The 57398-nt window shown below is 56.9% G+C and carries 50 protein-coding genes and 3 pseudogenes (1 of these 53 running past the window's edge); 34 read left to right on the forward strand and 19 right to left on the reverse strand.

The window, feature by feature from the left end; translation table 11 throughout:
* Window positions 1–115 precede the first annotated feature (115 nt).
* From FHC52_RS04140 to FHC52_RS04160, 5 genes and pseudogenes are all read right to left on the reverse strand, one after another.
* A pseudogene (locus FHC52_RS04140) lies at window positions 116–481 on the reverse strand (GGDEF-domain containing protein); the annotation flags it as partial.
* Between the two features lie 17 nt (window positions 482–498).
* Window positions 499–993: a molybdopterin-dependent oxidoreductase gene (locus FHC52_RS04145; RefSeq protein WP_008503255.1), complete on the reverse strand. Its 495-nt coding sequence runs from the start codon at window positions 991–993 to the stop codon at window positions 499–501.
* 401 nt (window positions 994–1394) lie between these two features.
* Window positions 1395–1976 (reverse strand): cytochrome b, encoded by a 582-nt coding sequence (locus FHC52_RS04150; RefSeq protein ID WP_063615645.1) that lies wholly within the window; start codon window positions 1974–1976, stop codon window positions 1395–1397.
* Entirely contained in the window at window positions 1973–3046 is a 1074-nt protein-coding gene (locus tag FHC52_RS04155; RefSeq protein ID WP_126288692.1) for a catalase family peroxidase, read from the reverse strand. Before FHC52_RS04155 ends, FHC52_RS04150 begins: the two co-directional genes overlap by 4 nt.
* A gap of 160 nt (window positions 3047–3206) precedes the next feature.
* Entirely contained in the window at window positions 3207–3818 is a 612-nt protein-coding gene (locus tag FHC52_RS04160) for a flavin reductase family protein (protein ID WP_047721512.1), read from the reverse strand.
* Between the two features lie 275 nt (window positions 3819–4093).
* Between FHC52_RS04160 and FHC52_RS04170 the strand changes: the two genes are divergently transcribed.
* Window positions 4094–4387 carry a hypothetical protein gene (locus tag FHC52_RS04170; protein ID WP_126288694.1) on the forward strand — a complete coding sequence of 98 codons (294 nt, stop codon included), beginning with the start codon at window positions 4094–4096 and terminating at the stop codon, window positions 4385–4387.
* Here the strand turns inward: FHC52_RS04170 and FHC52_RS04175 are convergent.
* Window positions 4384–6168 (reverse strand): diguanylate cyclase, encoded by a 1785-nt coding sequence (locus tag FHC52_RS04175; protein WP_023293190.1) that lies wholly within the window; start codon window positions 6166–6168, stop codon window positions 4384–4386. The two genes, FHC52_RS04170 and FHC52_RS04175, sit on opposite strands and share 4 nt — an antisense overlap.
* Window positions 6169–6287: 119 nt before the next feature.
* Window positions 6288–7397 carry an AI-2E family transporter gene (locus tag FHC52_RS04180; RefSeq protein ID WP_008503245.1) on the reverse strand — a complete coding sequence of 370 codons (1110 nt, stop codon included), beginning with the start codon at window positions 7395–7397 and terminating at the stop codon, window positions 6288–6290.
* 363 nt (window positions 7398–7760) lie between these two features.
* On the opposite strand from FHC52_RS04180, the gene mmuP reads away from it, so the two are divergent.
* The 6 genes from mmuP (at window position 7761) to tauD (ending at window position 13715) form a co-directional block, all read left to right on the forward strand.
* Window positions 7761–9161, forward strand: coding sequence for an S-methylmethionine permease (mmuP, locus tag FHC52_RS04185; protein WP_063436356.1), 1401 nt, complete (start codon window positions 7761–7763; stop codon window positions 9159–9161).
* The gene (gene mmuM / locus FHC52_RS04190; protein ID WP_220419926.1) at window positions 9148–10080 is read left to right on the forward strand and encodes a homocysteine S-methyltransferase; all 933 of its coding nucleotides are present in this window, start codon (window positions 9148–9150) and stop codon (window positions 10078–10080) included. Before mmuP ends, mmuM begins: the two co-directional genes overlap by 14 nt.
* A 225-nt stretch (window positions 10081–10305) precedes the next feature.
* Window positions 10306–11268, forward strand: coding sequence for a taurine ABC transporter substrate-binding protein (gene tauA / locus FHC52_RS04195; RefSeq protein WP_023293188.1), 963 nt, complete (start codon window positions 10306–10308; stop codon window positions 11266–11268).
* Between the two features lie 10 nt (window positions 11269–11278).
* Window positions 11279–12046, forward strand: a complete 768-nt coding sequence (gene tauB / locus FHC52_RS04200) for a taurine ABC transporter ATP-binding subunit (protein ID WP_220419927.1) — start codon at window positions 11279–11281, stop codon at window positions 12044–12046.
* The gene (gene tauC, locus FHC52_RS04205; RefSeq protein ID WP_039265807.1) at window positions 12043–12870 is read left to right on the forward strand and encodes a taurine ABC transporter permease TauC; all 828 of its coding nucleotides are present in this window, start codon (window positions 12043–12045) and stop codon (window positions 12868–12870) included. Before tauB ends, tauC begins: the two co-directional genes overlap by 4 nt.
* Entirely contained in the window at window positions 12867–13715 is an 849-nt protein-coding gene (gene tauD, locus FHC52_RS04210; RefSeq protein WP_008503402.1) for a taurine dioxygenase, read from the forward strand. The genes tauC and tauD overlap by 4 nt, the downstream gene beginning before the upstream one ends.
* 106 nt (window positions 13716–13821) lie before the next feature.
* Here the strand turns inward: tauD and FHC52_RS04215 are convergent, their stop codons facing one another.
* A complete protein-coding gene (locus tag FHC52_RS04215) occupies window positions 13822–15522 on the reverse strand; it encodes a lysophospholipid acyltransferase family protein (RefSeq protein WP_150146412.1) in 1701 nt (566 codons plus the stop codon).
* Between the two features lie 127 nt (window positions 15523–15649).
* Window positions 15650–16624 carry a porphobilinogen synthase gene (gene hemB / locus FHC52_RS04220; protein ID WP_021241687.1) on the reverse strand — a complete coding sequence of 325 codons (975 nt, stop codon included), beginning with the start codon at window positions 16622–16624 and terminating at the stop codon, window positions 15650–15652.
* A gap of 452 nt (window positions 16625–17076) precedes the next feature.
* On the opposite strand from hemB, the gene FHC52_RS04225 reads away from it, so the two are divergent.
* Both FHC52_RS04225 and FHC52_RS04230 read left to right on the forward strand, forming a co-directional pair.
* Window positions 17077–19851, forward strand: coding sequence for an autotransporter outer membrane beta-barrel domain-containing protein (locus FHC52_RS04225; RefSeq protein WP_126288702.1), 2775 nt, complete (start codon window positions 17077–17079; stop codon window positions 19849–19851).
* 93 nt (window positions 19852–19944) lie between these two features.
* The gene (locus tag FHC52_RS04230) at window positions 19945–20568 is read left to right on the forward strand and encodes a helix-turn-helix domain-containing protein (RefSeq protein WP_126288704.1); all 624 of its coding nucleotides are present in this window, start codon (window positions 19945–19947) and stop codon (window positions 20566–20568) included.
* 2 nt (window positions 20569–20570) lie between these two features.
* Here FHC52_RS04230 and ampH read toward each other — a convergent pair whose 3' ends face one another.
* The gene (gene ampH, locus FHC52_RS04235) at window positions 20571–21731 is read right to left on the reverse strand and encodes a D-alanyl-D-alanine-carboxypeptidase/endopeptidase AmpH (RefSeq protein ID WP_008503291.1); all 1161 of its coding nucleotides are present in this window, start codon (window positions 21729–21731) and stop codon (window positions 20571–20573) included.
* 204 nt (window positions 21732–21935) lie between these two features.
* On the opposite strand from ampH, the gene FHC52_RS04240 reads away from it, so the two are divergent.
* From FHC52_RS04240 to FHC52_RS04250, 3 genes are all read left to right on the forward strand, one after another.
* The gene (locus FHC52_RS04240; protein ID WP_023343468.1) at window positions 21936–22469 is read left to right on the forward strand and encodes an isochorismatase family protein; all 534 of its coding nucleotides are present in this window, start codon (window positions 21936–21938) and stop codon (window positions 22467–22469) included.
* 114 nt (window positions 22470–22583) lie between these two features.
* On the forward strand, window positions 22584–23804 hold the full coding sequence (sbmA, locus tag FHC52_RS04245; RefSeq protein ID WP_021241683.1) for a peptide antibiotic transporter SbmA: 1221 nt from the start codon (window positions 22584–22586) through the stop codon (window positions 23802–23804).
* Window positions 23805–23818: 14 nt separating this feature from the next.
* A complete protein-coding gene (locus FHC52_RS04250) occupies window positions 23819–24916 on the forward strand; it encodes a DUF1615 domain-containing protein (RefSeq protein WP_039265812.1) in 1098 nt (365 codons plus the stop codon).
* Here the strand turns inward: FHC52_RS04250 and FHC52_RS04255 are convergent.
* A complete protein-coding gene (locus tag FHC52_RS04255) occupies window positions 24913–25212 on the reverse strand; it encodes a DUF2755 family protein (protein ID WP_008503287.1) in 300 nt (99 codons plus the stop codon). The genes FHC52_RS04250 and FHC52_RS04255 overlap by 4 nt on opposite strands.
* Window positions 25213–25459: 247 nt before the next feature.
* On the opposite strand from FHC52_RS04255, the gene FHC52_RS04260 reads away from it, so the two are divergent.
* Window positions 25460–25696 (forward strand): DUF2754 domain-containing protein, encoded by a 237-nt coding sequence (locus tag FHC52_RS04260; protein ID WP_008503286.1) that lies wholly within the window; start codon window positions 25460–25462, stop codon window positions 25694–25696.
* Here FHC52_RS04260 and ddlA read toward each other — a convergent pair.
* Window positions 25693–26793, reverse strand: a complete 1101-nt coding sequence (gene ddlA / locus FHC52_RS04265) for a D-alanine--D-alanine ligase (RefSeq protein WP_021241680.1) — start codon at window positions 26791–26793, stop codon at window positions 25693–25695. The genes FHC52_RS04260 and ddlA overlap by 4 nt on opposite strands.
* Window positions 26794–26896: 103 nt before the next feature.
* Here ddlA and FHC52_RS04270 point away from each other — a divergent pair, with 103 nt between their 5' ends.
* The 6 genes from FHC52_RS04270 (at window position 26897) to adrA (ending at window position 32563) form a co-directional block, all read left to right on the forward strand.
* Complete coding sequence (locus FHC52_RS04270) at window positions 26897–27580, forward strand: extensin family protein (RefSeq protein ID WP_126288706.1); 684 nt, start codon at window positions 26897–26899, stop codon at window positions 27578–27580.
* Window positions 27581–27747: 167 nt separating this feature from the next.
* Window positions 27748–28962 carry a multidrug efflux MFS transporter gene (locus tag FHC52_RS04275; protein ID WP_126288708.1) on the forward strand — a complete coding sequence of 405 codons (1215 nt, stop codon included), beginning with the start codon at window positions 27748–27750 and terminating at the stop codon, window positions 28960–28962.
* Between the two features lie 209 nt (window positions 28963–29171).
* Window positions 29172–29432, forward strand: a complete 261-nt coding sequence (gene iraP, locus FHC52_RS04280; RefSeq protein WP_023293178.1) for an anti-adapter protein IraP — start codon at window positions 29172–29174, stop codon at window positions 29430–29432.
* A 99-nt stretch (window positions 29433–29531) separates the two neighbouring features.
* Window positions 29532–30947 (forward strand): alkaline phosphatase, encoded by a 1416-nt coding sequence (gene phoA, locus FHC52_RS04285; protein WP_059359581.1) that lies wholly within the window; start codon window positions 29532–29534, stop codon window positions 30945–30947.
* 89 nt (window positions 30948–31036) lie between these two features.
* The gene (psiF, locus tag FHC52_RS04290; RefSeq protein ID WP_126288711.1) at window positions 31037–31357 is read left to right on the forward strand and encodes a phosphate starvation-inducible protein PsiF; all 321 of its coding nucleotides are present in this window, start codon (window positions 31037–31039) and stop codon (window positions 31355–31357) included.
* A gap of 102 nt (window positions 31358–31459) precedes the next feature.
* Window positions 31460–32563, forward strand: a complete 1104-nt coding sequence (gene adrA / locus FHC52_RS04295) for a diguanylate cyclase AdrA (RefSeq protein WP_063418293.1) — start codon at window positions 31460–31462, stop codon at window positions 32561–32563.
* Window positions 32564–32579: 16 nt separating this feature from the next.
* Here the strand turns inward: adrA and proC are convergent, their stop codons facing one another.
* Entirely contained in the window at window positions 32580–33389 is an 810-nt protein-coding gene (proC, locus tag FHC52_RS04300) for a pyrroline-5-carboxylate reductase (RefSeq protein WP_021241675.1), read from the reverse strand.
* 97 nt (window positions 33390–33486) lie between these two features.
* Here proC and FHC52_RS04305 point away from each other — a divergent pair, with 97 nt between their 5' ends.
* The 4 genes and pseudogenes from FHC52_RS04305 to FHC52_RS04320 form a co-directional block, all read left to right on the forward strand.
* The gene (locus tag FHC52_RS04305) at window positions 33487–33948 is read left to right on the forward strand and encodes a YaiI/YqxD family protein (RefSeq protein ID WP_021241674.1); all 462 of its coding nucleotides are present in this window, start codon (window positions 33487–33489) and stop codon (window positions 33946–33948) included.
* Window positions 33949–34089: 141 nt separating this feature from the next.
* Entirely contained in the window at window positions 34090–34614 is a 525-nt protein-coding gene (gene aroL, locus FHC52_RS04310; RefSeq protein ID WP_008503273.1) for a shikimate kinase AroL, read from the forward strand.
* 44 nt (window positions 34615–34658) lie between these two features.
* Window positions 34659–34850: a protein YaiA gene (gene yaiA / locus FHC52_RS04315; protein WP_008503272.1), complete on the forward strand. Its 192-nt coding sequence runs from the start codon at window positions 34659–34661 to the stop codon at window positions 34848–34850.
* A gap of 237 nt (window positions 34851–35087) precedes the next feature.
* Window positions 35088–35261 (forward strand): annotated as a pseudogene (locus FHC52_RS04320) (AroM family protein); the annotation flags it as partial.
* Window positions 35262–35428: 167 nt separating this feature from the next.
* On the opposite strand, the gene FHC52_RS04325 reads toward FHC52_RS04320, so the two are convergent.
* The gene (locus FHC52_RS04325) at window positions 35429–36541 is read right to left on the reverse strand and encodes an IS4-like element IS421 family transposase (protein ID WP_001300563.1); all 1113 of its coding nucleotides are present in this window, start codon (window positions 36539–36541) and stop codon (window positions 35429–35431) included.
* A gap of 54 nt (window positions 36542–36595) precedes the next feature.
* Here FHC52_RS04325 and FHC52_RS04330 point away from each other — a divergent pair.
* Both FHC52_RS04330 and ppnP read left to right on the forward strand, forming a co-directional pair.
* A pseudogene (locus FHC52_RS04330) lies at window positions 36596–37114 on the forward strand (AroM family protein); the annotation flags it as partial.
* A gap of 71 nt (window positions 37115–37185) precedes the next feature.
* On the forward strand, window positions 37186–37473 hold the full coding sequence (gene ppnP, locus FHC52_RS04335) for a pyrimidine/purine nucleoside phosphorylase (protein WP_008503270.1): 288 nt from the start codon (window positions 37186–37188) through the stop codon (window positions 37471–37473).
* A gap of 48 nt (window positions 37474–37521) precedes the next feature.
* On the opposite strand, the gene rdgC is transcribed toward ppnP, so the two are convergent.
* Complete coding sequence (rdgC, locus tag FHC52_RS04340; protein ID WP_008503269.1) at window positions 37522–38436, reverse strand: recombination-associated protein RdgC; 915 nt, start codon at window positions 38434–38436, stop codon at window positions 37522–37524.
* Window positions 38437–38559: 123 nt separating this feature from the next.
* On the opposite strand from rdgC, the gene mak reads away from it, so the two are divergent.
* Window positions 38560–39465, forward strand: coding sequence for a fructokinase (mak, locus tag FHC52_RS04345; protein WP_126288715.1), 906 nt, complete (start codon window positions 38560–38562; stop codon window positions 39463–39465).
* A 110-nt stretch (window positions 39466–39575) separates the two neighbouring features.
* Here mak and sbcC read toward each other — a convergent pair whose 3' ends face one another.
* Together sbcC and sbcD are read right to left on the reverse strand one after the other, a co-directional pair.
* Window positions 39576–42707 carry an exonuclease subunit SbcC gene (gene sbcC, locus FHC52_RS04350; RefSeq protein ID WP_126288717.1) on the reverse strand — a complete coding sequence of 1044 codons (3132 nt, stop codon included), beginning with the start codon at window positions 42705–42707 and terminating at the stop codon, window positions 39576–39578.
* The gene (sbcD, locus tag FHC52_RS04355) at window positions 42704–43909 is read right to left on the reverse strand and encodes an exonuclease subunit SbcD (RefSeq protein WP_126288719.1); all 1206 of its coding nucleotides are present in this window, start codon (window positions 43907–43909) and stop codon (window positions 42704–42706) included. The genes sbcC and sbcD overlap by 4 nt, the downstream gene beginning before the upstream one ends.
* Window positions 43910–44096: 187 nt before the next feature.
* On the opposite strand from sbcD, the gene phoB reads away from it, so the two are divergent.
* The 7 genes from phoB (at window position 44097) to FHC52_RS04390 (ending at window position 55358) form a co-directional block, all read left to right on the forward strand.
* Window positions 44097–44786, forward strand: a complete 690-nt coding sequence (gene phoB / locus FHC52_RS04360) for a phosphate response regulator transcription factor PhoB (protein WP_008503265.1) — start codon at window positions 44097–44099, stop codon at window positions 44784–44786.
* A 21-nt stretch (window positions 44787–44807) separates the two neighbouring features.
* Window positions 44808–46103, forward strand: coding sequence for a phosphate regulon sensor histidine kinase PhoR (phoR, locus tag FHC52_RS04365; protein WP_008503264.1), 1296 nt, complete (start codon window positions 44808–44810; stop codon window positions 46101–46103).
* 409 nt (window positions 46104–46512) lie between these two features.
* Window positions 46513–47832, forward strand: a complete 1320-nt coding sequence (gene brnQ / locus FHC52_RS04370) for a branched-chain amino acid transporter carrier protein BrnQ (RefSeq protein WP_008503262.1) — start codon at window positions 46513–46515, stop codon at window positions 47830–47832.
* Between the two features lie 81 nt (window positions 47833–47913).
* Complete coding sequence (gene proY, locus FHC52_RS04375; protein ID WP_008503261.1) at window positions 47914–49287, forward strand: proline-specific permease ProY; 1374 nt, start codon at window positions 47914–47916, stop codon at window positions 49285–49287.
* A 163-nt stretch (window positions 49288–49450) separates the two neighbouring features.
* Window positions 49451–51268 carry a maltodextrin glucosidase gene (gene malZ / locus FHC52_RS04380; protein ID WP_126288721.1) on the forward strand — a complete coding sequence of 606 codons (1818 nt, stop codon included), beginning with the start codon at window positions 49451–49453 and terminating at the stop codon, window positions 51266–51268.
* 86 nt (window positions 51269–51354) lie between these two features.
* Complete coding sequence (locus FHC52_RS04385; protein ID WP_126288724.1) at window positions 51355–53976, forward strand: DUF2339 domain-containing protein; 2622 nt, start codon at window positions 51355–51357, stop codon at window positions 53974–53976.
* A complete protein-coding gene (locus FHC52_RS04390; RefSeq protein ID WP_220419928.1) occupies window positions 53973–55358 on the forward strand; it encodes a DUF3999 domain-containing protein in 1386 nt (461 codons plus the stop codon). The genes FHC52_RS04385 and FHC52_RS04390 overlap by 4 nt, the downstream gene beginning before the upstream one ends.
* Window positions 55359–55401: 43 nt before the next feature.
* Here FHC52_RS04390 and FHC52_RS04395 read toward each other — a convergent pair whose 3' ends face one another.
* Together FHC52_RS04395 and acpH are read right to left on the reverse strand one after the other, a co-directional pair.
* Window positions 55402–56004 (reverse strand): peroxiredoxin, encoded by a 603-nt coding sequence (locus FHC52_RS04395; RefSeq protein WP_008503347.1) that lies wholly within the window; start codon window positions 56002–56004, stop codon window positions 55402–55404.
* Between the two features lie 127 nt (window positions 56005–56131).
* A complete protein-coding gene (gene acpH, locus FHC52_RS04400) occupies window positions 56132–56713 on the reverse strand; it encodes an ACP phosphodiesterase (RefSeq protein WP_220419929.1) in 582 nt (193 codons plus the stop codon).
* A 92-nt stretch (window positions 56714–56805) separates the two neighbouring features.
* Between acpH and queA the strand changes: the two genes are divergently transcribed.
* A protein-coding gene (gene queA / locus FHC52_RS04405; protein WP_008503345.1) for a tRNA preQ1(34) S-adenosylmethionine ribosyltransferase-isomerase QueA crosses the window boundary here: on the forward strand, window positions 56806–57398 show its 5' portion. Its footprint extends 478 nt past the window's final position; the window shows 593 of its 1071 coding nt (coding positions 1–593); the start codon lies at window positions 56806–56808; the stop codon falls past the right edge of the window.

Raw genomic sequence — 57398 nt, forward strand, 5'->3', positions numbered from 1 at the left:
TTGCCCTAACAGGATCCCGGTCATCTCAAAATTGGTGTTAGTGTTAGACATATATTCAAGCCTATCTCTTATCTGGAGATACAGCTACTGTCTGGTGTTTCAGGGGGCTACATCAGCTCATATTTTCAAGATGGCTATCCAGATAGGCCAGTATGTTTTCTAAGCGTAAAGCGAGTTCCTGATGCGTTTTATCGCTGTCAATGTAGCGACCTAAATCGCCCCCCTTCATTAAATCGCCCTGACTGAGCATAATTTCGAGACGCATGCGGACCTGGTCTATCGTAACGTCATCGGTATCGGTTGCGTATAGACCAAGCCATGATTCAAAACGGTAATACTCTGATACCAGTTGTGCCACGGACCAGGACTCAGTGTATTGAGTCAGTTTTTGCAATTCTTGCTGACGATCATAAACAAGGTATGCAATATATCCTGTCGTGATAAAAAGAGAAAAAATGATACCAACCAGTATCCTGTTCATTATGTTCTCCTGAACGACTACTCAATCTTCATTTTGCTTACCTGCCATGCTGATCGTGAGTAATAAATCTGATTATTCAACTCAGGAAGACTGTCATAGGGGTATACAATGAACGATGGGCCTTTATCGCGGATGCGCATATATTCGCCATTGACCTTTAAGGCAAGGATGGCGTTGTATTTTTTAAAGTCGCTGAGAGGGATGATGGTTGAGTAATCATTGAGCGCAATAACATTCACGTTCGTACCTTTTGCACCCACATAATCCATGAGCTTGCTCATGGGGACACCCTCAAACTTCGTACGACCGTTATACCAGGGGGAGGTTGTCTCGAAACTCACGACACCCAGTTTTTCAAGGCTGGCGAGATCAAACACTGCTTTTCCATTTTCATTGGTATTTTCTATATTACCGGAAATCGTTAAAATGGGTTTACCAACTGGTTTTGGCAGGTCGCCAGCCCAGGTTACACTCTGTACCAGACAGCATAACAGCAGTAGGGTTAATCGCATTTTGACCTCCACCTTTTAACAGAAGTATAAGAATTATAATTTAGATATCACACGAGTTGATATATTTTGTTGGGAAGTCAGGGGTTTTATCGTTTTTATTGATGTGATATCAATTAAATCAATGAGTTAGATGGTGTGGGTGACAGGGTGTTTGATACTCAAGCGACACTTAACTTTTTGATAAAAGCTAAAATTGCGGGCATAAATGCTCTATTGATTAAAAAATAATCGCTTTAATTGAGGGATATTATCTTCTAAGACAATTGTGGGGTGTTCGTGGCGTATTGACGCGTGAATCTGGAGACCAAATACGTGCTCCGGTTGTGTCCGTTGTTTCAGGATGATGACAAGCGAGGACACGAACATTTCGACTGTGCGTGTCCCCTACCGCTTGCCTTACTTCAGGTCCTCCCGGATGGCTTACGCCGACTTGCCCCTTTCGCTATGCTGGCAAACACTGCGTCCCGGTAGATCCACGCGTGAACCAGTGCGGCAGAAAGATGGACCAGCACCACGGCAAAAAGCAATTTTGCCAGAAGGCTGTGGGCGTCGTGACACCAGGCATACAGTGCTGGACTGGTCGAGACAATCGCCGGCAGGTTGACGCCATCAACCATCACAATCGGCAGGCCCGCTGCCGACAGCTGCGCCCAGCCCAGCAGCGGCATTGCCAGCATTAACCCATACAGCATCCAGTGTGATGCCTTTGCGGCAAGCGCCTGCCAGACGGGCAAATCGGCAGGAAGTGGGGGCGTCCGGCTCAGAAGTCGGTTGACCAGACGCACCAGTGCCAGCAGTAAAATGGCGATACCCAGCGGCCGGTGCAGATCGATTAACCAAATCCGGTGATGTAACGACGTCATCATCCCGGCACCGATGAACAGCATGGCCAGGATCATCACCGCCATCAGCCAGTGCAGGCTTCGCGCCAGGGTATTGAAATGCTGCGGCGCGTGCTCTCGCCTATCTTTATTTGAACTCATTTTACCTCCTGCTTTTGCACGGCTTCGGTGGCTTTGCCGTAGCCGATTTCCCGCTCACGACGGCTGAAAGAGTGGGAGTAGGCAGCGGAACGGGCGTTTAAGATGGGATCGTCAGACACCGCAACGCCTGCAGGAACGACAGAAGGGTCAAAGTTAACGTCGCGGCACGCGCCTGTGGATTGTGCTTCGACGCGCGTCACTTCCAGCGTACCGGCCACCCTCTTTTTGCGATCGTCCGGCCATGGCTGGGAAGGGTCATCCACCGGATCGCCCGGCTGTGCGAGCTGCAAAACGTAATCCCAGTAGAGTGGCTTCTGCGCCAGGCGCTGGCGCAGGTTTTCGAACAGGAAGTTGTCATCGGCTTTCTGCCGTTGCTCATCGCTTATCGACAGGAAAGACTCGTGCGGACGCATCATCCAGCGAACGGCTTGACGTTCCCCCTGCGCGTTCACAAGGTAAAAGGCGTTAATGCTGTAAAACGTCGCGCCCGCGAAGCTGCCGGGAGCGGGTTTTTGTGCCGCCCATTTAAGGTATTTCTCCGCCTCCGGGTACGCTTTTAAAAAGTCTTTGAGACGCTGCGGATCCGGTTTCCCGGTGGCCGCATCAACGGCCGTGGCTTTTCGTAAGGCCAGAAAACCTTCCGGGCTGTGCGTGGCGAAGAAAGGCTCGTTGTTCATCGCCATCCGCCATTGTTGCTTGTCATCTGTCTTTAGCAGTAGCGCCATGCTCAGGGTTTTGGTCGTACTATCCGGGGCATGCGGATCGCCGGTACCAATAGAGAATCGGCCCACCACGGGCACTTCCTGCTGTGAGAAGAGGCGGGAGGTTGAAAGGGAATCCGCCGAGCCGTTTGGCGTAAAGGTGCCGGCAAAGCAGATGCCTTTTCCATGCGCGCGGCGAAAACCCGCCGGGAAGGGTTTCGGTGTTTCCCCTACCAGTGCCTGGCTGACCGTGCGTGAACCAAGCCAGCCCGCCGTCCATGCAAAAGCAGATGCCAGCGTACCGGCGACAACGGCGATCGCTGCCAGCGCGCCCCAGGTTTTTTTGGACCTCAAATCCAGTTTCGACATAGACGTTTTTCCAGAACAAAATATCTTCACCTGTCATGCGCAACGTATTGCGCGTGGCAGGTGTTAATACAGTGGCGAATATGGCTCGAGTATAGGAACTAAGGGGCGTAAAGAAAGAATATCACGAAAAGTTTAAACCTTTCCGCTGCAATAGACCGGGTTACTCATCGTGGCGGAAGTTGTGACCGAGGCGGTGACCCAGCGAGAAATAGTGGCGAAATAGATAATAGAGGGGGTTCCATTTCTCCACATTAAATTTTACTCCTCTCTGAGTATGAATTAATAATGCCTCAGATATGTGGACGCAGGTTATCGTGGCATCAACGGACACCAGGTTCCCCTGCGAACCGGTCAGGGGCGATATCCCGCAAACCTGAGCCTCTATTTGTACAGGACACTCTTTAATTCTCAACGAGTTAATCGTCACCGCCTTTTCCTTATGGAAATTTCCGCAGCTAAACTTGTCCTGTTCAAAAACATATCCCATTTTTTTCTTCCATTCCGGTGGCGATGCTTTTCCCGTTTTATTTGCGATAGCTTCAATATTCGGCCAGAGCCTGCTGTCCGGGATGTTCAGAACAATATCGGGGTTACCCGTGATATTTTCATAACATTTTCCGGAGGTGCCAAGCCCGAACACGATATTCCGGTCGAGGATCCACCACGAGGAGACCGGGCTCAGGTTGGTTGAACCGTCAGGATTTTGGCTGGAGATAATGGCAACCGGTGTACCAAAATATAAAGAAGCAAAATCGACCTGCTGGGTTTTCATTTTATCATCCTCTGATTAAAGGAGACCCAGTCTACGTTGTGCAAACGTGCGTTACTTCGGTGAAGCGCGAAGTAAAACGCGCCAGGCTAAAATACCCAGGGGAACTGCAATAGCTGCCTTGTACCCAACTGAGCGAGAACGTGCATAATGCGTCCACCTTTTGCGAGAACGCGTAAGGTTCGTTGTCCCTGCCGGAACAGATTTATTGACTTAAATCATGATGTCTCTTTCATTCGCCGCCTATCGTGTACACCCCTCCTTAAAACGAATCAAAAATGAAAAAAAGACCGTTCCTGATGGTGCTTTGTGCTGTGTGCTGCTTTTTTGTAGCGGACATCGCCATGGCAAAAAACAGTTCAGTTTCCAGTGAACAGGTTAAAGAGAACGTTATTGCAGAGTCGATAGCATCTTATCCCGGAGTATGCGCTTGTCCTTTTAACCGGGCCAGAAACGGAAGCGCTTGCGGGATACGCAGCGCATGGAGTAAGCCGGGAGGCTATGCTCCCATTTGTTATAAAAATGAAGTAACAGATGAGATGGTAAAGCAGTGGCGTGAAAATAATAGCTAACCCGCCTCCAGCATCCCAAAACTCACAATCCGCGCGCGTCCCAGCTCTTTTGCCCGGTATAGCGCCACATCCGCGGCGCGCAGCAGGTTGTCGGTCTGGGCATGTTGTGGGTAGCTGGCAATGCCAATCGACACGTCCACCGGCCCAATCTCGGTCAACCCGTAGCGAAGCGACAGCTCATGCACGCCGGTGTAAATCTTCTGCGCGCAGGCGTACGCTTCTGCTTCATCGGCACCGGAAAGCAGCACCAGAAACTCCTCGCCCCCGTAGCGGAATGCCAGCCCGTTGTCATGTGCGGCCCGCTGAACAATTGACGCCACGCTTTTGATCACCAGATCGCCCGCTTCATGGCCGAAACGGTCATTAATGCTCTTGAAGTGGTCGATATCAATCATCATGCAGCTTAACGGCACGCCGGTGCGTATCGCCTGTGCCGTTTGGGTTTGCAGCGTATCTTCCAGATGATGACGGTTACGCAGGCCGGTGAGCGGGTCAAACAACGCTTTTTCCAGCAACGCGTCGCGCAGACGCTGGTTGGCCAGCGCCAGCCCGAGCGCCTCGGCCATCAGCTCCAGATACGCGCGGGAAGGGGCATTGTCCGCCGTGATATTCTGGAAGGAGAGCAGGCCAATGGCCTCACCCTGAGCGATAAGCGGCACGCAAAGCGCGCTTTCCGCCTGGGATGCCGGAAGATGGTAGCAGGCAATATCCGGCTCGCCGTTCACCGGCGGGTGACTCTGCCCGCGACGCACGGCCCAGCACTCGTCCGGGTGGAACGTCGTCTCTTCACCCACCGGCGAAAGCCATTGCGCGACGCAGCGCATCTGCCACGGCTCGCGGTCAAGGACGTAGAGGCGGCCCGCGATCCCCGGCGCGATATTGGGGGCAAACAGCTCCGCCACGTTAATCACATCGTTAAAGTTCTCACACCCCTGCAGCCGCTGGGTCATGCGCGCCAGCAGCTCGCGGATGGCCCAGTCGGCATCGCGCTCTTTTTCCAGACGCTGACGCGCCAGGCCGTTTTCACGGAAGATGCTGATGGCCTGAGCCATATCGCCTATCTCATCGATCTGGTTGAAATTGGGCGTTTCAACCGCGTAATCCTGGGATGCCAGGCGGTGCACCACGTCGCTCAGGCGCACCACGGGGCGTAGCACGCGGCGTTTTAATATAAAGCCGAGCACAAACAGGAACAGCAGGGCGGTCAGGCCGACCGTCAGCTCAGAGGCGGTACGCAGCGCTTTCGATTTTTTAGTCGCCTCCTGAACGGCGGCGATGACGCGCTTGTCGAGTATCTGGCGGAAGTGATCGAGCTGATTCTGCGCGCGCTCAAGCTCCTGCTCATAGGGCTGACCATAGAGCAAGGCTACGGCCTGGGCGTCTTCACCGCGTTCCAGGCTTTCGAGGGCGGTTTGCTGCTCGTCCTGCAGCTCATCGACGATCTTTATTCCTTCATGCAGCAGGGCCAGTTCTTCATCCGATGCGCCGTTATCCTGCAGCTTTTCCAGCCGAAGCTCGATGCGCTTCAGGCTGTTTTCTGCCTGGTTATATTCCTTGAGCACCTGAGGATCTTTTTTAATGGCGTACAGCCGCGCTAAATCAGACTGCGCCCAGATATCGGTTTCGATATCTTCCGTCAGCTGATCAAATTTCTGCCGTTGTTCAACGGCCTGACGCTCGAGGGTATCCGCACTGGACGCCATCAGCATGATGATGCCGGAGGCGATGGTCAGGCAGACCGTGGCCCCATAGGCCCAGTTTGTTATCGTCGCGATTCGCACCAGATGATCCTTTTACGACATGAGTAGGATGGCGTTCTTCAAATTATAGAAAACGTCTGATTTAAGGCGAAAAAAAAGGCGGCACGGCGCCGCCTGGTGTGGTCTTTATCGTCACGTCCTTACAAATCTGGAGGATTTTTTCCTTCTTCGATGAAATCCGCGTCCAGCTCTTCGGCGTTGCCTTCGTGATCGCGACCGGAGAAGAGGTTCCAGCAGGCGATAAACAGCGCGGCGATGAGCGGCCCGATCACAAAGCCGTTAATGCCGTACAGCTCCATGCCGCCGAGGGTGGAGATCAGAATCAGGTAGTCCGGCATTTTGGTGTCTTTCCCCACCAGCAGCGGGCGCAGGATGTTGTCCACCAGCCCGACGACGATCACGAAGAAACCGACAATAAACAGCCCCTGCCAGATCTGGTGCGTGGCGAACAGGAAGATAGCGGCGGGCACCCAGACAATCGCCGAGCCGATGGCGGGCACCAGCGAGAGGAAGGCCATCAATGCGCCCCAGAGCACGCTGCCGTCGATACCGGCAATGGCAAAGGCAATCCCGCCGAGGATGCCCTGAACCACGGCCACCGCCGCCGTCCCTTTTACCGTGGCGCGCGACACGCCGACGAATTTGGCGAACAGATGCTGCTTGGCAAAATCGGACAGGGGCAGGGAGTCGAGGATCTGGCGTACCAGATACGGGCCGTCTTTCAGCAGGAAGAACAGCAGATACAGCATGATGCCGAAGCTAATCGCAAAGCCAAAGGTGCCTTTGCCGATCAGGAACGCGCTACCCGCCAGATACTGTCCGCCCTGCAGCGCGACGTCGGAGAGTTTTTTCTGGATCTGCGCCGCGTTGGTCAGGTTGTGATCCGCGAGGAAGCCGCTGGCCCAGTCAGGCAGGTGGTTGAAGATGCTCGCCACCACTTCCGGGAACTGGGTGTTGTTCTCCTGCAGTTTGGTGTAAACCACGTTCAGCTCAATGGCGAGCGAGGAGAGGATCACCATCAGCGGAATAAAGACGATCAGGCAGATAATACCGATGGTCAACAGCGAGGCCAGCCCGTTGCGATCCCCCAGCGCGGCGCGCAGCTTGTTTTTTACCGGATTGAAGATAACGGTCAGAATGGCGGCCCACAGTATCGCGGAGAAGTAGGGCGACAGCACGTCGAAGAAAGCCCAGGTCACAAGGGCGAGAATGAAAATAAAGAAACCTTTAGTCAGTCCGTTAAAGCGCATCAGTCAGTCCTGGTTACTAAGAAACTGTGACGACTATAGAACTGATTGTGAGAATTACCAACCTTGCGCCGGGTGGCGGCTGCGCCTTACCCGTCCTACGGGGAGTGTTACGGTATGACTTCGCGCTTTACGGATACCACTTTCGACTGACCGAAGATCGACTTTTCCCGCACCATGCTGTAAGTATCTGCTTGCGGAGGTGCTTATGGCCTGGCGTCCTATCCTGTATGTGATCCTCACAACCCACCCCAGACTCAGCGCGCGGCGCGCCCGTTTGCGTCTGGTCATCTAGCTTTTTATTAACAATCGCGGTATAACACACCTTCTTTGGATGTTTAGATGTCCATACGTATAGAAGGTAATATGCAAACACAACAAGAAAATGGGCAGCTTAAGCGCACCATGAAAACACGCCACCTGATCATGCTCTCGCTGGGTGGCGTGATTGGGACAGGGTTATTCTTCAATACCGGCTACATCATTTCCACGACCGGGGCGGCGGGCACGCTGCTGGCCTACCTGATAGGTGCGCTGGTGGTCTGGCTGGTGATGCAGTGTCTGGGCGAACTCTCCGTGGCGATGCCGGAAACCGGCGCGTTCCACGTCTATGCCGCGCGTTATCTTGGCCCGGCGACGGGCTACACCGTGGCGTGGCTCTACTGGCTCACCTGGACGGTGGCGCTCGGTTCGAGCTTTACCGCCGCGGGCTTCTGCATGCAGTACTGGTTCCCGCAGGTGCCCGTCTGGGCGTGGTGCGTGATCTTCTGCGTGGTGATTTTTGGCCTGAACGTCATTTCCACGCGCTTCTTTGCGGAGGGTGAGTTCTGGTTCTCCCTGGTGAAGGTCATCACCATCATCGCCTTTATTATTCTTGGCGGCGCGGCGGTCTTTGGCTTTATCCCGATGCAGGACGGTTCACCCGCGCCGGGCTTAAGCAACATCACCGCCGAGGGCTGGTTCCCGCACGGCGGCCTGCCGATCCTGATGACCATGGTGGCGGTGAACTTTGCCTTCTCCGGGACCGAACTCATCGGTATCGCCGCAGGGGAAACGGAAAACCCGCACAAGGTCATCCCGGTGGCGATCCGCACCACCATTGCGCGCCTGATCATCTTCTTTATCGGCACCGTGTTTGTGCTGGCGGCGCTGATCCCGATGCAGCAGGCGGGCGTGGAAAAGAGCCCGTTCGTGCTGGTGTTTGAAAAGGTCGGTATTCCTTACGCGGCGGATATTTTTAACTTTGTGATCCTGACGGCGATCCTTTCGGCGGCGAACTCCGGGCTGTACGCCTCCGGGCGCATGCTGTGGTCGCTCTCTAATGAGAAAACGCTCCCGCGCTGCTTTGCCCGCGTAAATAAAAACGGCGTGCCGCTGACGGCGCTGTCGGTTTCTATGCTCGGCGGCGTGCTGGCGCTGTTCTCAAGCGTCGTGGCGCCTGACACGGTGTTTGTCGCGCTCTCGGCGATTTCTGGCTTTGCGGTGGTGGCCGTCTGGATCAGCATCTGCGCGTCGCACTTCGTTTTCCGTCGTCGCCATCTGCAGTCCGGGCAGCCGCTCTCTGCGCTGCAGTACCGCGCGCCGTGGTATCCGCTGGTACCGGTGCTCGGTTTTATCCTCTGCGTGGTGGCTTGTGTCGGCCTGTGGTTTGACCCAAGCCAGCGCATTGCCCTTTATTGCGGGATTCCGTTTGTCGCCCTGTGCTATGGTGCCTACTATCTGACCCGAAATATGACATCGCAGGAGCCCGAACATGTCGCAGAATAATCCGCTTACCGCCCTCCTTGAAAAGCAGCCGTTTGTGATGCTGGATGGCGCGATGGCGACGGAGCTGGAAGCGCGCGGCTGCAACCTGGCAGACAGCCTCTGGTCTGCCAAAGTGCTGATGGAAAACCCAGAGCTTATCCGCGAAGTGCATCTTGATTATTACCGCGCAGGTGCGCAGGTGGCGATCACCGCCAGCTATCAGGCCACGCCTGCGGGCTTTGCGGCGCGCGGCCTGGACGAGGCGCAGTCCCGGGCGCTGATTGGCAAAAGCGTGGAGCTGGCGCGTAAGGCGCGTGAAGCGTATCTGGCTGAAAATCCGCATGCGGGCACGCTGCTGGTGGCGGGATCCGTTGGTCCGTATGGTGCCTATCTGGCGGATGGCTCAGAGTATCGCGGTGACTACGTGCGCAGCGCTGAGGCGTTTACTGCCTTCCACCGCCCGCGCGTGGAAGCGCTGCTGGACGCGGGCGCTGACCTGCTGGCCTGCGAAACGCTGCCGTCTTTTGCCGAGATTAAGGCGCTGGCGGCCCTTCTGGCCGGGTATCCCCGCGCCCGGGCGTGGTTCTCCTTTACCCTGCGGGACAGCGAGCACCTGAGCGACGGCACGCCGCTGCGTGACGTGGTCAGCGTGCTGGCCGACTCTCCGCATATCGTCGCGCTGGGCATTAACTGCATCGCGCTGGAAAATACCATGGCGGCGCTGAAGCACCTGCAGAGCCTGACGTCGCTGCCGCTGGTGGTCTACCCGAACTCAGGCGAGCATTATGATGCGGTGACCAAAACCTGGCACCACCACGGCGAAGCGTGCGAGACGCTGGCGGGGTATCTGCCCCAGTGGCTGGAAGCCGGAGCGAAGCTGATTGGTGGCTGCTGTCGCACCACGCCGAAGGATATTGCTGAGCTTAACGCGAAGCGCTGAGTTTTTTTGCCGGGTGGCGGCTGCGCCTTACCCGGCCTACGGATCGCACAATGTGTAGGCCGGGTAAGCGCAGCGCCACCCGGCATAAAACAACCGCACAAAACCAACTATCCTTTCCCATTTTTTATCTAAAAACGAATCGTTATGAGCGATTCATTTTTATTCCTTTATCAAAATTCCCGCGTTGGAAATACTGCCCTCATAACAACAAGGGGAGCAGGCACTATGGCAATTTCATCGCGAATCACACTACTCGGCGCACTGGCGCTGTGGGCATTTCAGGCGCAGGCGGTGGACGTCACCGTCGCGTATCAAACTTCTGCGGAACCGGCGAAAGTCGCGCAGGCGGATAACACCTTTGCCAAAGAGAGCGGCGCGAAGGTCGACTGGCGCAAGTTCGACAGCGGCGCGTCCGTGGTGCGTGCGTTAGCCTCCGGCGACGTGCAGATCGGCAATATCGGTTCCAGCCCGCTAGCGGTTGCGGCCAGCCAGCAGGTGCCGATTGAGGTGTTCCTGCTCGCCTCGCAGCTCGGTAACTCTGAAGCGCTGGTGGTGAAGAAAAACATCACCAAACCGGAAGACCTGATCGGCAAACGCATCGCCGTGCCGTTTATCTCCACCACCCACTACAGCCTGCTGGCGGCGCTGAAACACTGGGGCATCAAGCCGGGTCAGGTTCAAATCATCAACCTCCAGCCGCCGGCGATTATCGCGGCCTGGCAGCGTGGCGACATTGACGGGGCCTATGTGTGGGCTCCGGCAGTGAACGAGCTGGAAAAAGACGGCACCGTGCTGACCGACTCCGAAAAAGTGGGCCAGTGGGGTGCGCCAACCCTCGACGTGTGGGTCGTGCGTAAAGACTTCGCCGAGAAACATCCTGAGGTAGTCAAAGCCTTCGCGAAAAGCGCGATTGACGCCCAGCAGCCGTACATCAGTAACCCGGATGAATGGCTGAAGCAGCCCGCCAACCTGGAAAAACTCTCCCGCCTGAGCGGCGTGCCGGAAGCGGACGTGCCGGGGCTGGTGAAGGGCAATACCTATCTGACCCCCGCGCAGCAGGTGCAGCAGCTGACCGGGCCGGTTAACAAAGCGATTGTGGATACCGCCACCTTCCTGAAGGAGCAGGGCAAAGTGCCCGCAGTAGCGGCGGATTACAGCCAGTACGTGACCGATCGTTTTGTGAAATAAGGAGTTCACCATGCTGAATATTACAAATCTGTCTGCCGATTACGGTGGTAAACCCGCCTTACAGGACATCAACCTGACGCTGGACAGCGGTGAGCTGCTGGTGGTGCTGGGCCCGTCCGGGTGCGGAAAAACCACGCTGCTGAATCTCATCGCCGGGTTTGTCCCTTATCAGCATGGCACCATTCAACTGGAAGGCAAAAAGGTGGAGGGCCCCGGCGCCGAGCGCGGCGTGGTCTTCCAGAATGAAGGCCTGCTTCCCTGGCGCAACGTGCAGGAAAACGTGGCGTTTGGGCTGCAGCTTGCGGGCATCCATCGCGAACAGCGGCTGGAAACGGCGCGGGCGATGCTGAAAAAAGTGGGGCTGGAAGGCGCGGAAAAACGCTATATCTGGCAGCTTTCCGGCGGCCAACGGCAGCGCGTCGGGATTGCCCGCGCGCTGGCCGCGAATCCGCAGCTGTTGCTGCTGGACGAGCCGTTCGGGGCGCTGGATGCCTTCACCCGCGAGCAGATGCAAACCCTGCTGCTGCGCCTCTGGCATGAGACGGGCAAGCAGGTGCTGCTGATTACCCACGATATCGAAGAGGCGGTGTTTATGGCCACCGAGCTGGTGCTGCTGTCCCCGGGGCCGGGCCGCGTGCTGGAGCACTTGCCGTTGGAATTCGCCCGCCGCTACGTCGCGGGGGAACCCGTGCGCAGCATCAAATCCGATCCGCTGTTTATCGAACAGCGTGAGTACGTCTTAAGCCGCGTGTTTGAACAGCGGGAGGCCTTCTCATGAGCATCGTCTTCAGTGAAAAAACGCGCCGCACGCGTCTGGCGCTGCGCTGGCCTTTCTCACGTCAAATTACGCTGAGCGTCGGTACGCTTCTGGTGCTGCTGGCGTTATGGTGGGCGGTTGCTGCCCTGCAGTGGGTCAGCCCGCTGTTTCTGCCGCCGCCGGGACAGGTGCTGGCCAAACTCATTACCATCGCCGGGCCGCAGGGCTTTATGGATGCCACGCTCTGGCAGCACTTAGGTGCCAGCCTGGCGCGCATTCTGGTGGCGCTGCTGGCGGCGGTGATTATCGGCATTCCCGTGGGGATTGCGATGGGGCTGAGCCCGACGGTGCGCGGCATCCTCGACCCGCTGATTGAGCTTTACCGCCCGGTCCCGCCGCTGGCCTATCTGCCGCTGATGGTGATCTGGTTCGGCATCGGTGAAACCTCAAAAATCCTGCTGATCTATCTGGCGATTTTCGCCCCGGTGGCCATGTCGGCGCTGGCGGGCGTGAAGAGCGCCCAGCAGGTGCGGATCCGCGCGGCGCAGTCGCTGGGGGCCAGCCGTACGCAGGTGCTGCTGTTCGTGATTTTACCGGGCGCACTGCCGGAGATTTTAACCGGGCTGCGCATCGGCCTCGGCGTGGGCTGGTCCACGCTGGTGGCGGCGGAGCTGATTGCGGCCACGCGCGGCCTTGGGTTTATGGTGCAGTCGGCGGGAGAGTTCCTGGCGACTGACGTGGTGCTGGCAGGGATCGCGGTGATCGCCGCGATCGCCTTCGGATTAGAACTGGGGCTGCGCGCGTTACAGCGCCGTCTGACGCCCTGGCATGGAGAAATACAATGAGTGAACGTCTGACCATTACCCCGCTGGGGCCGTACATTGGCGCACAGGTATCGGGCCTGGATGTGACCCGTCCGCTGAGCGATAACCAGTTTGAGCAGCTGTACCACGCGGTGCTGCGCCATCAGGTGGTTTTCCTGCGGGAGCAGGCGATCACCCCGCAGCAGCAGCGCGCGCTGGCCCTGCGGTTTGGCGATCTGCATATCCACCCGGTCTATCCGCATGCGGAAGGGGTGGAGGAGATTATCGTCCTCGACACCCACAACGATAACCCGCCGGATAACGATAACTGGCACACCGATGTGACCTTTATCGAGACGCCGCCCGCCGGGGCGATTCTGGCGGCGAAGCTGCTGCCGGAGACGGGGGGCGATACCCTGTGGGCCAGCGGCATTGCGGCGTATGAGGCGCTCTCCGAGCCGTTCCGGACGCTGCTGAGCGGGCTGCGGGCGGAGCACGATTTCAAAAAATCGTTCCAGGAGTACAAGTACCGTAAAACGGAAGAGGAGCATCAGCGCTGGCAGGAGGCGGTGGCGAAACATCCTCCGCTGCTGCACCCGGTGGTGCGGACCCATCCGGTGACGGGCAAGCAGGCGCTGTTCGTCAACGAAGGGTTCACCACGCGCATCGTGGACGTGACGGAAAAAGAGAGTGAGGCGCTGCTCAGTTTCCTGTTCGCGCATATCACCAAGCCGGAGTTCCAGGTGCGTTGGCGCTGGCAGGAGAACGATCTGGCGATCTGGGATAACCGCGTGACGCAGCATTATGCCAATGCGGACTATCTGCCGCAGCGCCGGATTATGCAGCGGGCGACAATTTTGGGCGATAAGCCGTTTTACCGCCCCTGATCCTGTAGTACCTGTAGGCCGGGTAAGCGCAGCGCCACCCGGCGAAAACGGTGCACAATTGCCGGGTGGCGGCTACGCCTTACCCGGCCTACAAAATACCGCACATTTAAAGGTGCGCCTCAATATACCGCTGATAGCGGTTCGCCTTCAGGTAACACAAATCCACCAGCACCAGCCCGTCAACGCAGTTGTTGAACGCCGGGTCGCTGCCAAAATCAATAAACTGCACGCCGCCGGGCTCGCACAGCTCGGAATATTGCTTGTAAAGCGGCGGAATGCCGCAGCCAAGATTGCCGAGCAGGGATTTCAGCTTCGTCAGATCGTCCACGTAATCCACGCCGCCAAACTGCGCCAGCACGTCCGGCAGGGATGCGGGATAGGGCTTGCGCGAGGCGGCGAGCGGATGCGTCGCCGGGAACCACAGGCGGTAAAATGCCACCAGCAGATCCCGCGCGGCAGGCGGTAAGCCACCGGAAATCGAGACCGGGCCAAACAGGTAGCGGTAGTGCGGATAACGCGCCAGATACGCCCCAATGCCGGACCATAAATAGTCCAGGCCGCGGCGTCCCCAGTAGCGCGGCTGAATAAAGCTGCGCCCCAGCTCAATGCCGTGTTCCAGCACGTCCTGCATTTTGTCGTCGTAGTGGAACAGGCTATAGCTGTACAACCCCTCAACGCCGCGCTTTTCGATCTGCATGGCCGTCGGCATAAAGCGATACGCCCCGACGATCTCCAGATCGTCCTCATCCCACAGGATCAGATGCAGATAATCATCGTCGTAGCTGTCGGTGTCCCGGCGTTTGCCGCTCCCTTCCTCCACTGCGCGAAAGGCAATCTCGCGCAGGCGGCCCAGCTCGCGCAGCAGCGGGGCGTCTTCCTGACCGTTGCGCTGCCAAAGATAGATGGTTTTCCCGTCGCTGGTTTTGCCCAGAGATTCGGCCTGCGCCAGCGCGCGCTTCAAAGTGGCCCGGTCTTCCGGACGGGCAATCGCGCACTGGGTTTTAAAGACGCCGGGCACTCCCTTGCCAAGACGCATCACGTGCTGACGGCACTGCTCGGCCATCTCACGCGACGAAAGGGTGGCGCTGTGCCAGTGATGCCACGCAATCTGCTGGCCGATTTTAATCGGCAGCTGGCTGTGACGGCGGCGGAACATCTGCTGCATCAGCAGCAGCATCGACAGCGTCGGAGAGACCAGCGTGCTGGCGTAAAAGAGCAGGCTGTTGTGCGCCTGAATATGCACCGGCAGCAGCGGGACGCGCAGCTTGCCGGCGAGTTTGATAAAGCCAGAGTGCCATTTCTTATCGCGAATGCCTTTGCGCGTGGGGCGGGAAACTTCGCCTGCCGGGAAGAAGATCAGTACGCCCGCGTTTTGCAGGTGCTGTTCCATCTGCACCAGCGACGACTTCGCCGTCCTGCCACCCATATTGTCCACCGGAATAAACAGCGAGCTGAGGGGCTCAAGGTGGGTCAGCATCCGGTTGGTCACGACTTTAACGTCGCGCCGCACGCGGGAGACGGCGTACAGCAACGCCAGACCGTCCAGCGTACCCGTCGGGTGGTTGGCAATGATGACCAGCGGGCCATGTTCGGGGATTTGTTCGAGATCGCGGGCGGAAACGGTGCAGAGAATATCCAGGTGTTCCAGAACCTGCTCCACCATATCCAGTCCTTTCAGATGGCGGTGGGCGGCGGCAAACTGCTGAAACTCGTCTTCGTAGAACAGTCTTTTTAACAGACTTTTTTGCCAGGGGGCGGGCCTCGCCTGAGGCCAAAGATCGTCGAGAACGCTATCGAGGCTAAACATGGTCACTCCTCCTGCCGTCTTGCGAAGACAGTAGAAGGCGCAGATGTCGATTGTATTGCAGTTGGGTGAAGATTTGAGCAGAGAGCAGGCCGGGTAAGGCGAAGCCGCCACCCGGCGCTAAAGCGGATTAACGCAGAATTTTCTTCTCGGCCAGATCCAGGGCGAAGTAGCTGAAGATCAGATCCGCGCCCGCGCGTTTGATCGCGCCCAGGCTTTCAAGGATCACTTTCTCTTCGTCGATCGCCCCTGCCAGCGCGGCGAACTTGATCATTGCGTACTCGCCGCTCACCTGGTAAGCGCCCAGCGGCAGCTCGGTGCGTTCGCGGATGTCGCGCAGGATATCAAGATATGCGCCAGCCGGTTTTACCATCAGGCAGTCTGCGCCCTGGGCTTCATCGAGCAGGGATTCACGAATCGCTTCGCGACGGTTCAGCGGGTTCATCTGATAGGTTTTACGATCGCCCTTCAGCGCCGTGCCGGCTGCTTCACGGAACGGACCGTAGAAGGAGGAGGCAAATTTGGTGGAGTAGGACATGATGGCGGTGTCGGTGAAACCGGCCGCGTCCAGCGCCTGACGAATCGCCTGAACCTGTCCGTCCATCGCCGCAGACGGTGCGATGAAGTCCGCACCCGCAGCGGCCGCGACGACCGCCTGCTTGCCGAGGTTCAGCAGGGTAGCATCGTTATCCACGCCGTGATCGCACAGCACGCCGCAGTGGCCGTGAGAGGTATATTCACAGAAACAGGTGTCGGACATCACCACCATTTCCGGCACCGTCTCTTTGCAGATGCGGGACATGCGGGCGACGAGGCCATCTTCCTTCCACGCGTCGCTGCCGGTGGCGTCGGTATGATGGGAGATGCCGAAGGTCATCACCGAGCGGATCCCCGCGTTGGCGATACGTTCGATCTCACGCGCCAGATATTTCTCCGGAATGCGCATGACGCCCGGCATGGCCTCGATGGCTTTGTAGTCATCGATCTCTTCTTCAACAAAAATCGGCAACACCAGATCGTTTAAGGTCAGGGTTGTCTCTTCAAACATAGCGCGCAGTGCAGGTGACTTACGCAGACGGCGGGGACGTGCAATTAAATCGGTCATGGTATGCCTGATGTTTGTGGAACAAAGAGGGCTAGTGTACATCAAAGTGAAGACGGGTGTTTTACTAAAGTGGGCATTTTGCTTTTGTGAAATGCGGCAGGTGAGTTTGCCTGTCATAAATAATATATAATGCAGGTCAGTATAACGCTGAGAGGAGAATGAAATATTCGTGTTATTTATATATGGAATGAAAGAATAATTAAAAATGATTTATTATTTTTCGGTGTGTTTTTTCGATTGGTTTAGCCGTGTATTAACATTCTGTTTTTATAATGTTTATTTTATGACGCCTTATGGTTTGTGGTCTGAATGTGTTTTTTGTCTGAATACGGACTTAATGGAAACATTCATTGAACCTTTTCGAAATGAAACTGCATAATTCCCTCCGCAATTAAATATTGCAAATTCATTGATGGACAAACTTGCTTACGTCCCTGAGGAGGGATGACCCAATGCAAACATGGAAAAAGAAACTCGTTGTATCTCAACTTGCATTAGCCTGCACCCTGGCTATCGCTTCTCAGGCCAATGCGAAGGATATTTCCGGTACGACATATAATACCTTCGGATACGATAATACAGCGTCCACCCCCTGGTATTATGGTTATGCCGACTGGGATTACTCGGATGCCATCCATGATGGTGATATTTATCCCGTGATTAATAAAGCCACCGTGAATGGTGTTATTTCAACGTACTACCTGGATGATGGCATCAATGGCCGGGCGAATGCGTTGAGTATTTCCAATAGCACCATTAACGGCATGATTACTTCTGAGTGTATGACCACCTCGTGTGCTGATGGCGTGGATGCTGACGGCACCCATCATACGCAATACGATCGTTTTAGCCTGACCGTTGATAATTCCACCCTTAACGATACGTACGAGCATTATGCGTATGATGTCGTGAATGGGGAAAATACGGAAAGACACTATCTGGATACGTACGATCTGGGTAATGCGATTACCCTGGATGTGGAATCGGATATTGTTATCCAGAATAATTCTCACGTCGCGGGGATTACCCTGACGCAGGGGGACCAGGAGCTGGATAATACGCCATACGACGGCGTTGAAGGCGTAGCCAACAGCAGCAACGTCTTTACCGACACGCTACTGGTGAAAGATTCGGTACTGACTTCCGGTGCGTACAGCGATTTAGGTACCAGCGGATTCTACGGTCAAACCGCGAAGCCGAGCGACTATGGTGAAACCAGCGCGACAGCGGCAGACGATGCGGCGCTGATTGTGGCCGCCAGCGCGTCTGATAACGCGATGCAAACCACCGCCACGTTCGATCATTCCACCGTTACTGGCGATATTCTGTTCTCCAGCACCTTCGACAACAACTTCTACCCGAACGGCGATCCGGCAACCGATACCACCGAAGACGGCATCTATAACCCAACCACCAACGGCTGGGATGGCACCGATAAGCTGGATGTGACGCTTACCAACGGCAGCAAATGGGTCGGCGCAGCACAGTCCAGCGTCGAGGCTATCGGCACGGCGCAGATGTATGGCCAGGGCTACAGCAACGTAGACTGGAACGCTCTGTCCCCTAACAGCATTTGGCCGGACTCCACCTATGACGACAACGGACATGTTGCGGGTGAAGCAGTGTATCAGAGCGGTCTGTTTAACATCGCGCTGGACAACGGCTCCGAGTGGGATACCCGTAAGGTGTCTAACATCGACACCCTGACGGTCAACAACCAGTCTCAGGTCAACGTTGAAAACTCAGGCCTGCTGGCGGATGCCATCACTCTGACCAATGCTTCCTCATTGAACATCGGCGACAACGGCGGCGTGGCCACCGACCATCTGTATCTGGACAGCGATAGCCGTGCGGCACTGACGGAAGAAACGGCCGAGCTGTATGCCAACACCATCACCGTGGATAACGGTGCAGAGCTGGCGCTGGGTCTGGGCCAGGTTGATACGCACACGATGGTTCTGACCGATGGCGGCGTGCTGAATGTTGCGAGCCGCGATTACGTGCTGAACAGCGATCTGAACAACGCACGCTATATCACTAACGACAAGCGAAGCGCCGATTATGACTACGGCGTAGTGGCCATTCACTCTGACGGCCATCTGGCGGTGAACGGTGACGTCGCAGGCAACTATAAAGTCCGTATCGACGACGCGACCGGAGCAGGTTCCGTCGCTGATTACAAAAATAAAGAGATTGTCCGTGTCTATGACAATAACGCGGATACGGCGGCCAGCTTTACTGCCGCAAACAAAGCCGATTTAGGTGCTTATACCTACCAGGCGCAGCAGCAGGGTGACACCGTCGTTCTGCAGCAGAAAGAACTGACCGACTATGCCAATATGGCGCTGAGCATCCCTTCTGCTAATACCAATATCTGGAATCTGCAGCAGGATACCGTAGGTGCGCGTCTGACCAACAGCCGTCACGGCCTGGCGGATAACGGCGGGGCGTGGGTGAGCTACTTCGGCGGCAACTTCGACGGTGACAACGGCGTTATCAGCTACGATCAGGACGTGAGCGGTATTATGGTGGGTCTGGATACCCAGATTGACGGTAATAACGCGAAGTGGATCGTCGGTGGTGCGGCAGGTTTCGCGAAGGGCGATATCAGCGATCGTACCGGTCAGGTCGATCAGGATAGCCAGACGGCGATGATCTACGCGTCAGCGAAGTTCATGAACGATCTTTTCCTCGACAGCTCCCTGAGCTACACCCGCTTCAACAACGATCTCTCCGCTAACATGAGCAACGGTCAGTATGTTGACGGCAATACCACCAGTGACGCTGTTGGCTTTGGTCTGAAGCTGGGCTATGACTGGAAGCCAAACCTCTCTGGCTACGTAACGCCATACGCAGCCGTATCGGGTCTGTTCCAGTCAGGCGATGATTATCGCCTCAGCAATGACATGCGCATGGATGGACAATCATACGATAGCCTGCGTTATGAACTCGGTGTTGATACGGGTTACACCTTCAACTACGGCGGCGATCAGGCTCTGACCCCTTACTTCAAACTGGCCTGGGTTTATGACGACGCCGATAACAATGCCGATATTAACGGTGACAGCATTGATAACGGCGTGAAAGGTTCAGCTGTTCGTGTTGGGCTGGGCACCCAGTTCAGCTTCACGAAGAACTTCAGCGCTTACACGGATGCCACATATCTTGGCGGCGGCGACGTTGACCAGAACTGGGGCGCAAACCTGGGTGTGAAATATACCTGGTAATCAATAAAGCGGGGGAGGGGTTATCTCCTCCGCTTTTTAGCGAAGCAATAAAAATAATATTGAACCGACAAATACGGATGACTTGAGGTCTGCATGAACGTTAATGCGAAACCACTTTCTGAATTACGCCGGCTCGAACAGGGGTTAATAGCAGCCAGTACCCCTTTTACATGTGCACCCCAACAATTAATTACGTCGGGCGAATCGAATGAGCCTCGAACGATCGTATTACAAACCGGCGTTATTGAGATCTATCGCCCTTCTGATGAACTTCTGGTGGGGATTGCGACTGCCCCCTTTATTTTTGGTCTGGCTACGGTGATGATTAATCATTCACAGGAATACAGAGTGATTGCCAAAACGGCCTGTACCGGTTTTTATTTATCCACAGAAACTACCCGACAACAAATCCAGCAATTTTCACTGTGGAAAGAGGCCTTCAGCTGGTTATCCTGGATAAATTACATTCTTGAGAAGCGCGATAAGCAGCTGGTTGGCAATAACTCCTATCACCAGATCCGCGCGATGCTGCTTAATATGGCCGAGTGGGATGAAACGCTGCGTTCAAAAATCGGTGTGATGAATCATATTCAGCAAAGCACACGCATTTCACGTTCTGTTGTTGCCGAGGTTCTGGCCGCTCTGCGACAGGGAAATTATATCAATATGAGCCGGGGCAAGCTGGTCAGCATCAAACGCTTGCCCACGGAATATTAATCTCAGTTGGATGCGGTAAGCACCTGGGCTTTATTGGCACTCAATTCCGCCACCAGGTTATTAACACCGTCACTCATATTGACGAAACGCGTATGCGGGGAGCGAGTGACCACCACAAACGCGCCCACGTTCGACTGCGGAATCATAGCCATATAGGTGATGAATCCGCCGCCGCCGCCGGTTTTCTGAATAATCCCCGGCCGGCCATTTTTCGGTGCCATATAGACCCAGCCCATGCCGAGCGCATCGGCTTTACCCGGCACGTCCATCCCGATGACCCGATGCAGCTGAGTACGCTGATAAATCAGGGTCTGCATACGGTCGGCCTGGCTGCTGCGAGAGTAGAAATCCGAAGAAAGGAACTGCTGCATCCAGCGCATCATGTCGCCAGGCGTGGAGTAAACCCCGCCGCTGCCCACGGCCGCCAGCGTGTTATTACAGGGGCTGGCGCCTTTCTCCGCCACCATCAGGCGACGACACTGGTCCGGGGACGGGGTGAACGTGGTGTCTTTCATGCCGAGCGGACGGGTGATCTGTTCTTCAAACAGTTGCGTGTAGGGTTTGCCAGCCGCCGTTGAGAGGGCATCCGCCAGCAGGTCAAACGCCAGGTTTGAATATGAGGCCTGAGAGCCCGGCGCCGCCTTCAGCGTGGCGGTACTCAGATAGCTCCAGCGCTGGTCGCGCGTTGGCCAGACGAATACGTCACGATGCGCCGCGCCGCCTGGCTGTTCACGCGGCAGGGCGCTGGTGTGGGTAGCAAGGTTCACAAGCCGGATCGGCGTACCCTGATACGTGGGTACCCGGGCGCCTGGCGGCGCGTATTTGCTGAGCGGATCGTCGAGCTTCACCACGCCCTGATCGAGCAGTTTCACCAGCATTTCGCTGGTCATCAGCTTGGTTAAGGATGCGATGCGGATAACGGAATCCAGCTGCGGGTGAACGTTATTGCCCGGGCGCGTTTCGCCAAAGCTGCGAAATACACGCTGGTTTCCGTCGATAACGACCATCGCCATACCGGTCGCGCCGCTGCCGTAATAGATAAGGTTCGCGTAGCGATCGGCAATATCTGAAGCTAAAACGGGAGCCGTCAGCGGTTGGGCTGCCTGGGCGGTAGAGAAGCTCACCGCACACAGCGCGGCAAAAGAGAGCAGACAACGTTTCAACGAAAAGCATCCATGAAGTGAATGAGGAAAGTAATGGGTATTTATACTACTAATCGGTACCGTGCAATGCCCCGAATTGCATAACGATAGCGAGAAAAACGTAACCATGGGTAAATATGAACAATTTACTTGCGAGCCATCTCCCATTTTGTGACATCGGGCTTATGATAGGCACCAGTGTCACTCAATCTTACGGAGAACGGTATGTCTGAGAAGCGTGTGGTTATGGTTGTCGATATGCAAAACGGGGTGTTTGAAACCCCTCGTCATCAGCGCGAAAAGTGTGTCTCTCTGATCAACCAGCTTACGCAGGCAGCCGACACGGTGATTTTTATACAGCATACCGAGGCCGGGGGGTTGGAAGAGGGAAGCGAAGGGTTTGCGCTACTGCCTGAACTCCATCAGCCTGCTGGTGCGCTTTACGTGACCAAAACGGCCTGCGATGCCTTCTACAACACCGGGCTTGAGGCGCTGCTGCGGGAGCAGGGCATTCGTGAGTTTGTCATCTGCGGCTGCGCCACCGATTACTGCGTCGATGCGACGATCAAGAACGGCGTTAGCCGGGGTTATCACATCACCGTTGCCGAAGATGCCCATACCACCGCCAACCGTCCGGCTGCTGACGCACAGATCCTGATTAACCATCACAACGACGTCTGGCGTAACTTCATTGCGCCAGCGAATCCTCTCGCGGTGAAACGCACCGAAACAATTCTTGAAAACTGGAAAGCGAACTAATAATTAACGCTCGGGTCTGACCTTTTTGCCCGGGCCGGGAGTCTGGCGCGGGCAGGTTTTCGTGTGGTGACGTGTTGTACACAGCAACAGCCATAACAACAAGAAGGAAGCATTATGTTTAAGTCTTTTTTCCCAAAGCCGGGACCTTTTTTCCTGTCGGCATTTATTTGGGCACTGATCGCTGTCATTTTCTGGCAGGCGGGCGGCGGCGCATGGCTGACGCGCATCACGGGGGCGACAGGTGAGGTGCCGATTAGCGCGGCGCGCTTCTGGTCGCTCAGCTTTATCGTATTTTATGCCTACTACACGGTATGTGTGGGGCTGTTTGCACTCTTCTGGTTCAAGTATTCTCCGCATCGTTGGCAGGTTTGGTCGATTTTGGGATCTGCACTGATCATTTTCGTTACCTGGTTCATGGTGGAAGTGAGTGTTGCAATTAATGCATGGTATGCACCCTTCTACGATTTGATCCAAAAAGCGCTAAGCGCCCCGAATAAGGTTCCGATTGGTGAACTCTATGCCAGTCTCGTTAGTTTTACCGGCATTGCCATGATTGCAGTAACAGTGGCAGTGCTGAACAATTTCTTCGTTAGCCATTACGTTTTCCGTTGGCGTACAGCTATGAACGAATATTACATGGCAAATTGGCAACGACTGCGGCACATCGAAGGTGCTGCACAGCGTGTACAGGAAGACACCATGCGTTTTGCCTCAACGCTGGAGGACATGGGGGTCAGCTTGCTTAATGCTGTGATGAAACTTATCGCTTTTTTACCGATTCTGATTGCACTTTCACCCCATGTGCCTGAACTTCCAATTGTTGGTCATTTACCCTATGGTTTGGTTATTGCCGCACTGGTCTGGTCTCTTATGGGAACGGGGCTTCTTGCTGTGGTGGGGATCAAATTGCCGGGGTTACAATTTAAAAATCAGCGCGTGGAAGCGGCTTACCGTAAAGAACTCGTTTACGGTGAGGATGACCCATCACGAGCTGCGCCACCAACGGTAAAAGAGTTATTTCAGAACGTCCGTTTTAACTACTTTAAGCTCTACTTCCACTACATGTATTTCAACATAGCTCGTATTTTATATCTTCAGGCCGATACTGTTTTTGGAATAGTCCTGTTGTTCCCGTCAATTGTTGCAGGGACGATTACCCTGGGACTGATGACCCAAATTACTAACGTTTTCGATCAGGTCAGAAGTTCATTCCAGTACCTGATCAGCTCCTGGACCACGCTGGTGGAACTGATGTCCATCTACAAACGTCTGCGCAGCTTTGAACGCGAGCTGGACGATCGTGACCTGCAGGAAGTCACCAACACATTTAGCTAATACAGGACGTTGCTATGTCTTTTGCCGTACCGCGCGCGTTACCGTTGACCATACTGGCCGCTTTTGTGCTGGCAGGCTGTGCCGAAAAGGGGGCCGCTCCGCTCAAAAAGGGCGAGAAGCCCGTTGATGTGGCGAGCGTTGTGCGGCAGAAAATGCCCGCCAGCGTGAAAGATCGCAATGCGTGGGCAGACGCGCTGGCAAAAACCTTTGAGAGCCAAAAGATTGCGCCGACCGAGGAGAACATCTGTTCGGTGCTGGCGGTGGCACAGCAGGAGTCGATGTATCAGTCAGACCCGGCTGTGCCGGGGCTGAATAAAATCGCCTGGAAAGAGATCGACCGCCGCGCGGAGTCCATGCATATCCCGGTGTTCCTCGTGCATACCGCGCTTAAAATCACCTCGCCGAACGGCAAAAGCTACAGCGAACGGCTGGACACGGTGAAAACCGAAAAACAGCTTAGCGCTATTTTCGATGATTTCATCAACATGGTGCCGATGGGTCAGAAGCTGTTTGGCTCACTGAACCCGGTCCACACCGGTGGCCCAATGCAGGTAAGCATCGCGTTCGCGGAGAAACACACCGACGGCTATCCGTGGAAAATCGACGGTACGGTGCGCCAGGAGGTCTTCTCCCTGCGCGGCGGACTGTGGTTCGGCACGTATCACCTGCTGAACTACCCGGCCAACTACGATGAGCCGCTGTACCGCTTTGCCGACTTTAACGCAGGCTGGTATGCCAGCCGTAATGCGGCATTCCAGAGTGCGGTCAGCCGCGCAAGCGGCGTTAAGCTGGCGCTGGACGGCGATCTTATCGCCTACGGCAGCAGCGAGGCGGGAAGCACCGAGCGGGCGATCCGGAAATTATCGACAACGCTTGATATGAGCAACAGCGACATTCGCCGTCAGCTTGAGAAAGGCGACAGCCTGGCCTTTGAGAAAACGGATCTGTACAAGAAGGTGTTTGCGCTCGCAGAGCAGAAAAGCGGGAAAACGTTACCGAGGGCTATCCTGCCGGGGATCCAGCTGGAAAGCCCGAAGATCACGCGTAACCTGACCACCGCGTGGTTCGCGAAACGCGTGGACGATCGCCGGGCTCGCTGTATGGGGCTTTAACGGCGGCGGCGAAAGCGCAGCACTAATGCCACAACGCCCAGAATCATACATCCCGCGAGGAAGGGAATCAGGCCGAACAGGGTGCTGACGCCAAAGCCAATCTCAACTCGCGGGCGTCCGTTATCCTGTACCTGCATGAGATGTTCATAAACGCCAGGCGCATGGACCAGCATATTGAGCAGCTGCGAGCCAGCCCAGAAGCAGAACAGAACAAACAGGGCATACGCGATATTACCCGCCGTGGAGGTTTTTGGTTTTCCGCCAAAAATCGGTTTCGACAATGTAAAGTCAGCCATGATGACCTCCGGATAAATCGCTCTGTTAATACGCTTCGTACAGGGAGAGTTTGACAGGTCATCGCATTTGTCAATATCAGAATCGTGGTAATTTACGCGCCGGAATCCTCCTGGATTGTTGATTTCTGCAGCACGTCACAATTTATTAACTTAAGTGAAATTGCGTCGCGTTTCAGAATTTCCGTATCTGCCACAGACCTGGCCGTAAAACTGTGAGAGGATGTCTTTTTTTCCTGCCGGAGTTGTTATGAAGCTCACGTCCAAACTACGCCGTGACTGGCACTACTACGCCTTCGCTATCGGGCTGATCTTTATTCTTAACGGTGTCGTGGGCCTGTTGGGGTTTGAGGCAAAAGGCTGGCAAACCTATGCCGTCGGGCTGGTGACCTGGGTTATCAGTTTCTGGCTGGCGGGGTTGATTATCCGCCGCCGTCCTGAAGAGACGACAGCGGATGAGGCAGCGTCGGCGAAGCGCGCCGATTAACCGTTTACGGAACTTTTAAGCGCGCTGTCGGCAGCATGACGCTCCAGCGCCAGTTCGATCAGGCGGGTGATCAGTTCCGGATAGCTGAGGCCGCTCGCCTGCCACAGCTTCGGATACATGCTGATGTTAGTGAACCCCGGCAGCGTGTTGATTTCATTGATCACCACCTCGTTTTCCGCCGTCAGGAACACATCCACGCGCGCCATGCCGCAGCAGCCGAGCGTCTGATAAGCGCGAATGGCGATCGCCCGGATCTTATCGTTAACCGCCGGATCGAGATCCGCAGGCACGACAACCTGCGCGCCTTTATCATCAATGTATTTGGTGTCGTACGAGTAGAAGTCGCTGTTTAAGACCACTTCGCCGCAGGTGCTCGCCTGTGGAAAATCGTTGCCCAGCACGGCGCATTCAATTTCACGGCCTTTGATGCCCTGCTCAACCACCACTTTATGGTCGAACTCAAACGCCAGGCGGACGGCCTGTGTGAACTCTGCTTCGCTTGTCACTTTGCTGACGCCCACGGAGGAGCCCTGGTTTGCTGGCTTCACAAACAGCGGCAGACCCAATTCAGCGCTAATCTGCGCGAAGCTGTGCTTGTCGCGGTTGGCGCGGGTGAGCGTCACAAACGGCGCGATATTCAGCCCGGCGTCGCGCAGCAGGCGTTTGGTGACGTCTTTGTCCATGCACGCGGCGGAGCCGAGTACGTCCGAGCCGACGAACGGCAGGTTGGCCATGCGCAGCATTCCCTGCAGGGAACCATCTTCCCCCAGCGTGCCGTGCACGATAGGGAAGACCACGTCGATCTGGGCGAGTGCCTGAGCATTGCCGGCATCGATAAGCTGCCCCTTCGCGACGCCGGGTACGGTGGCGACGCTAATTTCTGAAGGATTCAGGGCGATATGGGCCGGATCGTGAGCATTCAGCAGATACTGGCTGGCATCGTTAACGTGCCACTGGCCCTGTTTATCAATGCCCAGCAGCACCACGTCGAAACGGCTTTTATCGATCGCATCAACGATATTTTTAGCCGATTGCAATGACACTTCGTGTTCCGCTGATTTTCCCCCAAAGACAATACCTACGCGCTGCTTAGCCATCTCACTCTCTTCCAGTCTGACGAAAAGCCAATAACATACCACGATGCCCGGCGGGTTTCGCGACCTTCTGCCATAATGTTTGGGGGAATGTTCAGGGGGGCGAGTGAGAGGAAAAACGCTGCTGACCGGATTTACCATTTTGACCATCGCAACGCTGGGTTACCGCTGGTTGCCGCCTTACTACAACCCTTTCACGCCGCTGACGCTTGACGATCCGCCAGGCCGAATCACCCAGTATAAGCTTCGGCGCTTAACGCCCGAGGCCTGCGCAAGCCTGCTTGCGCAGGCTAATCAACGCGATCTCATCCGCACCCAGCCGGTCGCTGACAGCGCCGGGGAATGCCCGCTGAGCAACGTCGTGCGCGTGCGCAACTTCGGCCCGGTCAGCCTGAACGGCAGTTTTCTTGCCAGCTGTCCGCTGGCGCTCAGCTCAGCCCTCTTTATCAGCCAGCAGGCCCGGCCGCTGACAAAACGCTATACGGGCAGCGACCTCGCGCGTATCGATCACCTCGGCAGCTTTGCCTGCCGCAATATTTATCACCGCCCTGACGCGCGCCGCAGCGAGCATGCCACGGCGGAGGCGCTGGATATTGCCGCTTTTCGTCTGGCGAACGGCGACCGCGTCACGGTGCTGAACGGCTGGAAGGCGGCCACGACGCAGCCCTGGCTGAAGGCGATGCTGGCGGCAAGCTGCGGGTACTACGGGAACGGTCTGGGGCCAGAGTACAACGCGGCGCATGCCAACCATTTTCATCTCGGAATGCGCGGTTTTGGCCTGTGCCGGTGAAGCATAATATTCCGCCAGAAAATGGATGAATTGTGACTTATTTCACAAATATGATGACTGGGAAGATAAAACACCAAAGTCGGTCAGGCCGCATCTCTGGTGCGACGTTAACACGCGTAACTTGCTAATCTGACGGCGAATTCGCCTAAAAATGAAGACTATTCTGTATGGAATCCTGGAAAGTTAATCTCATCTCGGTCTGGTTCGGTTGCTTCTTCACCGGGCTGGCCATCAGCCAGATTTTGCCGTTCCTGCCGCTGTACGTCTCGCAGCTGGGGGTCACCTCGCACGAAGCGCTCTCCATGTGGTCCGGCCTGACGTTCAGCGTCACGTTTCTGGTCTCCGCCATTGTGTCACCGATGTGGGGCAGCCTGGCCGATCGAAAAGGCAGAAAACTGATGCTGCTGCGCGCCTCGCTCGGGATGGCAATAGCCATTCTGCTGCAGGCCTTCGCCACCAACGTCTGGCAGCTGTTCTTCCTGCGAGCGGTGATGGGACTGACGTCCGGGTATATTCCAAACGCCATGGCGCTGGTCGCCTCTCAGGTGCCGCGCGAGCGGAGCGGCTGGGCGCTGAGCACGCTCTCCACGGCGCAGATCAGCGGCGTCATCGGTGGCCCGCTGCTGGGGGGCTTTCTGGCGGATCACGTCGGACTGCGCGCGGTATTTATCATCACTGCGGTTCTGCTGGTGGTCAGTTTTCTGGTCACGCTCTTTATGATTAAAGAGGGAGGCCGCCCGGTTATCAGTAAATCTGAACGCCTGAGCGGCAAGGCCGTTTTTGCCTCGCTGCCTTATCCGGGGCTGATGATCAGCCTGTTTGTCACCACCATGGTGATCCAGCTCTGTAACGGTTCCGTGGGGCCGATTCTGGCGCTGTTTATCAAGTCAATGGAGCCGGAGAGCACGAACATCGCTTTTTTAAGCGGCATGATTGCCGCCGTGCCGGGTGTATCGGCGCTGATTTCCGCGCCGCGTCTTGGAAAACTGGGTGACCGGATCGGCACCGCGCGCATTCTGATGGCGACGCTGATCTTTGCGGTGGTGCTCTTTTTCGCCATGTCGTTTGTCACCTCTCCGCTTCAGCTTGGCGTGTTGCGATTTCTGCTCGGCTTTGCCGATGGTGCCATGTTGCCTGCGGTACAGACCTTGCTGGTCAAATATTCCAGCGACCAGGTGACGGGGCGTATTTTTGGATATAACCAGTCATTTATGTATCTGGGGAATGTTGCCGGTCCGCTTATTGGCGCCTCCGTTTCCGCGATGGCCGGTTTTCGCTGGGTATTTGCGGCGACGGCGATTGTCGTTTTAATCAATATTATCCAGCTGGCTATTGCGCTGCGACGCCGCAGACAAATGGCGGAGGCGAAATCGGCGAGATAACGCTTTCGCAGATGTATTATATATTCTTATGGTAGCCGCATTTTTATATAACAAAATGCGGCATCTTTTTATAGAAAAACGTTTCGCTCACGGCGAGGTCTCTTTATTTCCGTTTCTGTATCACTTTTGCATACCATAATTAATTTCTTCTCTTTGCATTATGGATTCAGAGTGATAACGTCAGATAAAACTGAAAAGGAACTGGCACGATGAAAAACCTCATTGCTGAATTGCTGGTCAAGCTGGCACAAAAGGAAGAAGAGTCAAAAGAGCTGGTGGCCCAGGTCGAAGCGCTTGAAATTGTGGTCACCGCGCTGCTGCGACAAATGGCGAAAACCGATCAGCAGGCGTTGATTGAGAGCGTGGAAGGCGCGCTGGAGAGCGTCAGGCCTGAATCGCAGGTACCGGTTGAAGATGCTGAGATGCTCCACCAGTACGTAAAGAAGCTGTTAAGGCATCCGCGCAGCTAAACCGTCACAGGACGTAACGACGTGTCATAGAATTGTCATGCAGGATGCCTATAGTCGCTCTGTTTTTATTTTTATGTATTTTTACATGGAGAAAATAAATTGAAACAGAGTGCACTTTTCATCGCATTACTTCCTCTGTTAATTACCCCTGCCATTTATGCTGACACGACGCAAACCAGCGTCCTGGATAATCGTGCGGCAAAAGGGGATATCACCCAGCCCGGCGGCGCGCGCCGATTGTCGGAAGATCAAACCGCCGCCATTCGCGCTTCGCTTAATGAAAAACCGGCAAAAAATATTATTCTGCTGATTGGCGATGGAATGGGTGATTCCGAAATCACGGCGGCGCGAAATTATGCCGAGGGGGCGGGCGGCTTTTTTAAAGGTATCGACGCATTACCGCTGACCGGACAATATACCCACTACGCGCTGGATAAAAAAACCGGTAAACCGGATTACGTAACGGACTCTGCGGCCTCGGCCACGGCGTGGTCCACCGGCGTGAAAACCTATAATGGCGCGCTGGGCGTGGATATTCACGAAAAAGATCGTCAAACCCTTCTGGAGATGGCAAAAGCGGCGGGCCTGGCGACCGGTAACGTCTCCACCGCTGAACTTCAGGATGCGACGCCTGCGGCGCTGGTGGCACACGTGACCTCGCGTAAATGCTACGGCCCGTCAGTGACCAGCGAAAAATGCCCAACGAACGCGCTGGAAAAAGGTGGCAAAGGCTCGATTACGGAACAGCTGCTGAATGCGCGTCCTGACGTGACGCTGGGCGGCGGCGCGAAAACCTTCGCGGAAACCGCGACGGCGGGCGAGTGGCAGGGCAAAACGCTGCGCGAGCAGGCGCAGGCGCGCGGCTATCAGCTGGTGAGTGACGCAAATTCGCTGGCGGCGATAACCGAGGCGAACCAGGACAAACCGCTGCTGGGGCTGTTCTCTGACGGCAACATGCCCGTGCGCTGGGAAGGTCCAAAAGCCTCATATCACGGCAATATCGATAAGCCAGCAGTGACCTGTACGCCTAACCCTAAACGCACGGACAGCCTACCGACGCTGGCGGCGATGACCGATAAAGCGATCGATCTGCTGAGCAAGAGCGAAAAAGGGTTCTTCCTGCAGGTTGAGGGGGCGTCGATCGATAAGCAGGATCATGCGGCAAATCCGTGCGGTCAGATTGGCGAAACCGTCGATCTGGACGAAGCGGTGCAGAAGGCGCTCGCGTTCGCGAAAAAAGACGGTAACACCCTGGTGATCGTCACTGCGGATCACGCGCACGCCAGCCAGATCGTTCCGCCAGATACCAAAGCCCCTGGCCTGACGCAGGCGCTCAACACCAAAGATGGCGCCGTCATGGTGATGAGCTACGGCAACTCTGAAGAAGAGTCCATGGAGCACACCGGCACCCAGCTGCGCATTGCCGCCTACGGCCCGCACGCGGCCAATGTGGTAGGCCTGACCGATCAAACGGATCTGTTCTACACCATGAAGGCGGCGCTGGGTCTGAAATGATAAATTCCCGGCGGAAATCACATCTGCCGGGTGGTTTTTTTCCTGTCACGAACCAGACTTATAGGGAATGTTCACAAAAGGATGGTGCAATGAAAACAACATTACTGGTTACTCTGCTCTCCGGCCTGTTCCTGGTCGCATCGGCGAACGCGGAAGAGAAAACGTTAACGCCGCAGCAGCAGCGTATGACCACCTGTAATCAACAGGCGACGTCTCAGAGTCTGAAGGGCGATGCCCGCAAGACCTACATGAGCGACTGCCTCAAAAACGGCGTTTCAAAGCCAGCTGAAAAAAGCCTGACGCCTCAGCAGCAAAAGATGCGCGAGTGTAATGCCAAGGCAACCGAGCAGTCCCTGAAAGGGGATGACCGCAGCAAGTTCATGAGTGCCTGCCTGAAGAAAAAAGTGTAGTTCGAACGGGTGAGCGGCTCCGGCGGCTCACCCGAAATTTCATACTTTCCCCGCAGACCCCCTCTCTATAATTTGGGAAAATGTTTCAGAATATTCCCAAAAATGATGAATGATGAAACGTATTACAACACAAAGCGCATTCGGGAAGAGTGGAATTTAACCCTTTCTCAGGATGACCCTCACCGCGCCGGCATTCAGTTTGCCCGGCGCGTTCGGCTGGCGCGCGCCGTGGGGCTGGCAGCGATGTTTTTCCCGGTTGCGGGCATGCTGGTCACCCATTTTTTACCCGGAGGCTGGTGGCTTTTACTGGTGGGGTGGGCGTTCGTCTGGCCCCATTTCGCCTGGCAGTTATCCTGCCGGGCCGCGTCACCTCATCAGCAGGAAGAGTTCAATCTTAAGATCGATGCCATTATTGCCGGGCTCTGGATCGGCGTGATGGGGATGAGCGCGTTACCCTCGGCAGCGCTGGTGATGATGGTCGGAATGAATATGATGGGCTCCGGGGGCTGTCGTCTGTTTATCCCGGGGATCCTGCTGACTCTGCTCTCCGCGCTGGTGACGCTGCCGATTGTTGGGCGCGTGGCCGTCTTCAACCCCGACCTCGTGGAGTGGAGCTTGACGCTTCCCGTAGTGGTGCTTTATCCCATGCTGTTTGCCTGGCTCAGCCACCGCACCGCCGTCAGGCTTGCTGAGCACAAGCAGCGGCTGGAAATGATGAGCACCCGCGACGGCATGACCGGGGTCTATAATCGCCGACACTGGGAAATGCTGCTGCGAAATGAATTTGAGCATTGCCGCCGCGATCGCTGCACCGCCACGATTTTACTGATTGATATCGACCACTTTAAAAATATCAACGATACCTGGGGGCACGCCGTGGGGGATGAGGCGATCATTGCCATCACGCGCCAGCTTCAGATGTCGGTGCGGTCAGGTGATGCCATCGGCCGGTTTGGCGGGGATGAGTTTGCGGTGATTATGTCGCAGACCGCAGCGGAAAGCGCCATCGCCGTCATGTCCCGGGTGCATGAGCGGCTGGAAACGCTGTCGCTACCGTGCGCGCCAAAAGAGGCGCTGCGCATCAGCGTGGGCGTTGCCCCCTGGGGGCCGCAGTTTGCACATTATCGGGAATGGCTAAAGGCGGCTGACGTGGCGCTGTACAGGGCGAAAAATGCCGGGCGCAGCCGCACCGAAGTGGCCGCCTGACGCCCGACTGAAACGATCAGGATTTACTCAGCTTCTCTGATTTTTCCATGCATTTTGCCATTGCCTCAATGACGGCCGAGCGGAATCCGCGCTCCTCCAGCACCCGCACCGCTTCGATGGTGGTACCGCCTGGGGAGCAAACCATATCTTTCAGTTCACCCGGGTGTTTGCCGGTTTCCAGCACCATTTTGGCGGAGCCCATGACGGCCTGCGCGGCGAACTTATACGCCTGGGCGCGCGGCATTCCGCCAAGCACGGCGGCATCGGCCATCGCTTCCAGGAACATGAAGACATACGCAGGCGCAGAACCACTCACGCCCACCACCGGATGGATCATCGATTCGGCAATCACTTCCGCTTCGCCGAAGCAGCGGAAAATGTTCAGCACATCGGCTACGTCTTCCGGGGTCACCAGCGCGTTAGGCGTGACGGAGGTCATGCCGGCGTTAACCAGCGAGGGGGTATTGGGCATTGCGCGAACAATTTTGCGGTCATGGCCCAGCGCGCGCGCCAGCTGGTCAAGCGTCACGCCCGCGGCAATCGACACCACCAGCGTCTCTTTATTCAGGCTGGAGGTGATGTCGCTCAGCACTTTGATCATGATGTTCGGCTTGACGGCGCCAAAGACGATATCGGCGACCTGGGCCACTTCCTGCGCGCTTTCGGCGGCGTTAATCCCGTATTGATCGCGCAGCGCGGCGACTTTGTCCGGTGACGGGGTATAGACCCAAATCTGACCCGGCAGCACCTGCCCGCTGGCGATCAGGCCGCCCAGAATGGCTTTGCCCATGTTACCGCAGCCGATAAACCCGATTTTCTTGTCCATCACGATCCTCCGTCATTATGCGTTGTTTTCTCTGATAGATAGCTTAACAACGAAATGCAGGCGACAATAGTCGGCAGAGTCATAATGGGGAGACAATATGGCGATTTGGGTTGATGCGGACGCGTGTCCGAACGTGATTAAAGAGATTTTATTTCGCGCCGCCGAGCGTGTTCAGATGCCGCTGACGCTGGTGGCGAACCAGAACATTCGCGTGCCGCCTTCGCGCTTCATTCGTTCTTTGCGCGTGCCTGCCGGGTTTGACGTGGCGGACAACGAAATTGTCCGCCTGTGCAGCGCGGAAGATCTGGTGATCACGGCGGACATTCCGCTGGCGGCCGACGTGCTGGAGAAAGGGGCGGCAGCGCTCAATCCGCGCGGTGAGCGCTACTCGCCGTCGACCATCCGCGAGAAGCTTACGATGCGCGATTTTATGGATACCATGCGGGCCAGCGGCGTGCAGACCGGTGGGCCGGACAGCCTCTCACAGCGCGATCGCCAGCAGTTTGCTGCCGAGCTGGATAAATGGCTGCTGGAAGTGAAGCGCCGTACAGCGAAATGATAATTATTGTCAATGTGTGGTACAGTGTGGCCTCCACAGGGTTGTCATCCCGTACCGCTTTGCAGTAAAGTAATCGAAACATCTTCTGCAATTATTTCTTTACACTCTTCAGCCTTCCGGCATCAAGGGGAACACCTGGCTATGACCCAACCCATCTTTTTAGTTGGCCCCCGCGGCTGTGGGAAAACCACCGTTGGCCTGGAGCTGGCACGCGTGTGTCATCGCCAGTTTGTGGATACCGACCACTGGCTGCAAACCGAGGCCGGAAAAACCATCGCCGACATTGTTGAGCAGGAAGGCTGGGAGAGCTTTCGCGCACGCGAAACGGCCGCGCTGAAAGCGGTCACGACCCCGTCCGCGGTGATCGCCACCGGCGGTGGCATTGTTCTGGCGGAGTGTAATCGTCACTTTATGCGCGAAAAGGGGATTGTGATTTACCTCAGCGCGCCGGTGTCGGCCCTGGTTGGGCGTCTGGAAGCCTTTCCGGAAGAGGGGCAACGCCCTGCGCTGACCTCCAGGCCGCTGAACGAAGAGGTGAGTGAAGTGCTGGCCGAACGCGATGCGTTATACCGCGAAGCGGCTCACCACGTGGTGGATGCGTCCGCCTCTCCCGAAGACGTTGTGATTCAGATTATTACCGCCCTGCGTTTGGCGTGTGCCAGCTAAGCGGCGTCTATACTTATAGCTCAGACATAAAAAAAGGATGAGCTATGCCAACAAGACCTCCCTATCCGCGTGAAGCGCGCATTGTGACCGTTGAAAAAGGCCAGACAGGTCACACTGTGACCTGGTATCAACTGCGTGCCGATCACCCCAAACCCGACTCGCTGATCAGTGAACACGAGACGGAACAGGAAGCGCTGGATGCGAAGCGGCGCTATGAAGATCCCGACATAACCTGAGCGGTTTCCTAAACGCTCCAGGATCGTGCCTGAATCACACTTTTTACTCATCGTAAAAGTTAAGCAGGAGTTAATATTTAATTAATACAAGTAACTCTGGTATCGGCAGGCGATCTTTACATTTCGGTGTCGGGATCACCTGCTACGCTTGGTGCTGTTTTGTTGAAAAAACGAACTGTGCAGCGTAGTGAGCCTGTACCTGTGTGCACGATGTTGGAGTAATGGAAGGCGATAAAGATGAAGGCAACGTTGGCGATCCTCACCATTGGTGTGGTCCCTGTAAGCGAAGTGTTACCGCTCTTAACCGAGCATGTATCTGAACAACAGATTACGCATCTCAGCCTGCTGGGCAAGATGAGTCGGGAAGAGGTCATGGAGGACTACGCTGTCGAGGCGGGGGAGGATCCCATAAGCGCTAACTTAAGGGTTGAACCATCTGAAGAATGCGACGCCTCGGTGCCTCGTTAAGACGATGCCTCGCGTTCTTCAATTGCGTTTTGTAGGCTGTCAGGGATACTGTCCCACGAATGGCCACCTGTAAGCTCCAGATGACCATTTTTGTTATTCTCCACAACGAGTTAGTTCTTCTTTTCGGATCCGGCACTTCTGGGGGGGAAATCCAGCGATGGCTGGATTATGTCGTCAATTAAAAATGCGGCGAGTAGATTAGCAAATATCCACGCTTTCGCGAGTTCAGGTTCCTTTGCACGCAAAGCATCCAGGTGCAGCAAACTTTTGAGCCGCTTAAAAGCCAGTTCAATTTGCCATCGCAGACGGTAACAATCAGCCACTTGCTCTGCTGAATATTCATCTTCCGGTAATGATGTTAGCAATAACACATGGCCCGCTGCTTCCAGCGTTTCCGCCTGAACTACTCGTCCTTTTCGACGATTCTCGCTGAGCAGTCGGGTTTTACTGATTAATGCTTTTTCGGGAGGAAGTGATACGGCAATGAGACGTGCCGGAAAGGGAGCTCCGGCTTTTTTATTACCTGAATTGCCTATCATTACAGTGGTTTCACCGTTCTTACCGCAATCCAGCCCGCGCAGAAAACCCATCATGTCAAAGCGCATTCCTTCTGCAGTTAACCAGCGCAATCCTCGCCAGTGAACCCGGACGATATAATCAGCTTCTCCAAAAGCAAGTGAGCGGATACATTCGGGACGCGAACCGAATCCCCGGTCAGCAATGCGTATCTCGTCTGCCGTTTGCGCAAATCGGTCCAGCCGTTCAGCGTCTCTGCTGTCGGTTAGCTCAAAATCAGTGAACTGACAGGTATGAGGATCATATCCCATATGTAGTCGCCATTCAGCGCTGCCGCCCCCGGGCGCACTGATTGCTGTTCCATCGACAAGACGCAATCTCTTTCCGCTTGTACAACCCGTAACTGCGGCGCGTACAGCAAGTGTTTGTGCGGCAAGTATGCCAAACCAGTCGGCGGCATTCCGCAGCCGCTTCAGGAGAGCCACGTCAGATAATGTTGCAACGTCATGGAGCTGAGCCCATGCAGTGACTTCACGTAATGACATCCCCCCGGGGCCGTAAGCCAGCCCCAGACGTAGCAGAGTTGCAGCATCACGAATTTCGCGGCGGCGGGTTAGAGCCCCGGCATTACGTGCCGAAGTATCCAGTTCTTCGGGCTTACCAATATGGGCCAGAATTGCTGACCAGTTATCGTGAGAGTAATTCATCGGCACGTTAAATCATATCAGGCGTAATACCACAACCCTTAAGTTAGCGCTTATGGGGAGGATCCCCTGGCGACGTTATTAAGTGACGGTAAACTGGCGCATGTTTCCCGCCAGAAGATCGAGCGCTCGCTGCAGGGCGTAATAGAAGTGCTCGATAATCAGGGATATGACGTTATTTTGCTGATGAGCACCGCCCCCATAAAGGGACTTACGGCGCGCAATGCGATTTTGCTGGAACCGATGCGCATCATTCCGCCGCTGGTGGCCTCCATCGTGGATGGTCATCAGGTGGGGGTGATTGTCCCCATCGAGGAACTCATGGATAACCAGGAGGCAAAATGGCACGTGCTGGAAAAAGTGCCCTTGTACGCACTGGCCAATCCGTTCTGGGACAGCGAGGCCAAACTCATTGCGGCCGGGAAGGAACTGCTGGAAAGAGGGGCCGATGTCCTGATTCTGGACTGCCTGGGGTTCCACCAGCATCATCGTGATTTACTGCAAAAAGCGCTGGATGTGCCGGTGCTGTTATCCAACGTTCTGATGGCTCGCCTGGCCTCGGAACTGCTCATGTAATGATTTTGCGTGACAGGTGATGAGCATGGCCCCTATAGTGAATTTTTATCTAAAAATATAAGGGCCAGTTCATGCTTCAGAGTAACGAATACTTTTCCGGTAAAGTGAAATCCATTGGTTTTACCAGCAGCAGCACTGGCCGCGCCAGCGTTGGCGTCATGGCGGAAGGGGAATACACCTTCGGCACGGCGGAAGCGGAAGAGATGACGGTCGTCAGCGGGGCGCTGAACGTCTTACTACCGGGTGAAACGGAATGGAAAGTTTACGCAGCCGGACAGGTTTTCAACGTCCCTGGCCACAGTGAGTTCCATCTGCAGGTGGCTGAACCTACCTCTTATCTGTGCCGCTACCTGAAATAAAAAATTAGCCGGGTGGCGCTAACGCTTACCCGGCCTACGGTTTGCCCGTTATCTCTGCGCTTCGCCGCCGAGACCTTCCACCAGATTCTGAATCAACGCCGCCAGCTCGCCGGTCATCAGGATGAAGTCCGCGTCAAAACGCTGGGCGTAATCTTCCCTGTCGATATCTTCGTTCTGATCGCGCAGCTCGTCGCAGAACTTCAGACGCTTCACGGAGCCGTCGTCGCACATCACGAACTGAATACGCTGCTGCCAGTCGAGCGCCAGTTTAGTGACCACTTTACCCGCTTCGATGTGGACGGCGATTTCGTCGCTCACCAGATCCTGCTTCTTCGCGCGGATCACGCCGCCATCTTCCAGCAGGGCTTTCAGCTCGGCTTCATCAAGGATCTGGAAACCCTGAGCCGCAGCACCGCTGCGTACCCATTCGGTCAGCGTCAGCTCGATCGGCGTTTCCAGCGCCAGCGGAACGACCGGTAACGAGCCGATGCTCTTACGCAGCAAGGCCAGCGTATCTTCTGCTTTCTTGGCGCTGGCGCAGTCCACCATGATCAGCCCGTTAACGGTGTCGATCCACATCATGGTCTGGCTGAAGCGGCTGAAGGCGCGCGGCAGCAGGGAGTGCAGTACTTCATCTTTCAGCGAATCTTTTTCGGTCTTTTTCAGCTTGCGGCCCTGTTCGGCTTCCAGCTTGAGAATTTTCGCTTCGAGTGCCTGCTTAACCACCGGCGTCGGCAGTATTTTCTCTTCTTTACGGGCGCAGACGATGATTTGACCCGTGCTGCTGGCGTGGGTCAGTGCATCGCTTTGTGAACCCATTGGCGGAACCCAACCGGTTTTCGCCATATCCTGGCTACCGCAAGGGGAAAAGGTATAAGCGGCTAACTGTTTTTCCATCTCTTCTGCACGCAGCGAAACGTCGCGGCTGAGACGGTAAACCATCAAATTTTTGAACCACAGCATGATAATTTCCACGGCCTTGTCGTTAAATCAGCGGGCATGATAACGAATTGTCGCATCGCTTGCATTGCTAATCGGGAAGCGTGCTTCTACTCTGTTGATAATCAAAATAATGAGGAGAGTCTTGTGCGTATTGGGATCGATTTGGGCGGCACCAAAACAGAAGTCATCGCACTGAGCGAGCAGGGGGAGCAGCTGTTTCGCCATCGTCTGCCAACGCCGCGCGATGATTATCACCAGACTATCGAGACGATTGCCAGGCTGGTCGAGATGGCCGAGCAGGCGACAGGGCAAACCGGCAGCGTCGGGATGGGGATACCGGGGTCGATCTCGCCGTATACCGGCGTGGTTAAAAATGCCAACTCCACCTGGCTCAACGGTCAGCCGTTTGATAAAGATTTAAGCGCGCGCCTGAAGCGGGAAGTGCGTCTGGCCAACGACGCCAACTGCCTGGCGGTCTCTGAGGCCATCGACGGCGCGGCGGCCGGTGCCCAGACCGTGTTTGCCGTGATCATCGGCACCGGCTGCGGTGCGGGCGTAGCGTTCGGCGGGCGCGCCCATATCGGCGGTAACGGCACCGCGGGCGAGTGGGGGCACAACCCGCTGCCGTGGATGGATGAAGACGAACTCAAATACCGCACCGAAGTGCCGTGCTACTGCGGAAAACAGGGCTGTATTGAGACCTTTATCTCCGGTACCGGTTTTGCGACCGATTACCACCGCCTGAGCGGCCAGCCGCTCAAGGGAAATGAGATCATGCGTCTGGTCGAAGCGCAGGATCCGGTGGCGGAGCTGGCCCTGAGCCGCTATGAAATGCGGCTGGCGAAATCCCTGGCGCACGTGGTGAATATTCTCGACCCAGACGTAATTGTGCTGGGCGGCGGCATGAGCAACGTCGACCGGCTGTACGCCATGGTGCCGAACCTGGTGAAGCAGTGGGTCTTCGGCGGCGAGTGTGAAACGCCGATCCGCAAAGCCGTCCACGGGGACTCCAGCGGCGTGCGCGGCGCGGCGTGGCTGTGGCCAGAATAAACGGCTCTGTAAGCCCGGTAAGCGAAGCGCCACCGGGCGAATTCAGGCAGCCACAATAAAAAAGCCGGGTGGCGGCTACGCCTTACCCGGCCTACATGTGGAGTGGACCTTTACTGCACGGCAAATTCTTTATCCAGCTTGCTGTACCCCAGCCCGTTAATCTTCTTCACTTTGATCTGCACCGGAATACGCTCTTTCATCGCCTCAACGTGGCTGATCACGCCGATGGTTTTCCCGGTGGCGTTCAGCGCGTCGAGCGCATCCAGCGCGGTATCCAGCGTCTCACTGTCGAGCGTGCCGAACCCTTCATCCAGGAACAGGGAATCGATTCGCGTTTTATGACTCACCAGATCGGAAAGCGCCAGCGCCAGCGCCAGGCTGACCAGGAAGCTCTCGCCGCCGGAGAGGGTGCGGGTATCGCGGACCGCATCCGCCTGCCACGTATCCACCACTTCCAGCTCCAGCGCGTCGCTGGCCTTACGCTGCAATAAATAACGCCCGTGCAGGCGGTTAAGCTGCTGGTTAGCCAGCCAGACGAGATTGTCCAGCGTCAGCCCCTGGGCGAACTTACGGAACTTGTCGCCGGTGCTGGAGCCGATCAGCGCGTTCAGATAACCCCAGTCATCCGCCTGGCGCGCGGCCTCTTCAATTTGCTGCATCAACGCCAGCTGGTGCTGCCGGTTATCGCTGTCCTGCTTAAGCTGCTGACGGATCTCGCCCTGATGCGTGGTGTTCTCGCGCAGCTGTTGCGCCAGCTGCTGCAGCTGGATTTGCAGCGTGGCGGCATCGGCATCGAGCCCTTCCGGCCGCAGTGCCAGATGAGACTGCAGCTGCTGGTTCGCTTGCCCGGACAGCGCCGCGGCCTGCTGGATCTGGTTTTCCAGAGATTGTTTTAGCTGTTCGAGATGGCGAATAGCGTCGTCATCCAGCAGGGCGGCAAGAAACGCGTCCTGGTCGGCAAAGCAGCTCGCCGAGCGCGCCGCGGTGAACTGCGTCTGCGACTGCTGCAGGCGCTCTCGCTCCAGCCCTTCCTGCTGCTGTTGCGCGGTCAGCTGGCTTTGCAGCGACACGCACTCGTCGTGGATGGCGCGCCAGTTATCAGGAATAACCGGTTCGGCGTCTTCGCTGTTCGCTGCCGGAAGCGCGTCGAGCAGCGGCTTCAGGGCGTTTATGCGTTCCTGAAGCACGCCGTGCTGCGTTTGCTTCTCCTGCCACTGCGCGAATTCCGCTTCGCGGGCCTGAAGCCAGGCGGCTTCCTGACCCTCTTCAGGTGCGTTAAGTGAGAGCGCGAGCAGGGCATGTTCCAGCGCCTGCCGCGTGGCCGCCAGCTGCTGCTGATACTGCCGCTCCTGCGCGTCCTGTTCGTTGAGCTGGTTCTGCAGGGTGAGACGCTGACTGAGCTGATAAAGCTGGCGCTCGTACTGTTCCTGTTCGTTCAACCATGGCGCGATATCGTCCTGAATATTCAAGGTAATGTTCAGGGACGTGCAGGCCGCCACCCACTCTTTAGTGAGCGCTTGCTCTTCCTGAGAAAGCGTCTGCGCGTCGTCTGTCTCGCGCTGGATCTGCTGAGTCAGGGCATTGACCTGTCCCAGCACCAGCAGGCCTTCCTCTTTAAGGGCGGCGACCTCTTTTTCCAGGGCATCACGGCGGCGCTGGTTATCCGTCAGCTCAAGTGACTGATATTGCTCAACGGCCGGATGTTCGCAGGAACCGCACAGCGGACAGGGTTTGCCTGCCTCAAGCCGGGAGCGGTAATGCTCCAGCTTCTTAATTGTTGCTTCGGTTTCGCACAGGGCTTTCAGGTCGAGATAGTGCTGGTTTTTCTCTTTGTACTGCTGGCGGCGCAGGGTCAGCGTTTCATTGAGTTTATTTTGTTCGGCCTGCGCCTTCTGCACGTTTTCACCGCTCTGGCGCAGGCGCTTTTGCAGCGGCTGATAGCGGGCATGCAGCGACGTCAGCTGCTGGCGCAGCGTGCGGGACCTGGACTGCTGCTCCATGGCCGCGCTGACCTCATCCGCCGTCAGCGTCAGCGCGTTTTCCGGCATCGCAGCCAGCCTGTTGCGTAATTCACCTATCCGCGCAGCAAGCGAGGCTAACTGCGTTTTATCGCGGTTAAGCTGCGAGAACTGGGCGCGCCAGCCTGCAATCTCCTGGCCTAACAGACGATAGCGCTCGTGCTCCGCCAGCCACTGCGCCAACGCCGTCAGTTCGGTCTGAAGCTGCTCGTGGTTACGCAGGGCGGTATTGCGAATACGTGAACGCAGCGCGGTTCTGGCTCGTAAGCGAGTATTTACTTCGATAATTCGCTGCTGCGTTTGTGCCAGACGCGCGGTTTGCTCCTGCTGATGCTCCCAGAGCGGTCGCAGCTGGGCGGCGGGCAGAGCAAGCTGCAGTTTTGCCAGCTCAGGCGCAGCGTCCGTCAGCGCCTGTTGCGCCTGCTGCTGCATCGCGGCGGCGCGCTGTTGCTCGCGCACGAGCTCATCATGGCGCGTAAGCCACTGAAAATGTTTCTGTTGGTTTTGCTGCTGTTCCAGCAGGGTTTTCTCTGCGTCAGTAAGTGCCTGCAAACTTTGCTGTAACTGCTGCTGTTGTTCTTCGCTCAACAGCACGACGCCCGCCGCCTGCGCCTCGCACTTTTCAAGCACGCTGCGGGCCGCTTTGTGTTTCTCAAACACCATGGCGGAAATCTGACCGTAGATTTCGGTGCCGGTCAGCTCTTCCAGCAGCTCGGCGCGATCGCTCGGCTTGGCATTAAGGAAGGCGGCAAACTGCCCCTGAGAGAGCAGCATCGAGCGGGTAAAGCGCCCGTAGTCCAGCCCGGTGAGCGCGGCGGTTTGCTCCAGCTTATCCGTCACTTTGTCGGCCAGAATTTTGCCATCTTCGCAGCGCGCCAGCTCCACGCGCGGCGCCTGCAGGTTACCGTCCGGCTGGTTGCGCGCCCGGTTCTGGCTCCAGAAGGCGCGATAGGCGGTGCCTTTTACCTCGAACTCCACTTCCGCCAGACATTCGGCGGTGTCGCGGGTCATCAGGTCATTTTGCGCCTGGGAGACTTTATTCAGGCGCGGCGTTTCGTGATAAAGCGCCAGACAAATGGCGTCGAGCAAGGTGGTTTTACCTGCCCCGGTTGCGCCGGTGATGGCAAACAGCCCATTGCTGGCAAACGGCTCAGCGGTAAAGTCAATTTTCCACTCGCCCTTGAGGGAGTTGAGATTTTTCAGGCGCAGGCTCAGAATTTTCATGCGTTTTCTTCCTCGTCATTGAGCGCATGCAGGGTATGGCTGAACAGTTCGCTGAGCCTTGCACGCTTCGCATCGTCAATCTCCTCCTGTGAGAGCCTGCGTTCAAATACCTCTTCGACCCCCAGTTCACTGAGCGTTTCGCGTTGAGCGCTTAGCAGAATTTTCTCGCGCTGCTCGCGGCTGCGGCGCACCAGCAAGACCTCTACCGGCAGGTCTTCGGTCAGCGCCTGGATTTTCCGCTGTATATCGTGCAGGTAGTCGTCGGTGGTGATTTCGATGTCCAGCCAGATGGGGGGATCTTGCTCGACGCCGCGCCACTGCTCCAGCTGGGCGGTGATGGCATCGAGATCGCCTTTCAGCACCGCCAGCGGTTGAGTTACGGGCACCTCCAGCGTGTCGACGGCGCTGAGTTTGCCCTCGCAAAAGCTCACCAGATGCACGGATTTGGCTTTGCCCGTTTCGTCAAAGCTGAGCGAAAGAGGCGAGCCGCAGTAGCGGATGTGCTCGCAGCCGCCGACGATCTGCGCCCGGTGGATGTGTCCGAGCGCAATGTAGTCGGCTGGCGGGAAGTGCTGCGCCGGAAAGGCATCCAGCGTGCCAATATAGATGTCACGCACGGCGTCACTTTTACTGGCCCCGACGGTGGTGAGGTGCCCGGTCGCAATCACCGGAATCGGCTGGTCACCGCGCAGGGCACAGGCTTCGGCGTGCTGCTGGCGGTAATAATCGGCGATCGCCTGTAACAAATGCTGCTGCTTTTCCGCGCCCGACAGCCCCGCCTGGCTTTGCACGATGTCGCGCGGACGCAAAAAGGGAATCGGACACAGTACCGCCCCGGGCGACCCGTCGCGCTTTTTCAGGATCTGCGGGGCGTGCCCGGCGCTGGCGACGACGGTGGTATTGAGAAACGCCAGGATGTCGCGGGATTCGTTAAGCGTCGCGACGGAATCATGGTTGCCGGCGACAATCACCAGATGACAGCCGGTTTGCTGCAGATTCACCACGAAGCGGTTGTACAGCTCACGGGCATAGCTCGGCGGCGAGCCGGTATCAAAAATATCTCCCGCCACGATAATCGCGTCCACCTCATGCGTCCGGGCCGTTTCCAGCAGCCAGTTCAGGAACGCTTCATGTTCAGCCGCACGGCTTTTGCTGTAAAAATTTTGACCCAGATGCCAGTCCGAGGTGTGAAGTATGCGCATAGCTGATCCGTGGCAAAAAAGAGAAAGCAGGATTATAAACGTTCAGAGAAGGGAAAATAACCGCTGTAATAAAACAACAGTTTGCCATTTATAGTGGTACTGTTTTTCATAAATCTGTCATAAATCTGACGCATAATGGCGCCGAATTACAAACTTGTAACGTAAATAAGATAAGACAGGGCAAAGTATGGCGAGACGTATTCTGGTCGTAGAAGATGAAGCTCCAATTCGTGAAATGGTGTGCTTCGTGCTCGAGCAAAACGGCTTCCAGCCGGTTGAAGCGGAAGATTATGACAGCGCAGTGAACCAGCTGAATGAACCCTGGCCCGATCTGATTCTGCTGGACTGGATGCTGCCCGGCGGCTCCGGACTGCAGTTTATCAAACACCTGAAGCGTGAAGCGCTGACCCGCGACATCCCGGTTGTGATGCTTACGGCGCGCGGAGAAGAAGAGGATCGTGTGCGCGGTCTGGAGACCGGCGCGGACGATTACATTACCAAACCGTTCTCCCCCAAAGAGCTGGTGGCCCGCATTAAAGCCGTGATGCGCCGTATTTCGCCGATGGCGGTGGAAGAGGTGATTGAGATGCAGGGGCTGAGCCTTGATCCGACTTCTCACCGCGTGATGACCGGTGAAAATCCCCTCGACATGGGGCCTACCGAATTTAAACTTCTGCACTTCTTTATGACCCACCCGGAACGCGTGTACAGCCGCGAGCAGTTGCTGAATAACGTCTGGGGAACTAACGTGTATGTTGAAGACCGGACGGTTGACGTACATATCCGCCGCCTGCGAAAAGCGCTGGAACTGAGCGGCCACGATCGCATGGTGCAGACGGTCCGCGGCACGGGTTATCGTTTTTCTACCCGTTTCTGAATAATGACAGGAGTGTGACGCGTGCTGGAACGTCTGTCATGGAAAAGGCTCGTCTTTGAACTGATCTTATGCTGTATTCCGGCCTTCATTCTGGGGGCCTTTCTTGGACATCTGCCGTGGTTTCTGCTGGCGTCGGTCACCGGGCTGCTGATCTGGCATTTCTGGAACCTGCTGCGCCTCTCCTGGTGGCTGTGGGTTGACCGAAGCATGACGCCGCCGCCCGGAAGCGGCAGCTGGGAGCCGCTGCTGTACGGTCTGCACCAGATGCAGATGCGAAATAAAAAGCGCCGCCGCGAGCTGGGAAGCCTGATTAAGCGTTTTCGCAGCGGTGCGGAGTCGCTACCGGATGCGGTCATTCTGACCACCGAAGAAGGGACGATCTTCTGGTGTAACGGCCTGGCGCAGCAGCTGTTGGGCCTTCGCTGGCCGGACGATAATGGCCAGAATATCCTCAACCTTCTGCGTTATCCCGAGTTCACGCTGTACCTGAAAAAGCGTGATTTTACCCGTCCGCACAATCTCAAGCTCAATAACGGTCGCCATCTGGAGATCCGCGTGATGCCCTACAGCGATAAGCAGTGGCTGATGGTGGCGCGCGATGTCACCCAGATGCACCAGCTGGAAGGGGCGCGCCGCAACTTTTTCGCCAACGTCAGTCACGAATTGCGTACCCCGCTGACCGTGCTGCAGGGCTACCTGGAGATGATGCAGGAGCAAACGCTGGAAGGTGCGCCGCGTGAAAAAGCGCTGCACACCATGCGCGAGCAAACGCACCGGATGGAAGGCCTGGTGAAGCAGCTGCTGACGCTCTCGAAGATTGAAGCGGCACCGACGCTCGCGCTGAATGACACCATCGATGTGCCAATGATGCTGCGGGTCGTGGAGCGTGAAGCGCAGACGTTAAGCCACAAAAAGCATCACCTGACCTTTGAGGTCGACAACACGCTAAAGGTGCTGGGCAGTGAAGATGAGCTGCGCAGCGCTATCTCCAACCTGGTATATAATGCGGTAAACCATACGCCGGAAGGGACGGAGATCGTGGTGCGCTGGCAGCATACCCCAACGGGGGCCGAGTTTAGCGTGGAGGACAACGGGCCGGGGATCGCGCCGGAGCATATTCCGCGTCTGACCGAGCGCTTCTATCGCGTGGATAAAGCACGATCGCGGCAGACGGGCGGAAGCGGCCTGGGGCTGGCGATTGTGAAACACGCAGTGAATCACCATGAAAGCCGTCTCGATATTCAGAGTACCCTGGGTAAAGGAACCCGCTTCAGCTTCGTGATCCCGGAACGATTAATTGCCAAAAAGATCGCCTGACGGCAGGTGTGTCATTTTACCTTTCCACGGGTCAGCCATCGCTGGCCCGTTTGCTTTGCAGTCAAGCGAAACGCGTGTGAATTTTATACGGCTGGCTGTTTTTTGTTCGCATGATTAGCCATGGGTTTTTCTTATAATTAGCGTATTGTGCTGGAGTGTATTTTCATGCTGGCATATTGTTCTGGTTTTACGATCCCACCTTGCCTTTAAACGTTATAAGCGTTTAAATTGCCCCCCAGATACTGTCAGACCGACTGTATTTGCGTGGTAAATCGAAAAACTATTCTTCTCCACGCCAGGACGGGAGCATATCCCGCTAAAATTGAGCAAATTTTCGGCTGTATCGCCCCGTCAGGGGCAGCGAAAATCTCAATGTTTTCAACACCACATCCACAGGCAGTAAGGTTTTATGACCCATCACTTAAAATCGCGTGACATCATCGCGCTGGGCTTTATGACATTTGCGCTGTTCGTTGGCGCAGGCAACATCATTTTCCCTCCAATGGTTGGCTTACAGGCGGGTGAACACGTCTGGACCGCCGCGTTTGGTTTCCTGATTACTGCCGTGGGTCTGCCGGTGCTGACCGTCATCGCGCTGGCGAAAGTCGGCGGCGGTGTAGATAGCCTCAGCACCCCGATTGGCAAAGTGGCGGGCGTTCTGCTGGCTACCGTCTGCTACCTGGCCGTGGGTCCGCTGTTTGCCACCCCGCGTACCGCGACCGTTTCCTTTGAAGTGGGTATTGCTCCGCTGACCGGTGACGGCGCGATGCCGCTGTTCATCTACAGCCTGATCTACTTCGCTATCGTGATTCTGGTTTCCCTCTATCCGGGCAAGCTGCTGGATACCGTGGGTAACTTCCTGGCTCCGCTGAAAATTGTGGCGCTGATTGTTCTGGCGGTGGCGGCTATCGTCTGGCCTGCAGGCCCGATTAGCGACGCGATGGACGCCTATAAAAACGCCGCGTTCTCTAACGGCTTTGTGAACGGCTACCTGACGATGGATACGCTGGGCGCGATGGTGTTTGGTATCGTTATCGTTAACGCCGCGCGTTCCCGCGGTGTGACCGAAGCGCGTCTGCTGACCCGCTACACCATCTGGGCTGGCCTGATGGCCGGTGTAGGCCTGACGCTGCTGTATCTGGCGCTGTTCCGCCTGGGCTCCGATAGCGCGATGCTGGTCGATCAAAACGCGAATGGTGCGGCTATCCTGCACGCCTACGTCCAGCACACCTTCGGTGGTGCGGGCAGTATGCTGCTGGCGGCGCTCATCTTCCTGGCCTGCCTGGTTACCGCGGTTGGCCTGACCTGCGCCTGTGCTGAGTTCTTTGCGCAGTACCTGCCGCTCTCTTACCGTACCCTGGTGTTTATCCTTGGTATCTTCTCCATGGCGGTATCCAACCTCGGTCTGAGCCACCTGATTCAGGTCTCTATTCCGGTACTGACGGCGATCTATCCGCCGTGCATCGTGCTGGTGGTGCTGAGCTTCACCCGCCCGTGGTGGAACAACTCCTCACGAATTATTGCGCCAGCCATGTTTATCAGCCTGATTTTTGGTATCCTTGACGGGATTAAAGCATCAGCGTTCGCTGAAATTCTGCCAGCCTGGACACAGCGTCTGCCGCTGTCCGAGCAGGGCCTGGCCTGGCTGATGCCTACCGTTGTTGCACTGGTTCTGGCGGTTATCTGGGACCGTGCTGCAGGGCGTCAGGTCGCATCGAACGCCCATTAATCAACGGCAACAAACTGTTTAACCACGGGGCTTAAGGCCCCGTGGTTTTTTGTTTTTTTCGTGTTGAATGGCAAGATTTAAATGGAAAGCACTAACAAACTTAAACGTGGATTGAGCACGCGCCACATCCGCTTTATGGCGCTGGGCTCTGCTATTGGCACCGGTCTTTTTTATGGCTCGGCAGATGCCATCAAAATGGCCGGTCCAAGCGTGCTGCTGGCGTACATCATCGGCGGCGTGGCGGCGTATATCATCATGCGCGCCCTCGGCGAAATGTCGGTTCATAACCCCTCCGCCAGCTCCTTCTCGCGCTACGCGCAGGAAAACCTCGGCCCGCTGGCCGGGTTTATCACCGGCTGGACCTACTGCTTCGAAATCCTGATCGTGGCAATAGCCGACGTGACGGCGTTTGGCATCTATATGGGCGTCTGGTTCCCGGCGGTGCCGCACTGGATTTGGGTGCTGAGCGTGGTGCTGATCATTTGCGCCGTCAACCTGATGAGCGTGAAGGTGTTCGGCGAGCTGGAGTTCTGGTTCTCCTTCTTCAAGGTCGCCACCATTATCATCATGATTGTGGCCGGTTTCGGGATCATCATCTGGGGGATTGGCAACGGCGGGCAGCCGACCGGGATCCATAACCTCTGGAGCAACGGTGGCTTCTTCAGCAACGGCTGGCTCGGCATGGTGATGTCGCTGCAGATGGTGATGTTCGCCTACGGCGGTATCGAGATTATCGGTATTACTGCCGGGGAAGCGAAAGACCCGGAGAAATCCATTCCGCGCGCCATCAACTCGGTGCCGATGCGTATTCTGGTGTTTTATGTGGGTACGCTGTTTGTGATCATGTCCATTTACCCGTGGAATCAGGTGGGTACCAACGGTAGCCCGTTTGTCCTGACCTTCCAGCATATGGGCATTGCCTTTGCGGCTAGCATTCTCAACTTTGTGGTGCTGACCGCGTCGCTTTCGGCGATCAACAGTGACGTCTTTGGCGTGGGGCGTATGCTGCACGGCATGGCAGAGCAGGGCAGCGCGCCGAAGGTGTTCGCCAAAACCTCGCGCCGCGGCACGCCGTGGGTGACCGTTGTGGTGATGACCGTGGCGCTGCTGTTCTCGGTTTATCTGAACTACATCATGCCGGAAAACGTCTTCCTGGTGATTGCATCCCTGGCGACCTTCGCGACGGTGTGGGTGTGGATCATGATCCTGCTGTCGCAGATTGCCTTCCGCCGTCGCCTGTCGCCGGATGAGGCGAAAGCGCTGAAGTTCAAAGTACCGGGCGGGGTGGCGACGACCGTCGTCGGGCTGATCTTCCTGGTGTTTATCATTGGCCTGATTGGCTACCATCCGGATACCCGCATTTCGCTCTACGTGGGCTGCGCGTGGATCGTGCTGCTGCTGGTGGGCTGGGTGTTTAAATGCCGCCGCGACCGTCAGCTGGCGGAAGCGCAGTAAGGTAAAAATGCCGGGTGGCGCTGCGCTTACCCGGCCTACACTCCCTTTTACCCCCCAAAAAAACTCCTCCCCCGTCCTCCTCCCCCAATAAATCCCATCATGGTGAGCTATCCTTAACCACCCTGTGGCAAGGTGACGTCAATTTCATCAGAGGGGATTCGTGATGTTAAACGCCTGGCACCTTCCGGTTGCCCCATTTGTTAAGCAAAACAAAGACAACCTTGTGATTACGCTCTGGCTGGCGGGGGAAAACCAGCCCGATCGCGTGACGCTCCGCGCCGAAATCGATAACGAAGAGACCGGGTTGAAAATGCACAAGCTGCGCAGCCAGCCGCAGCCGGGTATCACCGCCTGGCGGGCGAATATCGACCTGCGTAGCGGACAGCTGCGCCGCCGCTACAGCTTTAAGCTTTTGTGGAGCAACCGCCAGCTGTGGTTTACCCCGCAGGGGTTTAGCCGTTTCCCGCCTGCACGGCTGGAGCAGTTTGCGGTCGATTATCCGGATAACGGCCCGCAGTGGGTCAACGATCAGGTCTTTTACCAGATTTTCCCGGACCGTTTTGCGCGCAGCGAAAAGCGCACTGCCGACCAGGATAAGATCTATTACCACCATGCAGCGGGCCACGACATTATCCTGAATGCGTGGGATGAGCCGTTAACCGCGCAGGCGGGCGGCTCGACCTTCTACGGCGGCGATCTCGACGGCATCAGCGAAAAGCTGCCGTACCTGAAAAAACTGGGCGTGACGGCGCTGTATCTCAACCCGGTGTTCAAGGCCCCGAGCGTACATAAATACGATACCGAAGATTATCGCCACGTTGACGCGCAGTTTGGCGGTGACGAGGCGCTGCTGCGCCTGCGTAAGAACACCCAAAACGAAGGCATGCGCCTCATTCTGGACGGCGTGTTCAACCACAGCGGAGATTCGCATGCGTGGTTTGATCGGCATAACCAGTCGATGGGCGGGGCATGTCATAACCCGGATTCGCCGCAGCGCGACTGGTACAGCTTTAACGAGGAGGGCCGTGCGCTGGACTGGCTGGGCTACCCGAGCCTGCCGAAGCTGGATTTCCAGTCGCCAACGCTTGTGAACGAGATTTACGGCGGGGAAGACAGCATCGTCCGACACTGGCTGAAGGCGCCGTGGAATATGGACGGCTGGCGTCTGGACGTAGTGCATATGCTCGGCGAAGCGGGCGGGGCGCGGAATAACCTTCAGCACGTCGCCGGGATTACGCGCTCGGCAAAAGCGGCCCAGCCGGAGGCGTTCGTCTTTGGCGAGCACTTTGGCGACGCGCGCCAGTGGCTGCAGAACGATGCGGAAGATGCGGCGATGAACTATCGCGGCTTTACCTTTCCGCTGTGGGGATTCCTCGCCAACACCGATATCTCCTACGATCCAAATCATATCGACGCGGAAACCTGCATGGCGTGGATGGAGAACTACCGCGCCGGGCTGTCGCATCAGCAGCAGCTGCGGATGTTTAACCAGCTCGATAGCCACGATACCGCGCGTTTTAAATCCCTGCTGGGCAAGGATGTCGCGCGTCTGCCGCTGGCGGTGACCTGGCTCTTCACCTGGCCGGGCGTGCCGTGCATCTACTACGGAGACGAGGTGGGGCTGGACGGCAACAACGATCCGTTCTGCCGCAAAACCTTCCCGTGGGCACCAGAGAAACAGGACAAAGTGCTGTTCAGCCTGTATCAGCGGCTGGCGAAGCTGCGTAAGCAGAGTCTTGCCCTGCGCTACGGCGGCTGCCAGGTGGTATACGCTCATGATAACGTCGTGGTCTTTGCCCGCGTTTATAACCAGCAGCGCGTGCTGGTGGCGATTAACCGGGGCGAGGCCTGCGAAGTGGTGTTGGATGATTCACCGCTGCTGAATGTCGCTGCGTGGAAGAGTAAAGAGGGCAAGGCGACGATACAGGACGGCGTGCTGGCGCTGCCTGCAATATCCGCGACGATCTGGTTCGGCAGCTAATACGCGATTGTTTCCACCTTTTAAGATGGCGCAAATGCAACGATTTGTGTCAATCTTAACGGATCGTTTACGGTGAAGGTGGAAACATGGACGAGCTTTACATCCTTGGCTGTTTATTCCTGGTTTTTGCGCTGCTGGTTGCGCCCGTGCTTGCGGTTATCGGGTTTAATCGCAGTACGGCGGCGCAGCAGGAGATCGCCCGGCTACGCCAGCGCATAGAGGCGCTTGAGCAGCGCGGCGTGCCTGAGAACGCGTCGGAACCGGTGCAGACCGCCGCGCCGGAGGCAATTACCGCGCCAGTGGTGGAGGACGCTCTCGCGCCTGTCGACCCCTGGCGACCCGATATTCCCGCAGCGGTGGCAGAACCCGCTTCTTCTCAGGCCCCGACCCCTGCGGCAAAACAGCCTTCAGCCTTTGGCGGCATCCTGACGTCGCTGGCGCGCTGGTTCATGCAGGGCAATCCGCTGGCGAAGCTGGGCATTCTGCTGCTCTTCCTCGGCCTCTCTTTCCTGCTGCGCTATACCGTCGAACATTCCCTGTTCCCGCTTGAGCTGCGCCTCGTGGCAGCGGCGCTGTTTGCCGTTGTTCTGCTGGCGATTGGGTGGCGGCTACGGCACAGGCAGCGGGTCTATGCGCTGATCCTCCAGGGCGGGGCGACCGGGGTGCTTTACCTGACGGTGTTTGGCGCCTTCCGGCTCTGGCAAATGCTGCCGATGACGCTGGCCTTTGCGCTGCTGGTGGTGATCTGCGCGGCGAGCGTCGGGCTGGCGGTGCTGCAGAAGGCGCTGAGCCTTGCCATGCTGGCGAGCCTCGGCGGCTACCTTGCGCCGTTGCTGTTGTCTACCGGGGGCGGCAGCTTTGTCGCGCTGTTCTCTTTCTATCTCCTGCTGTCCATCGGCATTCTTGCCATCAGCATCTGGCAGCACTGGCGCGAGCTGAACCTGCTCGGGCTGCTGTTCACGTTCGGCGTGGGCGGCCTGTGGGGGCTGAGTGATTACCAGCCTGAAGACTATTGGATCTGCCAGCTGTTCCTGATTGCCAATACGCTGATTTTCGGCGTGCTGAGCGTGGCGCTGTCGCTGCGGGCGCAGGAGAAAGGGAAGCAGATCGTTGACGGCGTGCTGCTGTTTGCCCCGCCGCTGATCGGCTTCGGGATGCAGTATGGTATGACGCAGCACTGGGAATATGGCCCGGCGCTGAGCGCGCTGGGATACGGCGCATTTTATCTCACCCTCGCATACCTCGCGCTGCGGCGCTATCCCTCCCTCGGACGGCCGCTGGTCATGGCTGCACTGGCGATCGGCGGCGGGTTCGCCACGCTCGCCATTCCGCTGGCGCTGTCGGCGCGCTGGACGGCAATGGCCTGGGCGCTGGAGGGGCTGGGTATTCTCTGGCTGGGCGTGCAGCAGCACCAGCGGCGCATGAGCTATAGCGGTACGGCGCTGCTGGTGCTGGCCCTCGGCAGCGCGCTGTGGGCGCAAACGGACGGCGTTACGTCGCTGAGCCTGCTCCTTATCTTCGCCATCCTCAGCCTTTGCTGGCTGGCAGCGGCCTGGCTGTGGCGGACTCTTTTTCTGCCGGTCAGCTGGGCGCTGCTGGCAGGCGGGCTGCTGTTCTGGCTGGTAGCGCAGCTGGGTGCGTCGCAGCTTGTACTTACGAAAGAATTACCGATTCTGGCGGGCGTGCTGGCGCTGACGGCGGCGTCGGTCTGGGGCTGGCGGCAGGTGGCCGCTCGTCTGGCGTGGCGAGAGCTGGACGCCAGCAAATGGCTGCTGTGGCCGGTTATGCTGCTGATGGTGGGGTATCAGATCTGGCATCAGCAGATCGTTGCCGCCGGCTGGTCAAACCTGGCCTGGTGCGTTGCGCTTCCTGCCGCGCTGATGCTGTTGCGGCGCGATGGTGAAAGGGTTCTGCCGCGTATCGCGATGGGGCTACACCTGTCGCTGTGCTGGATGATTTTACTGGCGCTGGCCGCCGAGCTTTACTGGTTTGCCCGGTCTCTGCCGTGGGGCATGGCGGCCTGGGGCAGCGGATTAGCGATGGCCGCAGGCGGCGGGGTGATTATGGCGCTCTCTGCTGCGGTACGGCGTCGCGCGTGGCCGTTCCGGGAATGGCCTGCGCTCTATGCGTGTCTGGCACCGATCCCTGCCGTCGTGGCGCTGCTGGTATTGCTGGTGGTGACCAATTTCCAGGACGGCGTGGTCTATCGTCAAACCTGGCTCCCGCTGGTAAACCCGCTTGAGGAAGGCGCAGCGTTCGCGTTGCTGGGGCTGGTGGTCTTTTATCGGGCGGTGGACCGCTACTACCCGGCATTGCTTGCGCAAGCGCGCCCGTGGCCAGCCGTCGCGCTCATGGCGTTTGGCTTCTGGTGGCTGAACGGTGCGCTGATGCGCGCCCTGGCCTGGTACGGCGACGTGGCCTGGAATATGGCATCGCTGTGGGATTCGCGGCTTATCCAGACCAGCTTTGCCCTGTTCTGGATGCTGAGTGCGCTGGTGGTCATGATCCATGCCACCCGTCGGGCTTCCCGGCAGGAGTGGCTCTGCGGGGCCGCGCTGCTGGGTGTGGTGATGGTTAAGCTGATGCTGGTGGACAGCGCGGGCGGAGGCGGTCTGTCGCGCGCGGTGGCGTTTATCGGCGTGGCGATACTGGTGCTGATCGTGGGCTATTTCTCGCCGCTACCGCCAAAAACAGGAGATGAAAAATGAAATGGATGAAAGCGGTAGCGTGTACCGCGCTGCTGGCGCTTTCCGGCCCGGCGTTCTGCGACGAAGTACCAACGGAATCGCCACGGGACTACGCCTTTGGTCGTTCACTCGACACGTCCGTTCCTTCCCGGTGGTATCGAGTGATGCTGCCGCTTGCCGTCTATGAGCAGAGCACATCCGCGGATCTGCATGATGTTCGCGTCTTTAACCAGTCGGGTGAGCCGGTTCCCTTTAGCCTGATCGCCGCGACGCGCCCGCAGGCCACAGTGCAGTCCACGGCGCTGCGCCTCTTTCCGCTGGATGCCTCGCCGCTCGCGGCTGCCTCAGACGCCGGTGACAGCGATAAGATCCGGCTCCGTTCCCGAAACGGCGTTGAGATTGTGCTGGAGGGGCAAAAAGCCGCCGCAGCCGGGCAACATTACCTGCTGAGCTTGCCGGAGCAGACGACGGGTGAGCTGGCCATATCCCAGCTGCAGCTGCTCTGGAATACCCCGCAGACGCCGTGGCAGGGAACGGCGTCGGTCTATTACAGCGAGGATCTTAAGCGCTGGTATACCCTTCGCGAAGATATGCCGCTGCTGGACGTCGCCAGCGGCCAGGATCGCCTTAAGCTCGATCGGATCGATACCGACACGGTTTTATCTCCCGAGGCGAATCGCTATTTCATGGTGGTGCTGAATACGCAGAGCCAGGGGGTAACGTTGACCGGCGTAAACGCAATCAGCGCACCTGCGCAGGCGGCCCCGGAAGAGATCAATCTTGAGGGGGAAGGGGAGCAGTTATCGACAACCGAAGCGCAGTGGCGCTGGACGCGTCCGCAGCCGCTGAGCGCTGTTAGCATCTCGCTGAACGGCGATGGCGTCCTTCCCGTGGAGATCGCGTGGCGGCGTACGGAAAAAGACACATGGCATCCCCTGAAAAAAGAGGTGATTTACCGCCTGGAGGAGAAAACATCCGGACCGGTTTCGCTTAACGGGGACCTGGTGCAGGCCGTGAAAATCACGACGCTGAATGCGCGTCTGCCAGAATACCTGCCGAGCGTCACGGGGCATCGCGACCGCTATGACCTGGTGTTCAACGCGCAGGGTAAAGCGCCGTACGTGCTCGCCTGGGGCAACGGCGCCGCAAAGCCTGCACAGGTGGAACCTGACATGCTGATCCCAGCCGATCTGCGCAAGACCTATGATATGGCGAACCTGCCGCAGGCCGATATTCTGGATGATGTCGCGTTGGGCGGTGAGGGGCGGCTAAACGCCACCTCTGCAGGCGAGCGGGCGAGCTGGATGAACGCCCTGCTGGTGTGGGGCGTGCTGATCGCGGGCGTGCTCCTGCTGGCGGGCATGGCCTGGCGCATCTGGCGGGAAACGCAGCGCAAGGCATAAAAAAAGGCCCGCATAAGCGGGCCTTTCTCGTAAACCGTGCCGATTACAGGCTGGATACGTTCTCAGACAGGTATTTAGCTACGCCGTCTGGGGAAGCAGCCATACCTTCTTTACCTTTTTCCCACTGAGCCGGGCACACTTCGCCGTGCTCTTCGTGGAACTGCAGCGCGTCAACCATGCGCAGCATTTCGTCGATGTTACGACCCAGCGGCAGATCGTTCACAACCTGGTGACGAACGATGCCGTTCGCGTCGATCAGGAAGGAACCGCGCAGCGCAACGCCAGCGTCCGGATGTTCGATACCGTAAGCCTGCTGGATTTCGCGTTTGATGTCCGCAACCATTGCGTATTTCACCGCACCGATGCCGCCTTTGTCGACAGGGGTGTTACGCCATGCGTTGTGTACAAACTCAGAGTCGAAGGAGACGCCAACCACTTCTACGCCACGCTTCTGGAATTCTTCATAACGTTTGTCGAACGCGATCAGCTCAGACGGGCAAACGAAAGTGAAGTCCATTGGCCAGAAGAACAGAACGGTCGCTTTACCGTTGGTGTGCTGTTTGAAGTTGAAGTTTTCAACGATTTCACCGTTGCCCAGAACTGCTGCAGCTGTAAAATCCGGAGCCGGACGAGTTACCAGAACCATATGATTCTCCTGTAGATACTAAGGTTATTTGGAACGCAACGCGAGCCAGTATAGAGAGTGTTCATGGATAAGACAAAGAGGTGGTGACAATCGTTCCGCCAGCTTTTACCTATCAATACGAATTCTGTCAGAGCTGTTTGTTTTTCGCCTGCGCCATCATGCGCGGGTAAAACCGCCAGAAGCGGGTCTCCAGCGCATCGTAATGTTCATCCAGGTCATACCAGGAATCCCGCAGCGCATCCAGGCGCGGGCGACGGCTCGCCATCCCATTCAACACGTGCTGAATGAAATCCATCTCGCGATAGCGCTCCAGCCAGCGCTCTGACCACAGGTAGTTATTCAGATTCACAAAGCGCGGCGGCGAGTCGGGCAGAATGATCGACACCTGCTGATGGGCATAACGCACAAATTCCGGCAGGGGAAGCTCCGGCGAGAGCTGTGCCCAGTGGCGCGACAGGAAATGGTCCCACATCACATCAAGCGTGATCGGTGCGACGCGTCGCGTTTCCGGCCGAAACCACGCTTTGGCTTCCGTCACTTCCGGCAGCTTATCCGTCAGCACGTCGATGCGGCGGTGCATAAAAATCCCGTCGACAACCTCAGGGGCGTACGCTTCCGCGGGGTTGCCGCGTACGAAATCGGCCAGCAAATTGCCGGACAGGGAGCTGTCAGCGAGGTGAGCGAGATGCAGGTGAGCGAGAAAATTCATGCGTTTTATTTGTCCGGGGGCGGCTAGTTGTTGCAGCAAAAGGGTGTGAGCACTAGACTATGCCGCCTGTTTTTAAGTCACGAGTATACGTCATGCGCGTCGCCGATTTCTCCTTTGAACTACCTGAATCCCTGATTGCTCACTATCCCATGCCTGAGCGCAGCAGCTGTCGTTTGCTGTCACTGGATGGGCCAACGGGCGAGCTGACGCACGGTACTTTCACCGATTTGCTCGACAAGCTCAACCCTGGCGATCTGCTGGTCTTTAACAATACCCGCGTGATCCCGGCGCGCCTGTTCGGCCGTAAGGCCAGCGGCGGCAAGATTGAAGTGCTGGTCGAACGTATGCTCGATGATAAACGTATTCTGGCACATATTCGCGCATCCAAAGCGCCAAAGCCGGGCGCGGAGCTGCTGCTGGGCGATGACGAGAGCATCAAGGCGACCATGACCGCGCGCCACGACGCGCTGTTCGAGGTGGAGTTCAACGACGAGCGCACGGTGCTCGATATTCTGAACGCCATCGGCCACATGCCGCTGCCGCCGTACATTGAGCGTCCGGACGAAGAGGCTGACCGCGAGCTGTACCAGACCGTCTACAGCCAGAAGCCTGGCGCGGTCGCGGCCCCGACGGCAGGCCTGCACTTTGATGAACCGCTGCTGGAAAAACTGCGCGCGAAAGGCAT

This window comes from Enterobacter sp. EC_64, from assembly GCF_019584165.1.
GTDB lineage: Bacteria > Pseudomonadota > Gammaproteobacteria > Enterobacterales > Enterobacteriaceae > Enterobacter > Enterobacter roggenkampii.

What these genes read in the sequence shown, in the direction of transcription:
- FHC52_RS04145 (WP_008503255.1), bottom strand. Translation starts at nt 993, where the DNA reads ATGCGATTAACCCTACTGCTGTTATGCTGTCTGGTACAGAGTGTAACC.
- FHC52_RS04150 (WP_063615645.1), bottom strand. Translation starts at nt 1,976, where the DNA reads ATGAGTTCAAATAAAGATAGGCGAGAGCACGCGCCGCAGCATTTCAAT.
- FHC52_RS04155 (WP_126288692.1), bottom strand. Translation starts at nt 3,046, where the DNA reads ATGTCGAAACTGGATTTGAGGTCCAAAAAAACCTGGGGCGCGCTGGCA.
- FHC52_RS04160 (WP_047721512.1), bottom strand. Translation starts at nt 3,818, where the DNA reads ATGAAAACCCAGCAGGTCGATTTTGCTTCTTTATATTTTGGTACACCG.
- FHC52_RS04170 (WP_126288694.1), top strand. Translation starts at nt 4,094, where the DNA reads ATGAAAAAAAGACCGTTCCTGATGGTGCTTTGTGCTGTGTGCTGCTTT.
- FHC52_RS04180 (WP_008503245.1), bottom strand. Translation starts at nt 7,397, where the DNA reads ATGCGCTTTAACGGACTGACTAAAGGTTTCTTTATTTTCATTCTCGCC.
- mmuP (WP_063436356.1), top strand. Translation starts at nt 7,761, where the DNA reads ATGCAAACACAACAAGAAAATGGGCAGCTTAAGCGCACCATGAAAACA.
- mmuM (WP_220419926.1), top strand. Translation starts at nt 9,148, where the DNA reads ATGTCGCAGAATAATCCGCTTACCGCCCTCCTTGAAAAGCAGCCGTTT.
- tauA (WP_023293188.1), top strand. Translation starts at nt 10,306, where the DNA reads ATGGCAATTTCATCGCGAATCACACTACTCGGCGCACTGGCGCTGTGG.
- tauB (WP_220419927.1), top strand. Translation starts at nt 11,279, where the DNA reads ATGCTGAATATTACAAATCTGTCTGCCGATTACGGTGGTAAACCCGCC.
- tauC (WP_039265807.1), top strand. Translation starts at nt 12,043, where the DNA reads ATGAGCATCGTCTTCAGTGAAAAAACGCGCCGCACGCGTCTGGCGCTG.
- tauD (WP_008503402.1), top strand. Translation starts at nt 12,867, where the DNA reads ATGAGTGAACGTCTGACCATTACCCCGCTGGGGCCGTACATTGGCGCA.
- FHC52_RS04215 (WP_150146412.1), bottom strand. Translation starts at nt 15,522, where the DNA reads ATGTTTAGCCTCGATAGCGTTCTCGACGATCTTTGGCCTCAGGCGAGG.
- hemB (WP_021241687.1), bottom strand. Translation starts at nt 16,624, where the DNA reads ATGACCGATTTAATTGCACGTCCCCGCCGTCTGCGTAAGTCACCTGCA.
- FHC52_RS04225 (WP_126288702.1), top strand. Translation starts at nt 17,077, where the DNA reads ATGCAAACATGGAAAAAGAAACTCGTTGTATCTCAACTTGCATTAGCC.
- FHC52_RS04230 (WP_126288704.1), top strand. Translation starts at nt 19,945, where the DNA reads ATGAACGTTAATGCGAAACCACTTTCTGAATTACGCCGGCTCGAACAG.
- FHC52_RS04240 (WP_023343468.1), top strand. Translation starts at nt 21,936, where the DNA reads ATGTCTGAGAAGCGTGTGGTTATGGTTGTCGATATGCAAAACGGGGTG.
- sbmA (WP_021241683.1), top strand. Translation starts at nt 22,584, where the DNA reads ATGTTTAAGTCTTTTTTCCCAAAGCCGGGACCTTTTTTCCTGTCGGCA.
- FHC52_RS04250 (WP_039265812.1), top strand. Translation starts at nt 23,819, where the DNA reads ATGTCTTTTGCCGTACCGCGCGCGTTACCGTTGACCATACTGGCCGCT.
- FHC52_RS04255 (WP_008503287.1), bottom strand. Translation starts at nt 25,212, where the DNA reads ATGGCTGACTTTACATTGTCGAAACCGATTTTTGGCGGAAAACCAAAA.
- FHC52_RS04260 (WP_008503286.1), top strand. Translation starts at nt 25,460, where the DNA reads ATGAAGCTCACGTCCAAACTACGCCGTGACTGGCACTACTACGCCTTC.
- ddlA (WP_021241680.1), bottom strand. Translation starts at nt 26,793, where the DNA reads ATGGCTAAGCAGCGCGTAGGTATTGTCTTTGGGGGAAAATCAGCGGAA.
- FHC52_RS04275 (WP_126288708.1), top strand. Translation starts at nt 27,748, where the DNA reads ATGGAATCCTGGAAAGTTAATCTCATCTCGGTCTGGTTCGGTTGCTTC.
- iraP (WP_023293178.1), top strand. Translation starts at nt 29,172, where the DNA reads ATGAAAAACCTCATTGCTGAATTGCTGGTCAAGCTGGCACAAAAGGAA.
- psiF (WP_126288711.1), top strand. Translation starts at nt 31,037, where the DNA reads ATGAAAACAACATTACTGGTTACTCTGCTCTCCGGCCTGTTCCTGGTC.
- adrA (WP_063418293.1), top strand. Translation starts at nt 31,460, where the DNA reads ATGATGAATGATGAAACGTATTACAACACAAAGCGCATTCGGGAAGAG.
- proC (WP_021241675.1), bottom strand. Translation starts at nt 33,389, where the DNA reads ATGGACAAGAAAATCGGGTTTATCGGCTGCGGTAACATGGGCAAAGCC.
- FHC52_RS04305 (WP_021241674.1), top strand. Translation starts at nt 33,487, where the DNA reads ATGGCGATTTGGGTTGATGCGGACGCGTGTCCGAACGTGATTAAAGAG.
- aroL (WP_008503273.1), top strand. Translation starts at nt 34,090, where the DNA reads ATGACCCAACCCATCTTTTTAGTTGGCCCCCGCGGCTGTGGGAAAACC.
- yaiA (WP_008503272.1), top strand. Translation starts at nt 34,659, where the DNA reads ATGCCAACAAGACCTCCCTATCCGCGTGAAGCGCGCATTGTGACCGTT.
- FHC52_RS04325 (WP_001300563.1), bottom strand. Translation starts at nt 36,541, where the DNA reads ATGAATTACTCTCACGATAACTGGTCAGCAATTCTGGCCCATATTGGT.
- ppnP (WP_008503270.1), top strand. Translation starts at nt 37,186, where the DNA reads ATGCTTCAGAGTAACGAATACTTTTCCGGTAAAGTGAAATCCATTGGT.
- rdgC (WP_008503269.1), bottom strand. Translation starts at nt 38,436, where the DNA reads ATGCTGTGGTTCAAAAATTTGATGGTTTACCGTCTCAGCCGCGACGTT.
- sbcC (WP_126288717.1), bottom strand. Translation starts at nt 42,707, where the DNA reads ATGAAAATTCTGAGCCTGCGCCTGAAAAATCTCAACTCCCTCAAGGGC.
- sbcD (WP_126288719.1), bottom strand. Translation starts at nt 43,909, where the DNA reads ATGCGCATACTTCACACCTCGGACTGGCATCTGGGTCAAAATTTTTAC.
- phoB (WP_008503265.1), top strand. Translation starts at nt 44,097, where the DNA reads ATGGCGAGACGTATTCTGGTCGTAGAAGATGAAGCTCCAATTCGTGAA.
- brnQ (WP_008503262.1), top strand. Translation starts at nt 46,513, where the DNA reads ATGACCCATCACTTAAAATCGCGTGACATCATCGCGCTGGGCTTTATG.
- proY (WP_008503261.1), top strand. Translation starts at nt 47,914, where the DNA reads ATGGAAAGCACTAACAAACTTAAACGTGGATTGAGCACGCGCCACATC.
- malZ (WP_126288721.1), top strand. Translation starts at nt 49,451, where the DNA reads ATGTTAAACGCCTGGCACCTTCCGGTTGCCCCATTTGTTAAGCAAAAC.
- FHC52_RS04385 (WP_126288724.1), top strand. Translation starts at nt 51,355, where the DNA reads ATGGACGAGCTTTACATCCTTGGCTGTTTATTCCTGGTTTTTGCGCTG.
- FHC52_RS04390 (WP_220419928.1), top strand. Translation starts at nt 53,973, where the DNA reads ATGAAATGGATGAAAGCGGTAGCGTGTACCGCGCTGCTGGCGCTTTCC.
- FHC52_RS04395 (WP_008503347.1), bottom strand. Translation starts at nt 56,004, where the DNA reads ATGGTTCTGGTAACTCGTCCGGCTCCGGATTTTACAGCTGCAGCAGTT.
- acpH (WP_220419929.1), bottom strand. Translation starts at nt 56,713, where the DNA reads ATGAATTTTCTCGCTCACCTGCATCTCGCTCACCTCGCTGACAGCTCC.